This window comes from Kitasatospora sp. NPDC051914, from assembly GCF_040680995.1.
GTDB lineage: Bacteria > Actinomycetota > Actinomycetes > Streptomycetales > Streptomycetaceae > Kitasatospora.
This window is the reverse complement of sequence record NZ_JBFAXX010000057.1, coordinates 1-55,827: the sequence shown is the minus strand read 5'-3', so window position 1 is coordinate 55,827 and position 55,827 is coordinate 1. Positions and strand designations below refer to the sequence as shown.

At 74.6% G+C, this 55,827-nt stretch carries 47 protein-coding genes, 1 pseudogene and 1 riboswitch; of the genes and pseudogenes, 25 read left to right on the top strand and 23 right to left on the bottom strand.

The window, feature by feature from the left end; all coding sequences use genetic code 11:
* Nucleotides 1–134: 134 nt before the first annotated feature.
* A complete protein-coding gene (locus AB0M03_RS30520; protein WP_363497175.1) occupies nucleotides 135–1,853 on the top strand; it encodes a GAF domain-containing protein in 1,719 nt (572 codons plus the stop codon).
* 30 nt (nucleotides 1,854–1,883) lie between these two features.
* On the opposite strand, the gene AB0M03_RS30515 is transcribed toward AB0M03_RS30520, so the two are convergent.
* The 7 genes from AB0M03_RS30515 to AB0M03_RS30485 all read right to left on the bottom strand — a co-directional run bounded on the left by AB0M03_RS30515 (nucleotide 1,884) and on the right by AB0M03_RS30485 (nucleotide 10,134).
* The gene (locus AB0M03_RS30515) at nucleotides 1,884–2,888 is read right to left on the bottom strand and encodes a hypothetical protein (RefSeq protein WP_363497172.1); all 1,005 of its coding nucleotides are present in this window, start codon (nucleotides 2,886–2,888) and stop codon (nucleotides 1,884–1,886) included.
* Between the two features lie 271 nt (nucleotides 2,889–3,159).
* On the bottom strand, nucleotides 3,160–3,876 hold the full coding sequence (locus AB0M03_RS30510; RefSeq protein ID WP_363497170.1) for a response regulator transcription factor: 717 nt from the start codon (nucleotides 3,874–3,876) through the stop codon (nucleotides 3,160–3,162).
* Between the two features lie 102 nt (nucleotides 3,877–3,978).
* Nucleotides 3,979–6,723 carry a GNAT family N-acetyltransferase gene (locus tag AB0M03_RS30505; protein ID WP_363497167.1) on the bottom strand — a complete coding sequence of 915 codons (2,745 nt, stop codon included), beginning with the start codon at nucleotides 6,721–6,723 and terminating at the stop codon, nucleotides 3,979–3,981.
* A 175-nt stretch (nucleotides 6,724–6,898) separates the two neighbouring features.
* The gene (locus tag AB0M03_RS30500; protein WP_363497164.1) at nucleotides 6,899–7,411 is read right to left on the bottom strand and encodes a flavodoxin domain-containing protein; all 513 of its coding nucleotides are present in this window, start codon (nucleotides 7,409–7,411) and stop codon (nucleotides 6,899–6,901) included.
* 174 nt (nucleotides 7,412–7,585) lie between these two features.
* Complete coding sequence (locus AB0M03_RS30495; protein ID WP_363497161.1) at nucleotides 7,586–8,629, bottom strand: LacI family DNA-binding transcriptional regulator; 1,044 nt, start codon at nucleotides 8,627–8,629, stop codon at nucleotides 7,586–7,588.
* 234 nt (nucleotides 8,630–8,863) lie between these two features.
* Nucleotides 8,864–9,514 (bottom strand): beta-glucanase, encoded by a 651-nt coding sequence (locus tag AB0M03_RS30490; RefSeq protein ID WP_363497158.1) that lies wholly within the window; start codon nucleotides 9,512–9,514, stop codon nucleotides 8,864–8,866.
* An 80-nt stretch (nucleotides 9,515–9,594) separates the two neighbouring features.
* Nucleotides 9,595–10,134: a MarR family winged helix-turn-helix transcriptional regulator gene (locus tag AB0M03_RS30485; protein ID WP_363497155.1), complete on the bottom strand. Its 540-nt coding sequence runs from the start codon at nucleotides 10,132–10,134 to the stop codon at nucleotides 9,595–9,597.
* 145 nt (nucleotides 10,135–10,279) lie between these two features.
* On the opposite strand from AB0M03_RS30485, the gene AB0M03_RS30480 reads away from it, so the two are divergent.
* Nucleotides 10,280–12,385, top strand: coding sequence for an MMPL family transporter (locus tag AB0M03_RS30480; RefSeq protein WP_363497152.1), 2,106 nt, complete (start codon nucleotides 10,280–10,282; stop codon nucleotides 12,383–12,385).
* Between the two features lie 193 nt (nucleotides 12,386–12,578).
* Nucleotides 12,579–14,090, top strand: a complete 1,512-nt coding sequence (locus tag AB0M03_RS30475) for a glutamate synthase subunit beta (RefSeq protein ID WP_363497149.1) — start codon at nucleotides 12,579–12,581, stop codon at nucleotides 14,088–14,090.
* Nucleotides 14,091–14,317: 227 nt separating this feature from the next.
* On the opposite strand, the gene AB0M03_RS30470 is transcribed toward AB0M03_RS30475, so the two are convergent.
* Nucleotides 14,318–15,229: a LysR family transcriptional regulator gene (locus AB0M03_RS30470; RefSeq protein ID WP_363497146.1), complete on the bottom strand. Its 912-nt coding sequence runs from the start codon at nucleotides 15,227–15,229 to the stop codon at nucleotides 14,318–14,320.
* A 98-nt stretch (nucleotides 15,230–15,327) separates the two neighbouring features.
* Here AB0M03_RS30470 and AB0M03_RS30465 point away from each other — a divergent pair, with 98 nt between their 5' ends.
* From AB0M03_RS30465 to AB0M03_RS30445, 5 genes are all read left to right on the top strand, one after another.
* Nucleotides 15,328–16,776, top strand: a complete 1,449-nt coding sequence (locus tag AB0M03_RS30465) for an MFS transporter (protein WP_363497144.1) — start codon at nucleotides 15,328–15,330, stop codon at nucleotides 16,774–16,776.
* Nucleotides 16,777–16,897: 121 nt separating this feature from the next.
* Entirely contained in the window at nucleotides 16,898–17,599 is a 702-nt protein-coding gene (locus AB0M03_RS30460) for a hypothetical protein (protein ID WP_363497142.1), read from the top strand.
* Nucleotides 17,600–18,126: 527 nt separating this feature from the next.
* Nucleotides 18,127–18,279, top strand: a riboswitch (cyclic di-AMP (ydaO/yuaA leader).
* A 1-nt stretch (nucleotide 18,280) separates the two neighbouring features.
* Entirely contained in the window at nucleotides 18,281–19,333 is a 1,053-nt protein-coding gene (locus AB0M03_RS30455; protein WP_363497139.1) for a transglycosylase family protein, read from the top strand.
* Nucleotides 19,334–19,710: 377 nt separating this feature from the next.
* Nucleotides 19,711–20,913 carry a glycoside hydrolase family 6 protein gene (locus AB0M03_RS30450; protein ID WP_363497136.1) on the top strand — a complete coding sequence of 401 codons (1,203 nt, stop codon included), beginning with the start codon at nucleotides 19,711–19,713 and terminating at the stop codon, nucleotides 20,911–20,913.
* A gap of 538 nt (nucleotides 20,914–21,451) precedes the next feature.
* Complete coding sequence (locus AB0M03_RS30445; RefSeq protein WP_363497133.1) at nucleotides 21,452–22,816, top strand: endo-1,4-beta-xylanase; 1,365 nt, start codon at nucleotides 21,452–21,454, stop codon at nucleotides 22,814–22,816.
* 120 nt (nucleotides 22,817–22,936) lie between these two features.
* Here the strand turns inward: AB0M03_RS30445 and AB0M03_RS30440 are convergent, their stop codons facing one another.
* Both AB0M03_RS30440 and AB0M03_RS30435 read right to left on the bottom strand, forming a co-directional pair.
* Nucleotides 22,937–23,827 carry an ABC transporter permease gene (locus AB0M03_RS30440; protein WP_363497130.1) on the bottom strand — a complete coding sequence of 297 codons (891 nt, stop codon included), beginning with the start codon at nucleotides 23,825–23,827 and terminating at the stop codon, nucleotides 22,937–22,939.
* On the bottom strand, nucleotides 23,824–24,735 hold the full coding sequence (locus AB0M03_RS30435) for an ATP-binding cassette domain-containing protein (protein ID WP_363497128.1): 912 nt from the start codon (nucleotides 24,733–24,735) through the stop codon (nucleotides 23,824–23,826). Before AB0M03_RS30435 ends, AB0M03_RS30440 begins: the two co-directional genes overlap by 4 nt.
* 134 nt (nucleotides 24,736–24,869) lie before the next feature.
* Between AB0M03_RS30435 and AB0M03_RS30430 the strand changes: the two genes are divergently transcribed.
* Both AB0M03_RS30430 and AB0M03_RS30425 read left to right on the top strand, forming a co-directional pair.
* Nucleotides 24,870–26,042 carry a histidine kinase gene (locus tag AB0M03_RS30430; protein ID WP_363497125.1) on the top strand — a complete coding sequence of 391 codons (1,173 nt, stop codon included), beginning with the start codon at nucleotides 24,870–24,872 and terminating at the stop codon, nucleotides 26,040–26,042.
* Nucleotides 26,039–26,743 carry a response regulator transcription factor gene (locus tag AB0M03_RS30425; protein ID WP_363497122.1) on the top strand — a complete coding sequence of 235 codons (705 nt, stop codon included), beginning with the start codon at nucleotides 26,039–26,041 and terminating at the stop codon, nucleotides 26,741–26,743. The genes AB0M03_RS30430 and AB0M03_RS30425 overlap by 4 nt, the downstream gene beginning before the upstream one ends.
* Before the next feature lie 129 nt (nucleotides 26,744–26,872).
* Here AB0M03_RS30425 and AB0M03_RS30420 read toward each other — a convergent pair whose 3' ends face one another.
* A complete protein-coding gene (locus AB0M03_RS30420; protein ID WP_363497119.1) occupies nucleotides 26,873–28,711 on the bottom strand; it encodes a cellulase family glycosylhydrolase in 1,839 nt (612 codons plus the stop codon).
* Nucleotides 28,712–29,118: 407 nt separating this feature from the next.
* Between AB0M03_RS30420 and AB0M03_RS30415 the strand changes: the two genes are divergently transcribed.
* The 4 genes from AB0M03_RS30415 (at nucleotide 29,119) to AB0M03_RS30400 (ending at nucleotide 32,809) form a co-directional block, all read left to right on the top strand.
* Nucleotides 29,119–29,793, top strand: coding sequence for a transcriptional regulator (locus AB0M03_RS30415; RefSeq protein ID WP_363497117.1), 675 nt, complete (start codon nucleotides 29,119–29,121; stop codon nucleotides 29,791–29,793).
* 67 nt (nucleotides 29,794–29,860) lie between these two features.
* Nucleotides 29,861–30,541 carry a DUF6629 family protein gene (locus AB0M03_RS30410; protein WP_363497114.1) on the top strand — a complete coding sequence of 227 codons (681 nt, stop codon included), beginning with the start codon at nucleotides 29,861–29,863 and terminating at the stop codon, nucleotides 30,539–30,541.
* Between the two features lie 17 nt (nucleotides 30,542–30,558).
* Nucleotides 30,559–31,488: a hydroxymethylbilane synthase gene (hemC, locus tag AB0M03_RS30405; protein WP_363497111.1), complete on the top strand. Its 930-nt coding sequence runs from the start codon at nucleotides 30,559–30,561 to the stop codon at nucleotides 31,486–31,488.
* A gap of 106 nt (nucleotides 31,489–31,594) precedes the next feature.
* Complete coding sequence (locus tag AB0M03_RS30400; RefSeq protein WP_363497108.1) at nucleotides 31,595–32,809, top strand: saccharopine dehydrogenase NADP-binding domain-containing protein; 1,215 nt, start codon at nucleotides 31,595–31,597, stop codon at nucleotides 32,807–32,809.
* An 86-nt stretch (nucleotides 32,810–32,895) separates the two neighbouring features.
* Here AB0M03_RS30400 and AB0M03_RS30395 read toward each other — a convergent pair whose 3' ends face one another.
* Nucleotides 32,896–33,387, bottom strand: coding sequence for a DUF1877 family protein (locus AB0M03_RS30395; RefSeq protein ID WP_363497105.1), 492 nt, complete (start codon nucleotides 33,385–33,387; stop codon nucleotides 32,896–32,898).
* Nucleotides 33,388–33,687: 300 nt separating this feature from the next.
* Between AB0M03_RS30395 and AB0M03_RS30390 the strand changes: the two genes are divergently transcribed.
* Nucleotides 33,688–34,614 carry an ABC transporter substrate-binding protein gene (locus AB0M03_RS30390; protein WP_363497102.1) on the top strand — a complete coding sequence of 309 codons (927 nt, stop codon included), beginning with the start codon at nucleotides 33,688–33,690 and terminating at the stop codon, nucleotides 34,612–34,614.
* A gap of 78 nt (nucleotides 34,615–34,692) precedes the next feature.
* Here AB0M03_RS30390 and AB0M03_RS30385 read toward each other — a convergent pair whose 3' ends face one another.
* The 4 genes from AB0M03_RS30385 to AB0M03_RS30370 all read right to left on the bottom strand — a co-directional run bounded on the left by AB0M03_RS30385 (nucleotide 34,693) and on the right by AB0M03_RS30370 (nucleotide 38,665).
* A complete protein-coding gene (locus AB0M03_RS30385; protein ID WP_363497099.1) occupies nucleotides 34,693–35,547 on the bottom strand; it encodes an SAM-dependent methyltransferase in 855 nt (284 codons plus the stop codon).
* Between the two features lie 148 nt (nucleotides 35,548–35,695).
* Nucleotides 35,696–36,700 (bottom strand): hypothetical protein, encoded by a 1,005-nt coding sequence (locus AB0M03_RS30380; protein WP_363497178.1) that lies wholly within the window; start codon nucleotides 36,698–36,700, stop codon nucleotides 35,696–35,698.
* 37 nt (nucleotides 36,701–36,737) lie between these two features.
* Nucleotides 36,738–37,691: a PfkB family carbohydrate kinase gene (locus AB0M03_RS30375; RefSeq protein WP_363497096.1), complete on the bottom strand. Its 954-nt coding sequence runs from the start codon at nucleotides 37,689–37,691 to the stop codon at nucleotides 36,738–36,740.
* Entirely contained in the window at nucleotides 37,688–38,665 is a 978-nt protein-coding gene (locus tag AB0M03_RS30370; RefSeq protein ID WP_363497093.1) for a pseudouridine-5'-phosphate glycosidase, read from the bottom strand. Before AB0M03_RS30370 ends, AB0M03_RS30375 begins: the two co-directional genes overlap by 4 nt.
* A gap of 75 nt (nucleotides 38,666–38,740) precedes the next feature.
* On the opposite strand from AB0M03_RS30370, the gene AB0M03_RS30365 reads away from it, so the two are divergent.
* From AB0M03_RS30365 to AB0M03_RS30340, 6 genes are all read left to right on the top strand, one after another.
* Complete coding sequence (locus AB0M03_RS30365) at nucleotides 38,741–39,382, top strand: alpha-ketoglutarate-dependent dioxygenase AlkB (RefSeq protein ID WP_363497090.1); 642 nt, start codon at nucleotides 38,741–38,743, stop codon at nucleotides 39,380–39,382.
* Between the two features lie 56 nt (nucleotides 39,383–39,438).
* Nucleotides 39,439–39,858 carry a gamma-glutamylcyclotransferase family protein gene (locus tag AB0M03_RS30360; RefSeq protein WP_363497087.1) on the top strand — a complete coding sequence of 140 codons (420 nt, stop codon included), beginning with the start codon at nucleotides 39,439–39,441 and terminating at the stop codon, nucleotides 39,856–39,858.
* Between the two features lie 376 nt (nucleotides 39,859–40,234).
* Nucleotides 40,235–41,203 carry a polysaccharide deacetylase family protein gene (locus AB0M03_RS30355; RefSeq protein WP_363497084.1) on the top strand — a complete coding sequence of 323 codons (969 nt, stop codon included), beginning with the start codon at nucleotides 40,235–40,237 and terminating at the stop codon, nucleotides 41,201–41,203.
* 98 nt (nucleotides 41,204–41,301) lie between these two features.
* Nucleotides 41,302–42,429, top strand: coding sequence for a GNAT family N-acetyltransferase (locus AB0M03_RS30350; protein ID WP_363497081.1), 1,128 nt, complete (start codon nucleotides 41,302–41,304; stop codon nucleotides 42,427–42,429).
* Between the two features lie 458 nt (nucleotides 42,430–42,887).
* Nucleotides 42,888–44,282: an ABC transporter substrate-binding protein gene (locus AB0M03_RS30345; RefSeq protein ID WP_363497078.1), complete on the top strand. Its 1,395-nt coding sequence runs from the start codon at nucleotides 42,888–42,890 to the stop codon at nucleotides 44,280–44,282.
* A 175-nt stretch (nucleotides 44,283–44,457) separates the two neighbouring features.
* Nucleotides 44,458–44,847 carry a hypothetical protein gene (locus AB0M03_RS30340; RefSeq protein ID WP_363497075.1) on the top strand — a complete coding sequence of 130 codons (390 nt, stop codon included), beginning with the start codon at nucleotides 44,458–44,460 and terminating at the stop codon, nucleotides 44,845–44,847.
* Between the two features lie 244 nt (nucleotides 44,848–45,091).
* On the opposite strand, the gene AB0M03_RS30335 is transcribed toward AB0M03_RS30340, so the two are convergent.
* Nucleotides 45,092–46,207: a serine hydrolase domain-containing protein gene (locus tag AB0M03_RS30335; RefSeq protein ID WP_363497073.1), complete on the bottom strand. Its 1,116-nt coding sequence runs from the start codon at nucleotides 46,205–46,207 to the stop codon at nucleotides 45,092–45,094.
* Nucleotides 46,208–46,491: 284 nt separating this feature from the next.
* On the opposite strand from AB0M03_RS30335, the gene AB0M03_RS30330 reads away from it, so the two are divergent.
* The gene (locus AB0M03_RS30330; RefSeq protein ID WP_363497070.1) at nucleotides 46,492–47,373 is read left to right on the top strand and encodes an AraC family transcriptional regulator; all 882 of its coding nucleotides are present in this window, start codon (nucleotides 46,492–46,494) and stop codon (nucleotides 47,371–47,373) included.
* Nucleotides 47,374–47,434: 61 nt separating this feature from the next.
* Here AB0M03_RS30330 and AB0M03_RS30325 read toward each other — a convergent pair.
* From AB0M03_RS30325 to AB0M03_RS30315, 3 genes and pseudogenes are all read right to left on the bottom strand, one after another.
* Nucleotides 47,435–48,120 (bottom strand): annotated as a pseudogene (locus AB0M03_RS30325) (DNA alkylation repair protein).
* 126 nt (nucleotides 48,121–48,246) lie between these two features.
* The gene (locus AB0M03_RS30320; RefSeq protein ID WP_363497067.1) at nucleotides 48,247–48,693 is read right to left on the bottom strand and encodes a MerR family transcriptional regulator; all 447 of its coding nucleotides are present in this window, start codon (nucleotides 48,691–48,693) and stop codon (nucleotides 48,247–48,249) included.
* Between the two features lie 181 nt (nucleotides 48,694–48,874).
* Nucleotides 48,875–49,390 carry a MarR family transcriptional regulator gene (locus tag AB0M03_RS30315; RefSeq protein WP_363497064.1) on the bottom strand — a complete coding sequence of 172 codons (516 nt, stop codon included), beginning with the start codon at nucleotides 49,388–49,390 and terminating at the stop codon, nucleotides 48,875–48,877.
* A gap of 279 nt (nucleotides 49,391–49,669) precedes the next feature.
* Between AB0M03_RS30315 and AB0M03_RS30310 the strand changes: the two genes are divergently transcribed.
* On the top strand, nucleotides 49,670–50,902 hold the full coding sequence (locus AB0M03_RS30310; RefSeq protein ID WP_363497061.1) for a Bcr/CflA family multidrug efflux MFS transporter: 1,233 nt from the start codon (nucleotides 49,670–49,672) through the stop codon (nucleotides 50,900–50,902).
* A gap of 79 nt (nucleotides 50,903–50,981) precedes the next feature.
* Here AB0M03_RS30310 and AB0M03_RS30305 read toward each other — a convergent pair whose 3' ends face one another.
* Nucleotides 50,982–51,440, bottom strand: a complete 459-nt coding sequence (locus AB0M03_RS30305; protein ID WP_363497058.1) for a carboxymuconolactone decarboxylase family protein — start codon at nucleotides 51,438–51,440, stop codon at nucleotides 50,982–50,984.
* A 212-nt stretch (nucleotides 51,441–51,652) separates the two neighbouring features.
* Between AB0M03_RS30305 and AB0M03_RS30300 the strand changes: the two genes are divergently transcribed.
* The gene (locus AB0M03_RS30300) at nucleotides 51,653–52,090 is read left to right on the top strand and encodes an SRPBCC family protein (RefSeq protein ID WP_363497055.1); all 438 of its coding nucleotides are present in this window, start codon (nucleotides 51,653–51,655) and stop codon (nucleotides 52,088–52,090) included.
* Between the two features lie 70 nt (nucleotides 52,091–52,160).
* Here the strand turns inward: AB0M03_RS30300 and AB0M03_RS30295 are convergent, their stop codons facing one another.
* Both AB0M03_RS30295 and AB0M03_RS30290 read right to left on the bottom strand, forming a co-directional pair.
* Nucleotides 52,161–54,848, bottom strand: a complete 2,688-nt coding sequence (locus tag AB0M03_RS30295; protein ID WP_363497052.1) for a SpoIIE family protein phosphatase — start codon at nucleotides 54,846–54,848, stop codon at nucleotides 52,161–52,163.
* 187 nt (nucleotides 54,849–55,035) lie between these two features.
* Nucleotides 55,036–55,299 (bottom strand): dsRBD fold-containing protein, encoded by a 264-nt coding sequence (locus tag AB0M03_RS30290; RefSeq protein ID WP_363497049.1) that lies wholly within the window; start codon nucleotides 55,297–55,299, stop codon nucleotides 55,036–55,038.
* A gap of 156 nt (nucleotides 55,300–55,455) precedes the next feature.
* Here AB0M03_RS30290 and AB0M03_RS30285 point away from each other — a divergent pair, with 156 nt between their 5' ends.
* A complete protein-coding gene (locus AB0M03_RS30285) occupies nucleotides 55,456–55,785 on the top strand; it encodes a tetratricopeptide repeat protein (RefSeq protein ID WP_363497046.1) in 330 nt (109 codons plus the stop codon).
* Nucleotides 55,786–55,827 lie beyond the last annotated feature (42 nt).

The window sequence follows — 55,827 nt, the reverse complement described above, 5'->3', positions numbered from 1 at the left end:
TGCAGTCGCGAGGGTGTCTGTCTCGGTCGTCACAAACTGAGGTTGGACACCCTCGCGCTGTCCGCGCAGCTATCCCTTGGAATCAGTCGTCTAGGCTGGCAGTGGCGTCTGATCCCGGGATCTCGGAGGAGCCGGTGGGCCACGCGTCGGGTGAGGGCTCGGTGCCCCTGCCGCAGCTGCGGCTGGACGACCTGCTGGACGAGCTGCAGGGCCGGCTGGACGCCGCCCGCACCACGCGCGACCGGGTGCACAGCCTGCTGGAGGCGGTGCTGGCGGTCGGCCGTGACCTGGAGCTGCCTCAGGTGCTGCGGCACATCGTGGAGGCGGCGGTGTCGCTGGTGGACGCCGAGTACGGGGCGCTCGGTGTGATCGGCGAGGACCGGCGGCTGGCGCAGTTCATCCCGGTCGGGATGTCGGACGAGCAGGTGAAGGAGATCGGGGACCTGCCGTCGGGACACGGCGTGCTGGGCGAGCTGATCAGGAACCCGGAGCCGCTGTGCCTGGCGGAGATCTCCTCGCACCCGTCCTCGTACGGCTTCCCGCCGCACCATCCGCCGATGCACACCTTCCTGGGGGTGCCGATCCGGGTGCGCGGGCGGGTGTTCGGCAACCTGTACCTCACCGAGAAGCGCGGCGGGCGGGAGTTCGACGCCGAGGACGAGTCGGTGCTGGCCACGCTCGCGGTGGCGGCGGGCGTGGCGGTCGACAACGCCCGGCTGTACGCGCAGGCGCGGCTGCGCGAGCGGTGGCTGGCGGCGAGCGCGGAGGTCACCGCGGGCCTGCTGTCCGGCCTCGGCGAGCAGGAGGTGCTGGACCTGCTGGTCGACCGGGCCGGCGAGATCGCCCGCGCCGACCTGACGGTGGTGGCGCTGCCGGTGCCGGACACGGAGGAGCTGGAGGTGCGGATCGCGTCCGGGCTGCGGGCCGACGAGCACGCGGGGCTGGTACTGCCGCTGGCCGGTTCCTTCGTCGGCGCGGCGGCCACCGCGGGCACCGCGGTGACCAGCCCGGACGTGCAGCACGATCCGCGGATCACGGCGGGGCCGCCGCGCTGGGAGGGCCTCGGGCCGGCGGTCACGGTGCCGATCGGCACCGCGGAGGGCGGGGTCCGCGGGGTGCTGATGCTGGCCAGGGCGGCGGGCCGGCCGCTGTTCGACCCGGAGGAGTCCGTGCCGCTGTCGGGCTTCGCCGGGCAGGCCGCGGTGGCGATGGAGCTGGCCGAGCGCCGCCGCGACTCCGAGCAGGTGGCGCTGCTGCGGGAACGCGACCGGATCGCCCGCGACCTGCACGACCTGGCGATCCAGCGGCTGTTCGCGACCGGGATGACGCTGCAGGGCGCGACCCGTTTCATCGACCATCCGGAGGCCGCCGACCGGGTGCTGCGCGCGATCGACGACCTGGACGAGACCGCCAGGACGATCCGCGCGACCATCTTCGGGCTGCGCACCCGGGACGCCTCGCCCGCCGCGGGCGGGTTGCGGGCCCGGGCGGTGGGGGCGGTGGAGCGGGCCGCCGCGGTGCTGGGCTTCGCGCCGGCGCTGCGGATGTCGGGGCTGCTGGACACCGTGGTGCCGCCGGGGACGGCCGACGAGGCGGTGGCGGTGCTGCAGGAGGCCCTGTCGAACACGGCCCGGCACGCCCGTGCGTCGGCCGTCGAGGTGTCGGTCGACGCGGGCGCGGAGCTGGTGGTCTCGGTACGGGACGACGGTGTGGGGCTGCCGGAGGGCGGCCGGCGCAGTGGTCTGGCGAACCTCGCCGAGCGGGCGGCCGCCCTCGGCGGGGAGTTCACGGCACGGGGGCGGCCGGGCGGCGGCACCGAGGTGGTGTGGCGGGTCCCGCTCGACGGGGCGTGACGGTCGGGATCGCGGGACGGACCCCGGGCGTCACCCGCCGACGGGCTCGCCGTCCGGGTCGTCGACGACCACGGCGAGCGGGAGGCGCGGTGTCGGGGCGCCCTCGGGGCCGTAGCCGAGGCGGATCAGCAGCTGGACGTGGCCGGGGCCCCGGTGGGTGTCGCGGGCCTCCGCGCGCAGGTACGGCCACTCCATGGCCTGGTGCAGCAGCGAGGCGCGGACGCCGTGGACGGTGGCCAGCAGCAGGACGTGCTCGAGGGCGAGGCCGGCGGTCAGCCAGTCCTCGGGGCTGTCGCCGGTGGTGGTGAGGACGGCGATGCACGGGTCGGGTTCGAAGGCGGCGGGCTGCTGGTGCTCGGCGGGGTGCAGGGCGGAGAAGTCCCGCACCGGGAGCCGTCCTGCGGTGTCCTGCGGGCCGAGTGCGGCGGCCGGGATGCCGTAGGGCGCCGGGCCGGTGCGCGGACGGACCCAGGTGCGGCTCTCGGCGCTGCGCTCCGGGTCGGTGGTGTTGCGGCGTTCGGCCTCGGCGGTGAGGTGGAGCAGCCGGTCCCGTTCGGTGCGGTCGGGCAGGACGAGGAGTGCGCCCTCGGTGCGGGCGGCCCGGGCGAATTCGTCGAGCAGGACGGGCGGCAGCGGGGTGTCGGCGAACGGGGTGCGGACGGTGTGCCGGCGCCAGATGGCGTCGTACAGCTCGGTGGTGCCGGGGAGGTCGACGAGGGCGGGTTCGTCGAGGTCGACGGCGGCGAGCAGGTCGGGCTCGGCGGAGTCGGGCAGCAGCCGGACCCTGGGTGCCCAGCCGAGCCGGCGGGCGGCGGTGCGCAGGTTGAACACGGCGGCGCCGACGGAGATGTGCAGGGCGCGTCCGCGGGGGTCGGTGGCGGGCAGGCCGCGCTCGGGGGCGGCGTGGACCTCGAGGGTGGAGGTCTCGGGGCGCAGCCGGAAGCGCCACGGCTGGCTGTTGTGGACGGAGGGTGCGGCGATCGCGGCGGAGAGCAGTTTCTCGAGTGCGACGGCGTCGAGGGCCTCGGTGCGCATGGCGGCCTCCTGGGTGGGCGTGGTCGGCGGCGGGGCGGAGGTCGTCCGCGGGGCGGTGGGCCTGCGGTGCGGAGGGTCTCCGGCCGGTGCCGGTACTCGTCGGCGTCGATCTCGCCGCGGGCGAAGCGTTCGGCGGGCGGTTGCCCGGGGGTGGGGCGGGCGGCCCCCTCCTCCGGGGCGGTCGGTCTGCGGGCTGTTCGCCCACTTAGATCGTCCCGCTGCGGTGGGGGCGGGGCTTGGGCCGATCGGCCCGGTTCGGCGGCCGCTGGGCTCAGGACGGTGGGCCCGGGCGGTACGGGCGGGGGTGGTGGTGCGGGTCCTCGCCCTCGGCGTGGGCGGCGAGGACGGCGGCCTGCAGGCGGCGTTCGACGCCGAGTTTGGCGAGCAGCCGGGAGACGTGGTTCTTGACGGTCTTCTCGGCGAGGTAGAGCCGTTCGCCGATCTGCCGGTTGGTCAGGCCCTCCCCGACGAGGGCGAGGATCTCCTTCTCGCGCGGGGTGAGGGCGGCGAGGGCGGCGTCGGTCTCCGGTTCCTCGTCCTGGTGGCGGAGGTTCTCCATGAGCTGGCGGGTGGTGGCCGGGTCGAGCATGGACTGGCCGGCGGCGACGGTGCGGACGGCGCCGACCAGGTCGGAACCCTTGACCTGCTTGAGGACGTAACCGGCGGCCCCCGCCATGATCGCGTCGAGCAGGGCGTCGTCGTCGTCGAAGGAGGTGAGCATCAGGCAGGCGAGTCCGGGGAGGGTGCTGCGGAGTTCGCGGCAGACGGAGACGCCGTCGCCGTCGGGGAGGCGGACGTCCAGGACGGCGACGTCGGGGCGCAGCGCGGGCACCCGGGCGAGGGCCTGGGCGCAGGTGCCGGCCTCGCCGACGACTTCGAGGCCGGGTTCGGCCTCCAGCAGGTCCCGCACTCCGCGGCGGACGACCTCGTGGTCGTCGAGGAGGAAGATCCTCACGGGCGCCGGCCCGGTGCCGCCGGTGGTGTCCATCGTGTCTCCCGTGGGTACGGGGCGGGTGCTCTTCGATTCTGCGCGGGGCGCGGCCGGGCCGCACCGGGCGGCACGCCCCGGGGCAGCGGGTGTGCGGCCGGGTCAGCCGGTGGTGGCGGCGGGCGGCGGGCGGAGCCGGCGCAGGTGGGGGTCGAAGGGGGTGCGGGGCTCGATGCGGACGCGGGCGTCGACGCAGACCAGGCCGCCGGGCCGGGCGATCAGCGGGTTGAGGTCGGCCTCGGCGAGCTGCGGCAGGTCGGCGGCCATCCGGGAGACGCCGGCGAGCACGGCGCGGACGGCGGCGACGTCCACCGCGGGCGTGCCGGGGGTGCCGGCGGTCGTGTCGGCCGTCAGCGGGGCGCCGCGGAGTTCGCCCAGCATGGTGTCGACGTCGGCGGTGGTGAGCGGGGCGAGCCTGGCGGTGCGGTCGTCGAGCAGGTCGGTGGCGGTGCCGCCGAGTCCGAGGACGACCAGGGGGCCGAAGACCTCGTCCTGGACGGCGCCGGCGAGCAGTTCGAGGCCGGGGGCGGCCATCGGCTGGACGACGGTGCCGGCCAGGTCGGTGCCGAAGCGGGTGGTGAACTCCCGGTGGGCGGCGCGGACCTCGTCCTCGCCGAGGAGTCCGGTGCGGACGCCGCCGGCGCGGCCCTTGTGGACGAGCCCGGGGACGTGTGCCTTGAGGACGACCCGGCCGTCGTGGCCGACCCGGCCGAGCGAGCGGGCGGCGGCGACGGCGGAGCGCTCGTCGGGCGCCTGCACGGACAGCATGAGCGGGATGCCGTAGCAGTCGAGGAGGCGGGCGGTGCGGGCCGGGTCGAGCCAGCCGCCGTCGGGGTGTTCGGTGAGGTGCTCGTCGAGGACGCGGACGGCCCCGACCGGGTCGTGGACGGGCGGGAGGGCCTCGGTGCCGGGCGGTTCGGCGAGCAGCCGGGCGCGGTCGCGGGCGTGGGCGAGGGCGCGGGCGGCGGCGAGCGGGTCGGCGTAGCTGGGGATGCGGCGGCCGTCGGCGCCGTCGAGGTGCCGGACGGGCATCTGCTGGTCGACGAGGACGGCGGCGACGGGGGTGCGGCGCCGCCCGGGGCCGTCGTGCAGGGCGCGGCGCGGGTCGTCGGGGCCGCTGGCGACGGCGGTGGGGACGAGGCAGACCAGCAGGGCGTCGACGGCCGGGTGCCGGTCGAGGAGGTCGATGCAGTCGAGGAGTTCGTCGGGGCGGACGGCTGCGGTGGCGTCGACGGGGTTGGCGGTGGTGGCACCGCCGGGGAGGACGGTGCGCAGGGCGGCGGCGAGGTCCTCGGGCAGCGGCGGGAGGTCGAGTCCGGCGTCGGCGCAGGCGTCCGCGGCGAGGACGCCGATGCCGCCGGCGTTGGAGAGGACGACGGTGCGGCAGCGCGGCTGCGGCAGCGCCTGGGCGTGCAGCAGGGCGGCCGTCTCGACGAGTTCGCCGATGCTGCGGGTGGCGGTGATCCCGGCCTGCCGGAACAGCGCCTGCCGGGTGACGGTGGGGGTGGCGGCGGCCGCGGAGTGCGAGGTGGCGCCTCGGCGGCCGGCGGCGGAGCGGCCGGCGTCGACGGTGAGGACGGGCAGGGTGCGGGTGACCCGGCGGGCGGTGCGGGCGAAGGCACGCGGGTTGCCGAAGGACTCCAGGTGGAGCAGGGCGAGGTCGGTGCGTCCGTCGGCCTCCCACCACTGCAGCAGGTCGTTGCCGCTGACGTCGTACTTGTCGCCGAGCGAGACGAAGCTGGAGACGCCGATGTCGAGCCAGGCCAGGCGGTCGAGCAGGGCGATGCCGACGCCGCCGGACTGCACGGCGACGCCGGCGCTGCCGGGCAGCGGGAGGGCGCCGCCGAATTCGGCGTCCAGGCGGACCTCCGGGTCGGTCTGGGCGATGCCGAGGCTGTTCGGGCCGACCAGGCGCATGCTGTGCCGGCGGCAGGAGTGCATCAGCTGGGCGGCGGCCTCGTGGTCGAGGCCGGCGGTGAGGACGACCAGGGCGCGCACCCCGGCCCGGCCGCACTCCTCGGCGGCGGCCGGCACCGCGGCGGCCGGCACGGCGAGGACGGCGAGGTCCGGGGTGCCGGGCAGGGCGGCGGTCGCGGGGAAGGCGGGCTCGCCGGCGACCTGGTCGGCGTACGGGTTGACGGCCCACAGCTCGCCGGTGAAGCCGCCCTCGCGGATCCTGACGAGGACGGCGTGGCCGACCGCGCCCGGTCGCCGGGAGGCACCGACGACGGCGACCGCGCGCGGCCGGAGCAGGGCGGTGAGGCTGGCGACGTCGGCGGTGGCGCCGCGGGCCTCGACGGCTTCGCGGTGGTGCTCGTCGTCCTCGTCCAGGCGGACGGTGAGCCGGATCTCGCCCTGGTCGAGGTGGCGCCGGACGGGCAGGCCGAGGTCGGCGAAGACGCGGTGGACGGCGCGGTTCCCGACGAGGGTGTCGGCCTCGACGGTGTGGACGCCGCGCTCGCGGGCGGCGTGCAGCAGGTGCTCGACGAGCAGGGTGGCGACGCCACGGTGGTGCCAGGCGTCGGCGACGGCGACGGCGATCTCGGCGGTGCCGGGCCGGTCGGGGGCGGTCTCGTAGTCGGCCTCGCCGACGAGTTCGCCGCCGACCCAGGCGCCGAGGGCGAGGAAACCGGGGCGGGGCGGGGCGCAGAGCCGTTCGGCGGCGAGCAGCGGGGCGCGTCGGCTGGCGCCGAAGAACCGCAGCCGGCGGCTCTCCTCGGACATCCGGACGGCGTGCAGGTCGAGGACGGCGGCGTGGTCGCGGGCCTCGATCGGGCGGATGGCGGCGGTGGTGCCGTCGGCGAGGAGGGCCTCGGCGGCGGGTGGCCGGTGCGGCAGGGTGGGCATGGCTGGGCTCCTCGCTCGCCGGGCGGGTGCCGGGCGGGATCGCGGTCGCCGGTGCTTCCACGGTCGGCCGGGCGGCGGTGCCGCGGACAGGGCCGGGCGGCCCCTTCCCGAGGGGCGTTGGGGCACTCACCGGGGGCACTCACCGGGGGCACGCCCCCACGGGTTGTGCGTGCCCTCAGTCGGCGGTGCGGAGTTCTCCGGCGACCTGGTGGGCCCACTGCCGGATGTGCTCGGCGTTGCGGTAGTCGCCGCCCTTGCCCTTCCTGACCATCATGCGGGCGATCAGGCCGGGGGTGTCCTCGGTCATGCTGCCGCCGAAGGTGACGTGGCCGCGGGCGTGCAGGCGTTCCATCTCGCGGGCGGCACCGGGCACAGGCAGGAGGTCCTCCTGTTCGGCGGAGCCGTCGATCGGGCCGCTGCTGAACAGCCAGACGGGCCGCTCGTTCAGCGCGTCGGCGTTGCGGTGGGCGCAGCGCAGGGCGTCGCGGTGCCAGTGGCCGGCGTACAGGGAGCCGCCGAGGATGACGGCGTCGTACGGGGTGACGTCGCGGACCTCGCCGGCGGGGACGACGGAGGCCTCGAAGCCGTCCTGTTGGAGGGCGAGGCCGATTTCGGCGGCGATTCCGGCGGTGGCGCCGTGCTTGCTGCCGTAGGCGACCAGGATCCTCTGGGTCTTCGTAGCGTTCATCACGTCCTCCCGTCGCCGGTCGGCCGGGGTGCCGGGCGGCAGGTGCCGACATCTCCAGGGTGGGGCACGGGGGCGGAGGCGGCCAGGGCCGTCGGGGGCGGTGCGGGTGGGCCGTTCGGCTGCCCGGTCGTCCCTGCTCGCCTCCGGGCGCTGCGAACCGGTGCCGACGGTCCGTCAGCGTTCGGCGCCGGGCGGGGCGGTGGACTCCCGGGGGACGAGGACCGGGTCCGGTGCGGGCCGGGAGGGTGCCGTGCCGTCGTCGAGGACCTCGAAGAGGCAGCGGGCGGCCTGGGCGCCGAAGCCGAACACATCGCGGCTCATCGCGGAGAGCCGGGGCCGTACGAGCCGGCACAGCTGCGAGTCGTCCCAGGCGACCAGGGAGAGGTCCTGGGGCACCCGCAGGCCCATCTCGGTGGCGACGGAGAGGCCGGCGACGGCCATCACGTCGTTGTCGTAGAGGACGGCGGTGGGGCGGTGCGCGGAGGCGAGCAGGGTGCGGGTGGCGCGGGAGCCGCCCTCTCCGGAGTAGTCGGCGGGCAGCGAGACCGCGTCCCCCAGGCCGAGTTCGGCGGAGACCTCTTCGAAGGCGCGGGTGCGGACGGCGCTGTGGCCGAGGCCGGCGGGGCCGCCGACCCGGGCGATCCGGCGGTGGCCGAGGGCCGCGAGGTAGCGGACGGCCTCCCGGACGGCGCGGTCGTCGTCCGTCCACACGGCCGGGTACGGGCCGGCCAGGGAGGGGTCGCCGACGGCGACGGCGGGCAGGCCGACGGCGGAGAGGGCGGGGATGCGTGGGTCGTCGGTGCGCAGGTCGACGAGGAGGGAGCCGCCGACCCGGCGGCCCTGCCACCATTCGCGCTGGACGTCGATCTCCTCCTCGATGCTGCCGACCAGTCGCAGCAGCAGGGAGCAGCGGCGTTCCACCAGGACGCTCTCGACGCCGGCGATGAAGTCCATGTAGAAGGGCTCCCGGCCGAGCATGGGCGCGGGCCGGGCGAGGACCAGGCCGACGGTGTCGACCTGCCGGGCGGAGAGCGCGCGGGCGGCGGTGTTGGGGGTCCAGCCGAGTTCGCGGGCGGTGGCGAGGATGCGTTCGCGGGTGGCGGCGGAGACGCCGGGGCGGTCGTTGAGGGCGAGCGAGACGGCTGCGGTGGAGACGCCCGCGCGGTCGGCGACGTCGCGGATGGTGACCCGTCTGGTGTCCGACCTTCCCCGGCTCATCGTCGGCCCTCCGGGGGCGCGGCGGCCCCGTGTCGCGGCTCCGCGCGCCCGCCCGCACGAAGATCGGCGTCCAATCTATGTGCCGTGCCGGTCCCGTGTCCACGAACCGGTTGAGGCCGGACGGGCGTCCGCGGGCCGCCCCGGGACGGGCCGTCGGACGCTGTCGGCTCAAGCGGTTGAGCGGCGGGCGGTGCCGGTGGGGCGGTTGCGGGGCGGTTGCGGGGCGGTTGCGGGTCAGCGTTCGACGACGAGGCTGTGGCAGGTCCAGCTGAACCGGGAGGGGCCGTCGGCGGGCGGGCGCGGGTGGTAGGTGCCGTCGGAGACGGAGAGGTTGACGATCAGGTAGGCGTGCCAGGTGGAGCCGACGCCCCGGCGGTCGGAGTGGACGGCGGCACCGTTGGCGTACCAGTCGACGGAGGTGCGGCCGAAGACGGTGCGGAGCTCGACGGTGGCGCCGGGGGCTATGCCGGCCGCGCCGCCGTGCCAGTAGCGGTAGCCGCCGCGGACGTGGTTGGAGACCTCCAGCAGGTCGGGGTTGTCGGGGTGGTACTCGAAGACGTCGATCTCGTTGCCGCCGTCCCGCCAGGTCCAGATGGCGGGCCAGGCGCCGAGGGCGGTGGGGAGGGTGACCCGGGCGAGCATCACGTCGCCGGGCCGCAGCTGGAAGCCGTCCGGGCTGCCCTCGGTGGTGAGCAGGTTGCAGTTCCACAGGTCGCTGCCGGGCCGCCGGGCGGCGGCGAAGACACCGCCGGGGCAGTAGGCGGGGACGAGGTGGTCGAGCTTGTGGTCGCTCCTGTTGGTGGGCCCCATCCGGGGGTAGGCGCTGCTGCGCCCCGCCACCCACTGCCGTGCCGACGTGAAGTCCGCGCTGAAGACCGTTGCCATCGCCGCCTCCCGGTTGCCGGTCCGCCGCGTTTTGGGCGGACGCCGTCAATCACTGGGAGTGAACTACCCGTCACGGTTCGTCATATGCGAATCGGAGGCTCCGAATCCGGACCGGTGGCCGTGTCCTCGCGGCGGGCGTGGCGCAGTTCCTCGAGCCCGGTGGTCATCCGGCCGAGGAAGCGGGCGACGGTGCGCAGTTCGTCGGGGCTGAACTCGGCGGCCACGGCGTCGGTGCAGTCGGCGACGGGGGCGAACCAGGCGGCGGCCATCCGGCTGGCGCCGGGGTTGTAGTGCACCTGGACCTGGCGGCGGTCGGCGGCGTCGCGGCTGCGGCGGATGTGCCCGGCGCGCTCCAGCCGGTCGAGGACGGCGGTGACGGCGCCGGAGGTGAGGGCGAGTTCCTCCCGCAGCCGACCGGGGGTGACCGGGCCGGGGGTGATGCCGGTGGAGCCGCGCATGATCGCGAGGAGCGCCTGGACGTCGGTGGCGTGCAGGCCCTGCGCGGCGGCGAAGTCGTGGCCGAGCAGGTTCATCTCGGAGGCGAGTCCTTGCAGGAGGTTGCCGAAGGCCTTGCTGTCGGGCGTCCGCTGCGCGGGGGCGGTCGACTCCTGGTCGGACAAGGGTCACCTCTCGGTCGGTGGGCTGCGCCGGGCGGGAGCCCCCAGCCTAGGGCGTCCCCACCCCTCCGATTATCTCAATGGTCAAGTCTTTCGATTATTGAGATATCATCGCGTCCGACCGCCGACCGACCCCGGAGGACCCGCCGTGCCCCCACGCCGCATCCGGCTTCTGCTCCCCCTGGCCCTCGTCGTCGTCTGGCTGGCCCTCGGCGGCGCGTTCGGCTCCTTCGCCGGCCGCCTGACCGAGGTGTCCACCAACGACCGGGCCGCCTTCCTGCCCAAGAGCGCCGAGTCGACCAGGGCCGCCGCCCTGGAGAAGGGCTTCCAGGCCGAGGGCACCCTCCCGGTGATCGTCGTCTGGGAGGCCCGCGACGGCTCGGTCACCGCCGAGCAGCGCACCGCCGCCGACCGGGCCCTGCAGGCCGCGGCCACCGTGCCGGGCGCGACCGGCCAGGCCTCCCCCGCCCGGCCCTCCGAGGACGGCCGGGCCCTGCAGGGCGTGGTCGCCCTCCGCTCCGACCTCGGCCGTCAGACCGCGGACAGCGTCGACGCCGTCCGTGCCCGGGTCGAGCAGGTGCCCGGCACCACCGTGGCACTGGCCGGCCCGGCGGCGATCACGGCCGACCTTGGCGGGGCGTTCGCCGGCATCGACGGCCTGCTGCTGGGCGTCGCGCTCGGCGTGGTGCTGGTCATCCTGCTCGCCGTCTACCGCAGCGTGCTGCTGCCGCTGCTGGTGATCGTCGGCGCGGTGTTCGCCCTCGGCGTCGCCTGCGCCCTGGTGTACGTGCTGGCGCAGCACGGCATCGTCCGGGTGGACGGGCAGATCCAGGGCCTGCTGTCGATCCTGGTGATCGGCGCCGCGACCGACTACGCGCTGCTGCTCTCGGCCCGCTTCCGCGAGGAACTCCCGCTGCACCCCGACCGGTTCGCGGCGATGCGGACGGCCTGGCGGCGCTCCGCGGAGCCGATCGTCGCCTCCGGGCTGACCGTGGCACTGGGCCTGCTGGTGCTGCTGCTCTCCGATCTGACGAACAACCGGGCACTGGGCCCGGTCGGCGCGATCGGCATCGGCTGCGCGGTGGTGTCCGCACTGACCTTCCTGCCGGCCGCACTGGTGCTCTGCGGCCGCGCCGCGTACTGGCCGGCCCGCCCGCCTGCGGACGGCTCCGCACCGGTGCACGGCATCTGGCAGCGGGTGGCGGCGCTCGTCGGGCGGCGTCCCCGGGCGACCTGGGCCTGCGCCCTGGCGGTGCTGGTGGCCTGTGCGGCCTTCGCGCCCGCACTGGACGCCCGCGGCGTCGCGCAGACCGACCTGTTCGTCAAGGCTCAGCCCTCGGTGGCCGCGCAGAAGGTGCTGTCGGCGCACTTCCCCGGCGGCTCCGGCAACCCGGCGGTGATCGTCGCCCGCGCGGAGAAGGCGGAGGCGGTCGCGGCCGCGGCCCGCGCGGTGCCCGGGGTGAGCGCGGTCGCCGCGTTCACCGGCGGCGCGCCGGGCGGCCCGGCGAAGACCGTCGACGGGCTGGTCCGCCTCGACGCCACGCTCGCCGACCCGGCGGACGGCGACGCGGCGGTGGCCACCGTGCTGCGGCTGCGCGACGCGGTGCACGCCGTGGACGGCGCGGACGCCCTGGTCGGCGGCTACACCGCACAGCAGGAGGACACCCGGGCCACCGCCTCCCGCGACCGCGGGGTGATCGTCCCGGTGGTGCTGGTGTGCATCCTGCTGATCCTGATCGTGCTGCTGCGCTCGCTGGTGGCGCCGCTGCTGCTGGCGGCGACGGTGGCGCTCTCGTACCTCGCGGTGCTCGGCGTCTCTGCGGTCGTCTTCCCGCACGTGCTGGGCTTCCCGGCCACCGACCCGTCGGTGCCGCTGTACGGCTACGTGTTCCTGGTGGCGCTCGGCGTGGACTACAACATCTTCCTGATGACCCGGGCCCGCGAGGAGTCGCTGCGGCACGGCACCCGGGAGGGTGTGCTGCGGGCGCTCACCGCGACCGGCGGCGTGATCACCTCGGCCGGCGTGGTGCTCGCCGCGACCTTCGCCGCCCTCGGCGTGATCCCGCTGGCGTTCCTGGTGCAGATCGCCTTCATCGTCGCCTTCGGCGTGCTGCTGGACACCCTGCTGGTCCGCTCGCTGCTGGTCCCGGCGCTGGTGTACGACCTCGGCGCCCGCTCCTGGTGGCCGGCCCGGCTCGACCCGGTGGAGGCCCCGGCCGAGCCGGCCGGTGAGCAGGTCCCGGCGGCCCGCTGAACAGGGACGCCGCACCACTGTCCAAGCCGGGCGGGCGGGCGTACGGTGGCCACACGGCACTGTGCGCACGCCCGCCCGGCTGCGACCGCCGACCCCGCGCTCCCCCGGCCCCGCGCCCCTGCACCCACGCACCCCTCCTGCCCACACTCCCGCCCTGACGCCCGGCGGCGAACCGCACCGCTGGAGGCCGACCATGGCCGACCCCAAGGCGTTCCTGAACACGCCCCGGCTGCTCCGCGCCCGCCGGACCGTCGCGGCCCGGGTGCACGACTGGGAGGAGGTCTACCAACGGCGGGCACTGCTCCCGATCATCGGCAGCCAGGCGGCCCGGTGCATGGACTGCGGCCTGCCGTTCTGCCACCAGGCCTGCCCGCTGGGCAACCTCGTCCCGGAGTGGAACCGTCTGGTCTCCGAGAACGACTGGCGCGACGCCGTGGAACGGCTGGCCGCCACCAACAACTTCCCGGAGTTCACCGGCCGGCTCTGTCCGGCGCCCTGCGAGAGCGCCTGCGTGCTGGCCATCAACGCCGACGCGGTGACCATCAAGAACGTCGAACTCGCCATCGCCGACCACGCCTGGGAACACGGCCTGGAACCGCCGCGGCCGCCGGAGCGCCGCACCGGGCGCACCGTCTCGGTGGTCGGCTCCGGCCCCGCCGGCCTGGCCGCCGCCCAGCAGCTCACCCGGGCCGGCCACACCGTCACCGTCTACGAGCGCACCGACCGGATCGGCGGCCTGCTGCGCTACGGCATCCCGGACTTCCGACTGGAGAAGCACCGCCTCGACCGCAGGATCGACCAACTCCGCGCCGAAGGAACGCAGTTCCGTACCGGCGTGGCCGTCGGGCGGGACCTGCCGGCGGACGAGCTGCGGGCCGGCTGCGACGCGGTGGTGATCGCCGTGGGCGCCACCGCCTGGCGCGAACTCCCGGTGCCCGGGCGGGAGTCCGCCGGCATCCACCAGGCCATGGAGTACCTGCCGCTGGCCAACCGGGTGGTGGCTGGCGACCTCGACCGCTCCCCGGTCAGCGCCCGGGGCCGGCACGTGGTGGTGATCGGCGGCGGCGACACCGCAGCCGACTGCGTGGGCACCGCTGTGCGCCAGGAGGCACTGGACGTACGGCAGTTGGACATCCACCCGCGGCCACCCGAGGCCCGCCCGGAGGCGCAGCCCTGGCCCGTCCACCCCAAGATCCACCGGGCGACCACCTCGCACGAGGAGGCCGGCGAACTCCGGCCGCCGACCCTCGCGGACCCGGACATCCGGGCCTACGCCTCCGCCACCGTCCGCTTCGACACCGACTCCGGCGGACACGTCTCGGCCGTCCGCTTCGCCGACGCCGAACCCGGCAGCCGGACCCCGGTGCCCGGCACCGAGCACGCGCTCCCCGCCGACCTCGTACTGCTCGCCCTCGGCTTCTCCGGCCCCGAACACGGCACCGGCCTGGCCGAACAGTTGGGCCTCGGCCTGGACGCCCGCGGCAACCTCGCCCGGGACGGCCGGTTCGCGGCCGGGCCGGAGGGCGTCTTCGTCGCGGGCGACGCCGGCCGCGGCCAGTCCCTGGTCGTCTGGGCCATCGCCGAAGGCCGCGCGGCGGCCGCCGCCGTCCACCGCTACCTCACCGGCCGCGACGAACTCCCCTCCCCCATCACCCCCGCCGACCACGCCATCACCCCCGAGGACGTCCCCCCGCTCCCCGCCTAATGGGAGCTACCGGGTCGGAGAGGCTGACCGACAGGGGCGCCGAGAACTGCGCAATCCGGCTCGCACGGGCAACCACCGGAGGCGCTGGGGGCACCTCCCGGCCGAAGGCTGGGGGCGGAACTGCGCGATGCGGATGCGGGCCGCCGCACAGGACACGGGTCGCCCCCATGACGCCGCGGCACCCGCCCGGACTGCGCACTTCCCCCGGCTTCACCACCCGTCCGGCTTCACCACCCGTCGCCGGCCAGCAGCTCGCGGATGCAGCCGCGCAGCCAGGCGTGGGCCGGGTCGGCGTCGTGGCGGGGGTGCCAGGCCAGCCCGAAGGGGAGGGAGGGCAGGTCGAGCGGGATGTCGACCGTCACCAGCCCCAGAGCGTCGGCCAGACTACGGCTGCGGCTGGTGGTGAGACCGATCAGATCGGTGCTGCGCAGCACGAACAGTGCCGCCGGATAGGTCGCCACGGTGCCCACCACCGTGCGGGAGAGGCCGAGTTCGGCGAGGGCGGTGTCGATCGGGCCGTGCAGGCGGCCGCGCCGGGAGACGCCGATGTGCCGGCCGGCGGCGAACCGTTCCGGAGTGAGCGGGCCGTCGAGCAGCGGGTGGCCGGCCCGGACGACGGCCAGCATCCGGTCCTCGTAGAGCTGTTCGACATGCACCTCGGGCGAGGTGGTGTCGATGACCCCGACCTCCAGGTCGGCGGTGCCCTCGCGCAGGGCGGGGGCGTCGAGGTGGCTCTCGCCGAAGAACCGCAGGCGCACCCCGGGGGCCTCGGCCGCGGTGCGCGCGAACAGTCCGGCGCCGTGGGCGGCGGCGAAGGCGTCGTGCGCCAGAACGGTGAACGTCCGGTCCAGGGTGCGCAGATCGACCTGCCCGCCGGCGGTGAACAGTGCCCGGGCGCGCTCCACCACGGCGCGGACCTCGGGGTGGAGCGCGAGTGCGTGCGGGGTCGGCACCATCGTCCGCCCGGCCCGGACGAGCACCGGGTCGCCGAGGGCCCGCCGGATGCGGCCCAGGGTGCGGCTCATGGCGGGCTCGGACAGGTGCAGCCGGGCCGCGGCGCCCGAGACGCTGCGTTCCTCGACGAGCACGTCCAGGGCGATCAGCAGGTTGAGGTCCATCATGGATTGCACGGCACGCATTCCTCTCATGCAGAACATGCACTGGATGCAATCCAAGCATCGCCCTACGGTGGACGGGAACCCACACACCTCCCGCTCCGGAAGGAGCTCCCCCGCCCATGCCCGAAAACACCCGGACGGCACTGCGCCGGTCCACCCTGCTCACGATGTGCGCCAGTGTGCTGGTCGCCCAGAGCATGGTCGCCGCGATCAACCTGATGATCCCCCAACTCGCCGCCTCCGCCCTGCATCCGTCCCCGAGTGCACTGCTCTGGACGGTCGACGCGTACGTCATCGTCTTCGCCGGTCTGCTGATCCCGGCCGGTGCGCTGGGCGACCGCTGGGGGCGGCGGCGTGCACTGCTCGCCGGGCTCGCCCTGTTCGCCGCGGGGGCGTGCCTGAGCGCCGGTGGCGGCACCCTCGGTTCGGTGGCCGCGCTCGTCGCCGGGCGGGCGGTCTCCGGCGCGGGGGCCGCGCTGGTCATGCCCGCCACCATGGCGGTGCTGGTGCACCTGGCCGGTCCGGAGCGGCGGGTGCAGGCCGTCGCCTCCTGGACGCTCGCGGTCGGCCTCGGCGGCCTGGCCGGGAACGTCGGCGGCGGCCTGACCGCCCAGTACCTGCCGTGGCAGGCGCTGTTCTGGGCGATGGCACCGCTGGCGGCCGTACTGGCGGCGGCCGTGCTCCGCACCGTCCCCGACCTGCCCCGCCACGCGACGCCGGCCGACCCGGTGGGCTCCGCGCTGCTGATCGGCGGTACAGGCGCCGTGCTGTACGGCATCATCGAGGGCCCCTCGCACGGCTGGTGGTCGGCGCCGGTGCTCACCGGGTTCGCGGCCGGGGCGGTGCTGCTGGCGCTGTTCACCGGGCACGGGCTGCGGGCGCGGCGGCCGCTGGTCGACCCCCGGGTGTTCCGCTCCCGCCGGCTGCGCGCTGCAGCCGTGGGCACGGCGGCGTCCTTCTTCGGCCTGTTCGCGCTGTTCTTCGTCAACTCGCAGTTCCTGCAGTACGCCAAGGGCTACTCGCCGGCCCGGACGGGGCTGGCGATCGTGCCGCTGACCGTCGGCATGGCCCTGGTGCCGCGGCTCGCCGCGCGGTTGCAGGACCGGCACGGCGTGCGCCTGGCGGCCGGTGGCGGGCTGGCCCTGATCGGCGGCGGGCTGCTCGGCGTCTCCACGGCCGGCCCGGCCACGCCGTACCCGGTGTACGCGCTGTGGCTGCTCGTGCTGTCGGCCGGCATGGGGCTGTGCGCCCCGGGCCTGACCCACACCGTGGTGTCCGAACTCCCCGGTCACCAGGCCGGGCTGGGCGCCGGGCTGAACACCGCGGCCCGGGAGCTCGGCGCGGCGCTCGGCGTCGCGGTCGTCGGCACGGTGCTCGCCTCGCACGCCGGTGGCGGATCTCCGCACGGCCCGGCCGAGTTCACCGCCGGGATGGCGGCCGGCCTGCGGGTGGTCGCGGTGCCGGTGCTGCTGGCGGCCGTCGCCGTGACGCTCGGCCTGCGCGGCCGGCCCGCCGGCGCCGGCCCCGCGGCGGTTCCCCGGCCCGTGGCGGACCGGAGCGCGAGCTGACCCGCGCACGGGTGACCAGTGTGCACGGGTGACCGACACGGGCCGACCGCCGGCCCGCCGCCTCCCGGCCGGCCGGCACCCGGCCGCGGGGGCGGCGGGCCGGTTTGCCACCATGCCTGTCATGACCGTCATCGTTTCCGTCGACGCAGCGGGGTGCGGCTGCGCGGCGCGCCGCCCCTGGTCCCCCACTCCTCCGCCCGGGTGGGCGCGGGCCGCCGGAACGTCGCTGGCCCGCTGGGCGGCGCCCGGGTGCGCCGCGTCGCCGTACGGCGGCCACGGGTTCGCGCCCGCGGAGCGGGCCCCGGTGGCGGGCGAGGTGCGGATGGTGGGGATGGACGGCCCGTTCCTCACCGAGGGGCCGTTCTGGTGCCTGTTCGCGCCGCCGTCCACGGTGGCGAACTGCGCGCCGGACTGCCCGGAGGAGCTGCCCGCGCACGCCATGGTCCGCTGCACACCGCTGGCGGTGGCGGACGCCCGGCCGGGCGGAGCCTGGGTGCGGGTCTCGGTGGACGAGGTGGTCGGACTGACGGAGGCCCAGCAGCGGTGGGCACCGTCCGCGGAGGGATCGGTGACGGACTGGCTGCCGCCGGAGGGCGCCGGGGTCGATCGGACGAGCTTCCGGCACGGCGTCTTCCGGTACGTGGAGTGGTCGGCGCAGGGCGACCTGGGATGGTGGGCGGTGCTGCGGGAGGACGGCGACCGGCCGGTGCTGCTGCTGGCCGAGTCATGGTCCTTCGACGAGAACGACGTGGCGATGGGGCACCGGCCACTGACGGACGGGGAGGCGGCCGCGGTGCTGGCGTGCTGGCCACCGGAGGACTGACGGCCGACCCGGTCGGGGCCCGGTCGGACGGCTTGCCGATGCTTTCCGTTCCGCCACGAACGGTGCCGGTCCGGTGTTCGTGTGTCGCGCCCGAACGGCGGCGCAAAGATCCTCCGGAGCCTCCGTTCGTGCCGTGATCACCCCGGTGGGGCGGGCCCCCCGGGGCCGCCCGCCGACGGTCCGCCATTCCCCGCACACGGCAACGGAAGCGGCCGCCCGCATTTCCGGCGCGGAATTTCGCCGAATTTCCCGGGGAATTCGTCCGGGACCGTCCGCCGCGGACACGTCAGGCCGGGCCGACATCCCCCGTGACCTGCACGGCGACCCGTCGGCACCCCGTCGACAGCCGTTCGCATGACGGGACGTGTGGCCGAAATGCACGCCTGCGACATCTCAGCACTCGTGATGATTGTGTGATGTTCAGGATGCTGGCTTGTTATCGCGGTGACGATCCCTCTAATCTCCACCTCAGCCCGACAGCACGGGCACCCGAGGCGCGGCACGCCGAACCCTGCCCACCGCGTCGAACGGGTCACCGACCAGACCCTGGGCAGGGACGGGGGACCCACGTTTCGACGCCGCCCCCACACGGCTAGGGGTGAAGCCGCGTCCGCGCGGCCGGGCCACCTCCCCGGTCCGAACCCGACAGCTCACCTCGCAGGCGTGCGGAGAGGGAACTCGATGGGTTTCATCGGCTCCGGCCGTCACCGCCGCCCCACCCAGACCGAGCGCGCCGTCGCAGCCGCCGGCGTGGCCGGTGCAGGTCTGGCGATCCCCCTGCTCACCGCCACCGGCGCCCACGCCGCCCCGGTCACCACCTGGGACGCGGTCGCACAGTGCGCCACGGCGGGCAACTGGACCAAGGCCACCGGCGACGGTACCTACGGCGGACTCCAGTTGGACCTGCGCACCTGGGTCGCCTACGGCGGCGACCTGTTCGCCTCCACCCCGGACCGCGCCACCAAGGACGAGCAGATCACCGTTGCGGAGCGGGTGCTCGCCGACAACGGCGCCAAGGTCTGGGGCAAGTGCGCCACCACCGCGGGGCTGACCGGCGAGGGCAAGCCCGAGACCGTCGTGCCGACGGAGACGGCCACGCCCGCGCCGACCACCACGGCTCGCGGTGCGGCCCCGGTCTTCCCCGGTATGCAGGGCAAGGACGCCAACGGCGTGTACTGGTACCAGGCCGGCGGCCAGTGGTACTGGACCACCAGCCAGGAGATCTACGACTACTGGACCGGCCCGGGCGCCACCCGGAACGACCAGGGCGACAACTCCGGCAACAAGCATTCCGCCACTCCGCCGACCCCGTCCGCCCCGACCACCGCGCTGCCGCCCACCGACACCGTGCCGGGCACCCCCGGCGCCACCACCCCGGCCCCGGGCACCACCCCCGGCACGCTCCCGGGGACCACGGCGCCGACCGCGACCGACCCGACGACCGGTCAGCCCGTCACCGGCGTCCCGCCGGTCACCGACCCCGTCGGCGCGGCCACCGGCCCCGCCGCGCCCGCCAGCACGGACCAGGCCCCGGCGGCGGCCACCACCGCGCCGCAGGACTCCCCGGGCACCCCGGAGGCGACCACCTACACCGTGGCGGCCGGTGACACGCTGTCCGACATCTCCGACAAGAACAAGCTCGGCGGCTGGAAGCACGTGTACGACAGCAACGAGTCGACCATCGGCGAGAACCCGGACCTCATCAAGCCCGGCCAGGTCCTCAAGATCAAGTAACCTCGCGGGCACGACGCACGACGGCCCCGGGCAACCGCCCGGGGCCGTCGGCGTGCTGCGCGTGCTGCGGCTCAGATCCTGCCGGTGCCGGCGCCCGCGGCGTCCGGTTCGTCCGGCGGGCGATGGGTGCGGTCACCACGGAGGTGGAACCCGGCATCCTGGGGCTGCTGTGGCGCGAGGGCGTCCGCCGGCAGCGCTGAGGCCGGACGGCCGGCCCGGGCGCGGGGGCGCCTTCCGTCTCCGCGCCCAACATCCCTTTCTGCGCGGAGTCTTGACGCGCCGAGTGGCGCCGACTAGACATTCCCTCGCGCTTGGGAGCGCTCCCACACTATGGAGGAAGCCCCGGCGCCCCCGTCCGCCAGCCCTAGGAGCCGCACGTGTTCCGCCACCGCCGTCGAATCGCGGCAGCGAGCGCCGTAGTCGCCGCCGTCGCGGCCTGCTGCCTGCCCTCCCCCGCGTCCGCCGCCACCGGCCGGGAGCGGGCCCCCGCGCCCGGCACCAGGTTCTACGTGGACCTCGACAGCAAGGCCCTGCACCAGGCCGCCGCCGACCTCAAGGCCGGCGACCACGCCGGTGCGCTGGCCATGGCGAAGATGGGCTCGCACCCGGTCGCCCAGTGGTTCAACGGCACGGCGACGCCCCAGGAGACCACCAAAGCCATGGCGAAGCTGCAGGCCAGGGCGGCCCTGCAGCGGCAGGTCCCGGTGACGGTGGCGTACAACGTGCCCGGCCGGGACTGCTCGCAGTACTCCGCCGGCGGCGCCTCCAACTCCGCCGAGTACGCCGCCTGGATCGACGGCCTCGCCAAGGGCATCGGCGACCGCCGCACCGTGGTGGTCCTGGAGCCGGACGGCCTCGCACTCAGCCCGTCCTTCTGCGGCGGCACCGCCCAGCAGCAGGCCGACCGGCTCGCCGAGATCAACGCCGCCGTCGACCGGCTGACCGCACAGCCGCGCGTCGCCGTCTACCTGGACGCCGGCCACAGCGGCTGGCAGTCCACCGGCACCATGGCGAAGCTGCTCGTCGACGGCGGTGTCGGCCGGGCGCAGGGCTTCTTCCTCAACGTCTCCAACTACCAGCGCGACGCCGACCTCGTCCGCTACGGCACCCAGATCGCCAAGTGCACCTGGTACCTGACCCACACCCCCGGCGCGGTGGCCGACGACTGCGCCGACCAGTACTGGCCGCAGGCCGATGCGGACGCCTGGTACGCGTCCCACGTGCCGGCCGGCACCGAACTGCCGCACTTCGTCATCGACAGCAGCCGCAACGGCCAGGGCCCCTGGACGCCCACCGCGACCTACCCCGACCCGCAGACCTGGTGCAACCCGCCCGGCCGCGGCCTGGGCACCCGGCCCACCGCCGACACCGGTGTCCCGCTGCTGGACGCCTACCTGTGGATCAAGGTCCCCGGCGAGTCGGACGGCAGCTGCACCCGCGGCACCACGGGCGGCATCGACCCGGAGTACGGCTCCGCCGACCCGGCCGCAGGTGCATGGTGGCCCGCCCAGGCCCACGCCCTGGCCGCCGGCGCCTCCCCCGCCCTGCGCTTCAACACACCCGCACCAGCGGGCCACTGACCCACCCCCCAGCACGCCCGGTACCACCCACCGGGTATGTCGTCTGCTCGCCTTCGGGCCCTCCTGACCCGGCGCCGACGGTCGTCGCTCCGTCGCTGCGCTCCCTCGCTCGCCCTCCTCGCCCGCCGACGGGCAGGAGGGGCCCACCCTTTCGGCACCGGCGGGCCCTCCGGCTCGGGGCGCCGGGCGCCGCCTGCCTCGGTCAGCAGCGGCGCCCGGCGCTTTTTCGCGCCCAAGGGGCGTCGAAACTTTTCGGGACATGCGCCTGACCAGTGTCCGCATCCGGACGGTCGCGCGTCCGATGCGACAGCCGAAGACCTGCCTTGAGCGCGCCCTGACCGACTGTCAGCAGGTGGAGAAACTTTCGGCACTTATCTCGAAACTTGTTATTGACGCAGCCTCAACAACAACGACATACTCGTCGGCGATCGACCTCCCGCCGCTGGCCGCGTGGCGGATGCACCACACCGCAACAGGTCCCACCCAGCCTGTCCGGGCGGTTCCCCACGGCCGTCCGGCCAACGGAAAGAGGTTGTCGATGATCCACCGCTCCCCCGGGTCCCCGGGGCTGCTCCGCCGGGTCGCACTGGCCGGCACCGCGGGCCTGCTCGCCGCGGCCGGCCTCGCCGGTGCGGCCAGCACCGCCCACGCCGCCAGTACGCTCGGCGCGTCCGCGGCCGCCAAGGGCCGCTACTTCGGCACCGCCGTCGCCGCCAACCACCTCGGCGAGTCGGCCTACGCGACCACGCTGGACACCGAGTTCAACGCGGTGACCCCCGAGAACGAGATGAAGTGGGACGCCGTCGAGGCCACCCGCAACTCGTTCAACTTCGGCTCCGCCGACCAGATCGTCGGCCACGCCCAGGGCAAGGGCATGAAGGTCCGCGGCCACACCCTGGTCTGGCACTCCCAGCTCCCGAGCTGGGTCGGCGGCCTGGGCGCGGCCGACCTGCGCACCGCGATGAACAACCACATCACCCAGGTCATGACCCACTACAAGGGCAAGATCTACGCCTGGGACGTCGTCAACGAGGCCTTCCAGGACGGCAGCAGCGGTGCCCGGCGCAGCTCGCCCTTCCAGGACAAGCTCGGCAACGGGTACATCGAGGAGGCGTTCCGCACCGCCCGCTCGGTCGATCCGGGCGCCAAGCTCTGCTACAACGACTACAACACCGACGGGCAGAACGCGAAGAGCAACGCGGTCTACGCGATGGTGAAGGACTTCAAGCAGCGCGGGGTGCCGATCGACTGCGTCGGCTTCCAGTCGCACTTCAACAGCGCCTCGCCGGTGCCGAGCGACTACCGGGCGAACCTGCAGCGCTTCGCCGACCTCGGCGTGGACGTGCAGATCACCGAACTCGACATCGAGGGCTCGGGCTCCGCGCAGGCGGCGAGCTACACCAGCGTGGTCAACGCCTGTCTGGCCGTCTCCCGCTGCACCGGCATCACGGTCTGGGGCATCACCGACAAGTACTCGTGGCGCAGCAGCGGCACCCCGCTGCTGTTCGACGGCAACTACGGCAAGAAGGCCGCGTACACCGCCGTGCTGACCGCCCTCGGCGGGTCCTCCTCCGGTGGCGGAGGGGGCGGCGGTACGGCCTCCTGCACGGCCACCTACAGCCTCACCCAGAGCTGGAACGGCGGCTTCAACGGGCAGGTGACGGTGAGGGCGGGCAGCACCGCGATCACCGGCTGGACGGTCACGGTGACCGTCACCCCGCCGCAGAAGGTGTCCGCCACCTGGAACGGCACACCGAGCTGGGACAGCAGCGGCAACGTCATGACGATGAAGCCCAACGGCAACGGCAGCCTCGCCGCCGGTGCCTCGACCAGCTTCGGCTTCACGGTGATGACCAACGGCAACACCGCGGCGCCCGTGATCGGCGGCTGCACGGCCGTCTGATCCCCCACCGGGTGCCCCGCACGGGGGCGGTGCGGCGGCCCCACCGGCCGCCGCACCGCCCCCGTGTCCGTGTGCAAGGACGTGGGGTCGACGGCGGCCGGACGCAGTCCTCCCCTGCCTTCAGGCGTCGCGGCGCCGCACCACCGCCACGGTGGTGGCCGTGGCGGCGAGTGCCCAGGCGGCCAGGGCGATCCAGGCGCCGGGGACGGTGCCCGGGTAGCGGCCGAGGGTGGCGGAGGACTCCGGGTTGAACGCCAGTCGTGCCGCGGCGTGCAGCGGCAGGTGGTTGCCGATCTCCTTCAGTACCCGGTACCGCTCGCCGCCGAAGAGCATGGGCAGCAGGAACAGCAGCCCGACCACTGCGGTCACCGAGGCGGTCGGGTGCCGCAGCACGGCACCGAACGCCGCGCCGACCAGCCCGCAGACCGGGACGACCAGCGCGTACCCGGCGACCGCCCGCAGGCAGCCGGCGTCGCCGATCGACAGCCCGACGTGCCGGGAGGCCAGCATGGCGTTGGTGGTGAAGAAGGAGGCGGTGGAGACGGCGGTGCCGAGGCCGAGGGTGAGGCCGGTGACCAGCACCAGCTTGGCCGCCACCACCCCGCGGCGGTCCGGGACGGCGGCGAAGGTGGTGCGGACGGTGCCGGTGGCGTACTCGCCGAAGACGGTGATGGCGCCGAACACGGCCGCGGCCAGCGCCATGACGGAGCAGGCGATGGAGCCGAGGCCGTGCCACAGCGGGTCGTAGCGGTAACCGGGCGGTGCGGCCTGCAGGTTGTCGATGTAGGGCAGGTCGCTGTGGACGGCGTTCACGTTGATCGCGACGGCGGCGACGGCGCTCAGCGCGAGCAGCCAGAACGTCGACCTCAGCGAGCGCATCCTGATCCACTCGGCGGCGAGCAGGTCGGTGAAGCGCGGTGCGGGTTCGCCCTCGCGCAGCGGTGCCGCGGCAGCGTGGGTGGCACGGGCAGCGCGGGTGGCACGGGCGGTGCGGGCGGTGGGCGTGGTCACCGGGCCTCCCCGGCGTGGTGCTCGGTGCTGTCGGCGGTCAGTGACATGAAGGCCGCCTCCAGGGACGAGTCCAGGGGGGCCAGACGGTGCAGCAGGATCCGGTGCCGGTGGGCGAGTTCGCCGATCCGGGCGGCGCTCAGGCCGGTGACCGTGCACCCGCCGTCGCCGTCCGGCTGCACCTCGGCGCCCTCGGCCAGCAGGACGCGCGCCAGACCGGCGGCATCGGGCGCGTGCACCACCACCACGGGTGCGGTGCCGCGGGCGGCGAACTCCGCGAGGCTCTGCTCGGCGATCAGCCGGCCCCGGCCGACCACCACCAGCCGGTCGGCGGTGTGCTGCATCTCGGCCATCATGTGGCTGGAGACGAAGACCGTGCGGCCCTCGGCGGCGAGGCGGCGGAACAGCCCGCGCACCCACCGCACCCCTTCCGGGTCGAGCCCGTTCAGCGGCTCGTCGAACAGCAGCACCGGCGGGTCGCCGAGCAGGGCGCCGGCGATCCCGAGGCGCTGCTTCATGCCCAGCGAGTAGCCGCCGATGCGGCGCCGGGCGGCCGTGGCCAGCCCGACCTGCTGCAGGACCCCGTCCACCCGGGTCTGCGGGATGCCGTTGCTGCGGGCCAGTGCGGCCAGGTGGGCCCGCCCGCTGCGGCCGCCGTGCACGTCGTGCGCGTCCAGCAGGGCGCCGACGTGGCGCAGCCCGCGCGGGCGGGTGCCGAAGGGCACCCCGTCCACGGTGACGGAGCCGGCGGTGGGTGCGGTCAGGCCGAGGATCATGCGCAGGGTGGTGGACTTGCCCGCGCCGTTGGGGCCGAGGAAGCCGGTGACGGTGCCGGGTTCCACGGTGAAGGTCAGGTCGTCGACGGCGAGGGTGCCGCCGTACCGCTTGGTCAGTCGGGTCGCTTCGATCACCCGGCCCACGGTGCCGGGGCGGGCGCCTGCGCCGCATCGGCCCGCCGGCCGCATCCGCGGGGTGCGGCCTCCGCCCCGGGGATGCCGCCCGTGGGCCGATGCCGCGGCCGTCGGGTACGCCTACGATCCTCTGCATGACCGCCGAGCCCCGCCCGCCCCTGCTCAAGCGCCTGCCACCCGGGGTGTGGGTGGCCGCCGCCTGGGTCACGGTGATCGCCGTGCGCTCCCTGCAGCGCCCGGACGAACTGCGCCGCCTGTTCCGCTACCACGGGAACGTGGAGGACGGGCCGCTGCTGCTCACCGCCGTGGTGACGACGCTGGTCGCGGTGCTGCTGTTCCGCCTGCAGGCGGCGGCCGTGGCGGTGACCCTTGCGGGCTGTGTGTTCTCGCTCGGCATGGAGGTACGGGCGACGCCGTTCGTGCTGTTCTTCCTCGCGGACGCGCTGGTCGGCTTCACCGCGGCGACCCGGCCGCTGCGGTACTCGGTGCCGGTGGCGCTGCTGCCGGTCGGCACGGTCGTCGGCTACACGGCCTGGGAGTTGTGGAACGGCTACCCGTCGAGCGTCTCGGTGGCGCTCGGCCTGGTGTCGAGCGCCGCCGTGGCCTGGCTGGTCGGCCACAACGTCCGGCAGGGCCGCGAGCACGTGGAGGAGCTGCGCCTGCAGGCCACCCGGCAGGCGGTGACGGCCGAACGGCTGCGGATCGCCCGTGAGTTGCACGACATGGTCGCGCACGCGGTCGGTGTGGTCGCGATCCAGGCCGGAATGGGGCACCGGGTGATGGACACCCAGCCCGAGCAGGCGCGGGAGGCGCTGAAGGCCATCGAGACGACCGGCCGGGAGACCCTGGCGGGGCTGCGGCGGATGCTCGGTGCGCTGCGGGAGAGCGATCCGGAGCCCGGGCCGCAGGCCCCCGTGCCGGGGCTGGCCGACCTCGGCCGGCTGGTCGCCGCCGCCGGGGGCGCCGGCGTCCGGGTGGCCGTGGAGTGGCGGGGCGAGCGCCGAGAACTGCCGGCCGAGGTGGAGCTGGCGGCCTTCCGCATCGTCCAGGAGGCGGTGACCAACGTGGTCCGGCACTCGGGGGCGGCGGAGTGCCGGGTGACGGTCGACCACCGGCCGGACGGGCTGGCCGTCGAGGTCGTCGACGCGGGCTGCGGCAGCGGCGGTGCAGCCGGCGCGGGCTACGGCATCGTCGGCATGCGGGAGCGGGTGGGCCTGCTGCACGGCAGTTTCAGCGCCGGGCCCCGTGCCGGGGGCGGGTTCCGGGTGGCGGCGCAGCTGCCGGTGCCGGCGGAGGCCGTCCGGTGATCCGCGTCCTGCTGGTGGATGACCAGCCGCTGATCCGTACCGGGCTGCGGGTGCTGATCGCCGACGCTCCGGACCTGGAGGTGGTCGGCGAGGCGGGCAACGGCGCCGAGGCGGTGGAGCTCGCTACCCGGTTGCAGCCGGACGTGGCGGTGATGGACATCCGGATGCCGGGGACGGACGGCATCGAGGCGACCCGGCTGATCACCGCCGACCCCGGCTGCCGGACGCACGTCCTGGTCCTCACCACCTTCGACGACGACGACTGCGTGTACGGCGCGCTGCGCGCCGGGGCGAGCGGATTCCTCGTCAAGGACATGCAGTTGGACGCCATCCTGGACGGCATCCGGGTGGTCGCCGCCGGGGAGGCGCTGATCGCTCCGGCGGTCACCCGACGGCTCATCACGGAGTTCGCGGCGCGCCCCGAGCCCTCTCCGGGCGCCGGTCCCGGCACGCCTGCCGGGCCCGCGGGTACGGCCGGTGCCGGGCGGGCGGTGCTCGACGGCGTCACCGGGCGGGAGCGCGAGGTGCTCACGCTGGTCGGACGCGGCCTGTCGAACACGGAGATCGCGGCGGAGCTGTGCATCAGCACGGCCACCGCGAAGTCGCACGTGGCCCGGCTGTTCACCAAGTTGGACGCGCGCGACCGTGTCCACCTGGTGATCCTGGCGTACGAGAACGGGCTGGTGCCGCCCGTGCGGTGAGGTTGCGGGCGGCGCGGCTGTGCGGGTGCGTGGGGTGACACCGCCGCCCGGGGAGGTGCGGGCCCCCGCGGGCGGCGGTGTCGTACTGGGGCACGGGGCGGGGGTCAGGTCACCGTCCCGTGCCCCGGATCAGGAGGTGGCCGTGCAGGTCGGCACGGCCGTGGCGACGGCTCCGCTCTCGGTGCGGGTGGCCTGGACGCCGAAGGTGGTGGAGCCGGCCGGCGGGATCACGCCGTTGTAGGACAGGTTGGCGGCGCTGACGGTCTGCCCGACCTGCTGCACGTCGGCGCTCCAACTGCCGCTGACCTTCAGGCCGGTGGGCCACTGCCAGACGACCTTCCAGCCCTTGGTGGCGGTGCTGCCGGTGTTGCTGACGGTGACGTTGGCGGTGAGGCCGCTGCCCCAGTCGTTGAGCGTCAGGGTCGCGCTGCAGCCGGAGCCGGTGCCGGTCGGGGCGGTGGTGGCGGTGACCGCGGCCGAGGCGGCGGAGACGTTGCCGGCCGCGTCCCGGGCCCGGACGGTGTAGCTGTACGCGGTGGCCGCGGTCAGCCCGCTGTCGGTGAAGGCGGTGGCGGAGACGGTGCCGACCTTGGCGGTGCCGCGGTAGACGTCGTAGCCGGCCACGGCGGTGTCGTCGGTGGCGGCGCTCCAGGAGAGCGTGACGCTGCTCGCGGTGGTGCCGGTGACGGTGAGCGAGCCGGGGACGGTCGGTGCGGTGGTGTCGCCGCCCCCGCCGCCGCTGCCGCCGAAGCCGGGGGCCTTGATGTCGGCCAGGTAGCCGTCCTTGACGGTGTTGACGGTCGTCCAGTCGTCGTTCAGGATGCCGCCGGTGTCACCGGAGTTGGGGTTCCAGGACCAGAACGTCCAGCTGATGCTGTCGGCACCGTACTGGGCGGTCGGCCGCAGGTACTGCACCAGCGCCTTGAGCCACTGCTGGTCGACGGTGGACTGCAGGGTGGTGCCGAACTCGCCGACCCAGACCGGGGCGATGTTCTGCTTGAAGAGGTAGCCCCAGTTCTTGTCCCAGATCGCCGGCATGTTGACCGGGAAGGACGGGTCGGAGAACCACGGCTGCTGCGCGACGCTGGTCGCGTAGTCGTGCGCCGAGTACACCACCCGGTTGGGAACGCTCAGTTGGACGGGGTACTGACCTGCGCCCTGCAGGTTGCCGCCCCACCAGTTGGAGCTGCCGTTGAAGGTCTGCACGCCCTCGACGAAGACCAGCAGCTCGGAGTTGGCGGAGAGCACCGCCTCGCCGCCGCGTTGGGCGGCCAGCCGCCAGTCGGTCGCGGTGTCGCCGCAGCCCCAGCAGGCCGGGTCGTGCGGCTCGTTGTGCAGGTCGATGCCGACCACGGCCGGGTTGCCGGCGTACCGGGCGGCGATCGCCTTGAGGTTGGCGAGCCAGGTGGACTCGGGGACGGCCGCGGTGTACCAGAGCGCCGACTGGCCGCCGGAGTCCGGGCGGTGCCGGTCGAGGATGACCTTGAGGCCGGCCGTGCCGGCGTAGTTGACCAGCTTGTCCATCACCTGGAGGGAGTTGAGGCCGACCAGGTCGGCGTTCATGCCTCCGGAGGTGTTGATGCCGGCGGGCTGGGTGCCCTTGAAGATGTCGTCGCTGTACGGCATCCGGATGGTGTTGTAGCCGAGCGACTTCATCTGGTCGATCATGCTCTTGTAGTCGCGGCTCCACAGGCCGTGCGCCACGTAGTTGCCGGTCTCGAAGCCGAACCAGTTGATACCGGCGATGCGGACGGGCTGGTTCGCCTCGTCCAGGATCTGCCGTCCGCTGGTGTGCCAGTAGCCGGCCCCGGCGGACGCCGCAGCAGCAGCGGCCGGGGCTGCCGCCGGGGCGGCGGCGTGCGCGGTCTGCAGGCCGGTCGGCGCGGTGGCGACCGCCGTGGCCGCGGCGAGCGCTGCCGCGCTGCGGCCGAGCCGGCGCATCAGGTGCCGGCGCAGCTGGAGGCGCATGGGTCTCGTTCCTCTCTGGAGGCTGTCCGGCCTCCGCCGCGGGGGAGTCGGCGGCGGAAGCCGGGCGGGTGGGGGCGTTCCGTGGTACGAGAGTGTGGCGGTGCATGATCCGGGAGTTCATTGCGGGAGCGCTCCCACAGATTGACCGACCCGGCCCGGATCGCCCTCATCAAAGCCAGAGAGGCATTGGGCCGTCAATATGTCCAACAGTCTTCAATACTTGAAGATTATCGCTGGCACTGCCCCTCATGAACGGCCAAACAGGCGGAGAAGTGAACCCCAAGCCGACTGGGAGCGCTCCCAACTGACACATCGTCGCCACACCGCGTGGGCAACCGGCGGGACGGCCGGACCGCGCCTACGCTGACCGGACACGGCCACGCACCCACGACGGCGAGGAGGACCGCATGAGCCGCCGCCCGCGCCAGGTACTGGAGGACGTCCGCCGCGAGCTGGCCCCCGGCGAGCGCGAGAACCGCCTCGTCCCCGCGATCGCCGCGGGCACCGCACCACTGACCGTGCTCTCCGAACTCGCCGCACAGCAGCACCGGATCATCACCAGCGACCGGCGCAGCCTGCTGGTGCTCGCGGCCCGCTGCGCGGACGGCCCGGCCGGGGAGTACTTCGCGGGCCTCGCCGACGGCGAGAGCCGGGCACTGGAACTGCTCGACGCGTTCGCGGCCCGCTGCGGGCTGGCCCCGCGGGAGACCGCGGCCCGCCGGCCGCTGCCGGGCTGCCAGGCGTACCCCGCCTACGTGGCCTGGCTCGCCCTGAACGGCGACCCGGCCGGGGTGGTGCTCGCGTTCACGGCCAACTTCGCAGCCTGGGGCGGCTACTGCGCCGCCGTCTCGACCGGGCTGCGCCGGCACTACGGCTTCGGCGACGCCGACTGCGCCTTCTTCGACTTCTTCGCCCGGCCCGACCCGGCCTCCGAGGAGTCGGCCGTCGCCGTCCTGGAGTCACTGGCCCCGGACGGCGAGCGGATCAGCGCCGGACGCGGCTACGGACAGCTGCTGCAGGCGTACGAGCTGATGTTCTGGAACACCCTCGCGGACGCTCCCGCGGGGCGGCAGAAGAGGTAGCGCACCGTCGGACGCGGGTGCCGCGGGGCTTTTCCGAAGGGCTCGGTGCGGGCGGGAGGCGGTCCGGGTGTGCTGGAGTGCGGAGGCGGACGCCGCGGCCGGGGTGCTGGTCGCCGGGCTCGGCACGGTCTGCCTGCTGCGGGTGCGCGATCCGCGGCGGCTGCCGCTGGCGGCGCTGCCGTTCCTCCTCGGGGTGCACCAGCTGGTGGAGGCCGCGGTGTGGCTGGGCGAGGACGGCCGGATCGGCACCGGCCCGGCGCAGGCGGCGCGCACGGTGTGGGCGCTGATCGCCCTGCCGCTGCTGCCGCTGCTGGTGCCGTTCGGGGTGTGGTGCGCGGCCGGACCGGGCGGTGCGCGGCGGCGGCAGCTGGGGTGGCTCGCGGTGCTCGGGGCCGTGGTGGCCGTCCCGCTCGCGGTGGCGGTGCTGCGCCACCCGGTGGCGGCCGAGGTCCGCCACCACACGCTGGCGTACGCGGTGGGGGTGCCCTGGGCCCCGGTGCTGACCGCCGCGTACCTGCTCGCCACGATCGGGTCCCTGACGGTGAGCGGGGACCGGGCGCTGCGGCGCCTCGGCCTGGTCATGGGCGCGGGCGCGGTGGTGTGCGCCGTGCTGTGGCGGGCGGCGTTCGCCTCCACCTGGTGCGCGCTCGCCGCGCTGGCCGCAGCCATGCTGATCGGCTGGTCCGGCGGCACCGACCCGCCGCCACGGCCCGGCGCGGCGGGTGCACGTCCGGGCGGGGCCGGCTGACGCCCTATCATCTCCCCATGGCCGATCCGCTGCGCATCGTCACCCGCTCGTCACCGATGGCGCTCGCCCAGGTCGAGCGCGTCCGGGCCGAACTCGCCGTCCTCCATCCCGACGTGCGGACCCGGGTCGTCCCGGTCACCACCTCCGGCGACCGCTGGATGGGCGATCTCGCCGCCCTCGGCGGCAAGGGCGCGTTCACCAAGGAGGTCGACGCGGCGCTGCTCGCCGGGGAGGCCGACCTCGCGGTGCACTGTCTGAAGGACGTCCCCGCCGACCGGCCGCTGCCCGCGGGCACCGTCTTCGCCGCCTACCTGGAGCGGGACGACATCCGCGACGCCCTGGTGCACCCCGGCGGCCTGACCCTGGACGAGCTGCCGGCCGGCACCCGGATCGGCACCTCCTCGGTGCGGCGGATCGCCCAGCTCGCCGCCTCGCACCCGCACCTGGCGTGCGTGCCGATGCGCGGCAACGCCAACAGCCGGCTGGCCAAGCTGGACGCCGGGGAGGCGGACGCGCTGCTGCTCGCGGTCTCCGGACTGGAGCGGATCGGCCTCGCCGACCGGATCAGCGAGGTGCTGGACGTGGCGGAGATGTGCCCGCCGATCGGCGCCGGCATCCTCGTCCTGCAGTGCCGCGAGGACGACACCCGCACGATCGACACCGTCACCGGCCTGAACCACCCGCAGACCTGGCGGGAGGCGGCCGCCGAGCGGATGTTCCTGCACGTGCTGCAGGGCCACTGCAATGCGCCGATCGCCGGCTACGCGCGGGCCGAGGCCGACGGCCGGCTGTCCATGCGCGGGCGGGTCTTCTCGCCGGACGGCAAGCGCGTGCTCGACGCCCACGAGTGGGCCGGCGCACTCAGCCCGGAGGACCTCGGCACCTCGACGGCACTCGCGCTCAAGCGGCAGGGCGCCCAGGAGCTGATCGAGGGCATCGCGCACTGAACGGCGCCGTGCCCTCGGGCCGCCGCCGGGCGCGCCGGCTCCGTTGACAGTGCTCGGACGAGCTCCTAGCGTGACGAGCTCGATTACCCGCGAGTAGGGACTGTTGATGGCCGCGCCCCGCCCGTACGACCTCGTCCTGTTCGGTGCCACCGGGTTCACCGGCGGCCTGACCGCCGAGTACCTGGCGCGGGCGGCGCCGGAGGGCTGCCGCTGGGCGCTGGCCGGCCGGGACGAGGGCAGGCTCGCCGCGGTCCGCGACCGGCTGGCCGCGATCGAACCGCGCTGCAAGGACCTCCCGCTGCTGGTCGCGGACGCCGCCGACCGGGAGGCGCTGCGCGCGGTGGCCGCCTCGGCCCGGGTGGTGGTCTCGACGGTCGGCCCGTACCTGCACCACGGCGAGCCGCTGGTCGCCGCCTGCGCGGAGAGCGGCACCGACTACGTGGACCTCACCGGCGAGCCGGAGTTCGTCGACCGGATGTACCTGCGCCACCACGAGCGGGCGGTGGCCTCGGGCGCACGGCTGGTGCACGCCTGCGGCTTCGACTCGGTGCCGCACGACCTCGGGGTGCTGTTCACCGTCGAGGAGCTGCTGCGCCGCGGCGGGCCCGCCGCCCGGGTGACGGTCGAGGGCTTCGTCCGGGCCGGCGGCACCATCTCCGGCGGGACCTTCGCCTCCGCCATGACCGCCTTCTCCCGACCGCGCGCGATGGCGCAGGCCGCCCGGGAGCGCCGCGCCGCGGAGCCGCGGCCCAGGGGCCGGCGCATCCGCACCCCGCTCGGCCGGCCGCACCGGTCGCGGGCGGCCCGCGCCTGGGTGGTACCGCTGCCGACCATCGACCCGCAGGTGGTGGCCCGCTCGGCCGCCGCACTGGATTCGTACGGCCCGGACTTCGGCTACGCCCACTACGCGGCGGTGCGGCGGCTGCCGATCGCCCTCGCCGGGACGGCCGCGGTCGCCGTGCTGGCGGTGGCGGCGCAGCTGCCGGCGGCGCGGCGGGCGCTGGGCGCGCTGCGGAAGCCTGGTGCGGGGCCGAGTGCGGAGCAGCGGGCGCGGTCCTGGTTCACCGTCAGGTTCGCGGCCCGGGCCGAGGGCGGCCGGGCGGTGCACACGGAGGTGTCGGGCGGCGATCCGGGGTACTCGGAGACGGCGGTGATGCTCGCGGAGTCGGCGCTGTGCCTGGCGTTCGACGAGCTCCCGGCCGTCTCGGGGCAGCTGACGACGGCGGTGGCGATGGGCCGGCCGCTGATCGACCGCCTGGTCGCCGCGGGCCTGTCGTTCCGCGTACTGGACGCCCCGCCGGCGGCGGCACCGGGCCGCTGATCCCTGCGGGAGCGCGGAGCCGCGTGATCCGGGCCCGGCCCGTACCGCCATGAGGACCGCATCCGAATTGCACAGTTCCGCCCCGGTCACTGGTCGACGGTGAAGACGACGGAGCGGCCGTTCGCCGCGGCGGTGGCGTAGAAGGCCCGCAGTCCGCCGAACCAGTGGCGGGTGTAGGCGAAGTCGTCCTCGTCGCGGGCGCCGTCGTAGTCCTCGGGGTCGAGGGCGAAGAAGCGTTCGCGCAGCCAGGCGTCGTCCAGGTCGGCCATGGCGGCGGCGATGTCGGCGACCTCGGCGGCGGTGACGTGGACGACGACGTGGTCGTCGCCGTCGTGGAGCGGCAGGCCGCCGAGGACGGCGTACGAGAGCGGGTAGCTGCCGCCGTCGTGGGTGAGGCGGCCGTCGGCGAGACAGCGGTGGATGGCGTCCCAGGCCTTGTCGGTCTCGGCGAGGTGGTCGGTGTCCCAGCGTTCTTCGATGTCCTCGATCACGGCGAGGACGTCCTCGTCCTGCTCGGCGGCGAGCAGGCGTGCGGCGTCCTCCTCGGTGAGGGCGAAGTGGACTCCTCGGCAGGCCATCGGTCTCTCCCCTGCTCGGCGCGGGTGGTCGGCCGGGACGCTACCGGCCGCCGGTGACAGCCGACGCGGACGCCCTTCGGGCTACTCGTGGGTAGCGGACCCGCGTGGGTGGGGGTGGTGGGCGGGGTGGAAGGATGGGCGGTCCGCCCCCGGTGGCGTACCTAGGTCGACCAGGCCCGCCTGCCCATCCTGCGGCGGCCTCCGGTGACGGGACCAGGTCCGCGCTGCGTATCCCTGCAGCCTCGGCGGCGTGAGTGACATCAGACTTCCCACTTCCCTCCCTCAGGAAGCTCCCTCACCATGCACCACTTCTCCCTGCCCAGGCGCGCCCGCATGCCCGGACGCGCCCTCGCGGCCGCCGGTGCGGCCGGTCTGCTGCTGTCCGGCTGTGCGAGCTCGGCCTCGCCGGCCTCGGACGGCGCGTCCGATCTGCGCGACCGGGTGCCGAAGGACGTCCGCAAGGCCGGTGTGCTGCGGATCGGCTCCTACCTGAACTACGCGCCGGTGGAATTCAAGGAGGCCGACGGCCGGCCTGCGGGCCTCGATCCGGATCTGGCGGCGGCGATCGGCCGACTGCTCGGCCTGCGGGTCGAGTTCACCGACATGCCGTTCGAGCGGCTGATCCCGGCCGTGGAGGCCGGGGACATCGACCTGGCGATGTCGGCGGTGATCGACACCACGGACCGGCAGAACGGCGTCGACGACCGCGGCCGCACCTCCGGCCCGGGTGTGGACTTCGTCGACTACTTCTTCACCAGCACGTCGATCCTGGTGAAGGCCGGGAACCCGGCCGGGATCTCCGGGCTGGACAGTCTGTGCGGGCACGTCGTCGCGGTGCAGCGCGGCACCGTCCAGGCGGAGATCGCCACCCGCCAGGCGGGCGCCTGCAGCCGGTACGACAAGAAGCTGGACGTGCATCTGCTGGCCACCGACGAGCTGGCCCTGGCGGAGGTCGCGGACGGCACCGCGGTGGCGGACCTCAACGACTACCCGGTGGCGCAGTACAACACCTCGGCGGCGCGCGGCGGGAGGTTCGCCCTGACCGGCGAGCACATCCAGTCCAGCCCGTACGCGATCACGGTGAACAAGGCCGACACCGAGCTGCGCACGGCGATCGCCAAGGCGCTGGACCGGCTGATCCGCAACGGCGAGTACGACCGCATCCTGGAGAAGTGGGGCCTGCACACCGGGGCGGTCTCCAGTGCGGTGGTGAACGGCGGGCGCTGAGCCGCCCGTTGCCGCGCCGGCCAGGGCTGCGGGGCACGACCGCGTGCCCGGCGGCCCCGGCCGGAGGGACTCGCGGCATCAGCGCTTGCGGGCCACGCCCGCCCAGTACCAGGCGGCCTCCGGGTCGGCCGGGGGCTCGCCGTCCGGGCGCCAGGCCATCACGGGCACCACGCCGGGCTCGAGCAGCTCCCAGTCGCCGAGGAAGGCGGCGACCTGCTCGCGGCTGCGCGGGACGAGGGTCAGCTTGCCCTGGTCGGCGGCGGCGACCACGCCGGCGACGGTCTCCGGGTCGAAGTCGGCGGTCGGATGGGTGACGACGATGTGGCTGCCGGACGGCAGGGCGTCGAGGAGTTCGGCGACCCGGGCGTGCGGCTCGTCCTCGTCGGCGACCAGCATCAGGACGGCGACCAGCATCAGCGCGACCGGCTGCGTCAGGTCGAGGGTCCCGGTGAGTGCGGGGTGGCTCAGGATCGCCGCGGGATCGCGCAGGTCGGCGTGAATGTAGGCGGTGCGGCCGCGTTCGTCGCCGACCAGCAGGGCCCGGGCGTGGGCGAGCACGATCGGGTCGTTGTCGATGTAGACCACGCGGCTCTCGGGCGCCTCGGCCTGCGCCACCTCGTGGGTGTTGCCGCCGGTGGGGATGCCGGTGCCGATGTCGAGGAACTGCCGGATGCCGGCCTCGCGGACGAGGTGGCGCACCGCGCGGCCGAGGAAGACGCGGTTCTCCTTGGCCATCTGCCGCATGGTGGGGATGGCCTGCTCGAAGACCTCGCCGAGCGCCCGGTCGGCCGGGAAGTGGTCCTTGCCGCCGAGCCAGTAGTCGTAGACCCGGGCGGAGTGCGGCAGCGAGGTGTCGATCTCCGGCGGCTGCCGGTCTTCGAGCGGCCGGCCGGCCACGAAGGCCGTTCCGATCTCTGCCTGACGTTCCGTCATGAATGCTCTCCCCGTGGGTCGTCGGCCGGCGATGGGCTCGCAGCCTAGCCGCCCCGCGGCATGTTCGTACGCCTTGTCCGACGGACCGTCAGGCGGGTTTGTCGTCGGGTCACCACTTCGGCGCACAACCGCCCCGGCCGGGCCCGCTTCAGCCGCTCTTGCGGCGGCCGGACCAGAGCTTGGCCAGGCCGATCGCCGCGGCGACGGCGATCAGCGCGGCCAGGGCGTGGTCGCTGCCCCCGGCGGAACCGCCGGAGTCGTCGGAGGCGGCCGGCCGGGAGGCCGCGCCGGGGGCGCCGGACGCGGACGGACCCGCGGAGCCCTGCGCCTCGGGGGCCGGGGAGCCGTTCAGCGCCAGCCGCCAGACGTCGCTGCCCTCGCCCTCGCTGCCGTACAGCACGGCGGAGCCGTCCGCGGAGAAGGTCACCGACTCACCCTGCCGCTGGAACGGCACGTCGAGCGAGCGGAGCTTCTTCGGGGCGCCGTCCCAGGCGTACAGGTCGGCGGAGAAGTAGTCGCGCAGCACCAGGCGGCCGCCGTCCGGCGAGAAGGCGCCGTCGGTCACCCACGGCACGCCGGCGATCCGGCGGAAGGTGTTGACGCCGCTCGGCGACAGCACCTCGGGGCCCTGGTAGAGGCCGCCGCCGGACTGCTTCTTGCTGGCGATGTAGGCCCGGCCGGTGACCGGGTGCACCATCAGCGCCTCGGCATCGCGCGGGCCGTCCTCGTAGCGGACCTTGTAGCGGACGGCGGTCACCGTCTGGTCGCGCAGCTCGGCGGGTTCGGCGAAGGCGTAGATCCACACCTCGGGCCAGGTGCCGTCGAGGTTGTCGCCGATGTCGCCGACGTACAGCCGGCCGTCCGGGCCGAGCGAGATCGCCTCCACGTCGCGCGGCTTGATCCCGCGCAGCGTGACGGTGGCGACCGTGCGGCCCCCGCTGTCGACCGCGTAGACGTACGGGCCGTCGTCGCTGTCGTTGTGCGTCCAGTAGACGCCGGGGTGGGCGCGGCTGGCGGTGAGGCCGCTGGACTCGGTGATCCGCTTGTCGTGGATCGCGAAGGCCTTCTGCGGCCGCTCGGCGGCGGCTGCGGGCAGCGCGGCCGGGCCCAGCAGGATCAGCAGTGCGGCGGTGGCGGCCGCACCGCTGCGCATCCGCCGCCCGCTCCTCGTCGCTCGCTCCACCGGGCGATCATCGCATGCCCGCCCGGCCGGTCGGCGCAGAACGGTCGGGTACGTCCCGATCCGCCCGGGCGGTCGGCGGGCGGGCGCCGATCAGGGCGACCGCGGCAGCACCGGCGCGGCAGCCCGCCCGGGCGGCCTCGACCGGGTCGGCACCGGCGAGGCGGGCGGCGAGCAGTCCGCCGGCGAAGGCGTCGCCGGCGCCGGTGGAGTCGACCGCGGCCACCCCGGCCACGCCCGGCACCCGGGCCAGTACCCGGCCGCCCGCGGCCACCAGGGCGCCCTGGGCGCCGAGTTTGACGACCGCCTCGCCGTAGCGGGCGCTGAGCCGCTCGGCGGCGGCCGCCGGGTCGCCGGTGCCGGCCAGCAGGTGGGCCTCGGCCCGGTTGGGCAGCAGCAGGCCGATGCCGGCGAACAGTTCCCGCAGGACCGCCGGGCCGAGGCGCTGCAGGAAGCCGGTGGACGCCGGGTCGGCGCTGATCTGCAGCCCGGCGGCGCGGGCGGCGGGCACGGCGAGGGCGGCCAGCCGGCGGCCCGGCCCGGAGAGCAGCTGGTAGCCGGAGAGATGCAGCCGGGCGACCCCGTCGAGCAGCGCCTCGTCCCAGTCCTCCGGGCCGAGCCGGACGGCGGCTCCGCCGTCGGTGACGAGGGTCCGTTCGGCACGGGCGTCGACCAGGCTGATCACCACGGCGGTGGGCGCCTGCGGGTCGACGGCGAGGTGCGCGGCGACGCCGGCGGCGGCGAGTTCGGCGCGGTGCCAGTCGGCGGAGTCGGCGCCCGCCCTGGCGAGCAGCCGCACCTCGGCCCCGCCGGCGGCGGCCCAGGCGGAGGCGTTGGCCCCGGCGCCGCCCGGCCGCAGCGCGATCCTGGCGGCGGTGTCGGTGTGCGGGGCGAGCGGGCCCTCGTGGAGGGCGACGACGTCGGTGACCACCTCGCCGACGACGAGCAGGGCGCCGGCGGTCATCCCTGCCGTCCCGGGTCCGTTCCGGTTGCGGCCCAGGCGCGGGCGATCCCGGCGGCGAGCCGGACGTTGCCGCGGACGGCTGCCAGGTTGGCCTCCAGCGAGGCTCCCCCGGTGTGCTCGGTGAGGTGGGCGAGCAGGTAGGGCGTGATGGCCTGCCCGGTGACACCGGCCTCGGCGGCCGCAACCAGTGCCTCGGCGAGCACCCGGTCGTGCAGTTCGGGGTCGAGCTGCTCGGCCTGCGGGACGGGGTTGGCGACGACCAGGGCGGAGGCCGGGCCGCCGAGGGCGTCCTGGGCGTGCATGACGGTGGCCACCTCGGCCGGGTCGTCGAGCGTCCAGTCCAGCGGCAGGCCGGAGCTCGTGAGGTAGAAGCCGGGGAATTCGGCGGTCCGGTAGCCGAGCACGGCGACGCCGAGGGTCTCCAGCCGCTCCAGGGTGGCGGGCACGTCGAGGATCGACTTCACGCCGGCGCAGACCACGGTGATCCGGGTGCGGGCGAGCAGGCCGAGGTCGGCGGACTCGTCCTGGCTGGCCGTCCAGTCGCGGTGGACGCCGCCGAGGCCGCCGGTGGCGAAGACCCGGATGCCTGCGCGGGCGGCGAGGAAGGCGGTGCCGGAGACGGTGGTGGCGCCGCTCGCGCCGGTGGCGAGGGCGGGCGCGAGTTCGCGGAAGCCGAGCTTGCGCAGCGAGTCGTCACCGGCGACGCGCTCCAGGCCGGCCTTGTCCAGGCCGATGTGCGGGACGCCGTCCAGGACGGCGATCGTCGCGGGGACGGCGCCGCCAGCCCGGACGAGTTCCTCGAGCTCCAGGGCGACGGCGAGGTTGCGGGGGCGCGGCAGGCCGTGGGCGATGATCGTCGATTCGAGGGCGACCACGGGGGTGCCCGCCGCGAGGGCGGCGGCGACCTCGTCGGACAGCCGCAGCGGGGCCGGTGCGGCGGGCGTGGCGGGGGTGGCGGGCGAGGGTCGGTTCATCCCCGTTTCCTGGCGTCGGCGCGCCCGTTTCAAACCTACTCGCACACATGTTCCCATCGGGCGTAGGCTGGCGCCGTGCTCCAGCTCCAGAGTTCACTGTTCGACCACACCGAGGAGATCGGCGTCGGGCCGCTCGACGCCGTCCGCCGCACCGTGCTCGGCGACGGCGCCTGGATCGACGAGCAGCCCGGCTGGTTGCACGGCGCGGGCGCCCTCTTCGAGCGGCTCGCCGCCGTCGTCCCCTGGCAGGCCGAGCGCCGCACCATGTACGAGCGGGTGGTGGACGTGCCGCGACTGCTCGCCTTCTACGGCGAGGAGGCCTTCGCGGACGGCCCGGACGCCCTCCCCCACCCGGTGCTGGCCGCCGCCCGCACGGCGCTGGGCGGGCACTACGCGGCGGAGCTCGGCGAGCCGTTCGCCACCGCGGGCCTGTGCTTCTACCGCGACGGCCACGACAGCGTCGCCTGGCACGGCGACCGGCTCGGCCGCGGCGGGCACCGGGACACGATGATCGCGATCGTCTCGGTCGGCGAACCCCGCCCGCTGCTGCTCCGCCCCCGCGGCGGCGGCCCCACCGTGCGGCGGCTGCTCGGCCACGGCGACCTGCTGGTGATGGGCGGCAGCTGCCAGCGCACCTGGGAGCACGCCGTCCCCAAGACGGTCCGCCCGGTCGGGCCGCGGATCAGCATCCAGTACCGCCCGCGCGGGGTCCGCTGACACCGCCGCCCGCGATCCGGGTACGGTGCTGCGACCCCGCTCCCGAGGAGGGCCGAGTGCCGCCCCAGCTGCCGTTCTTCGTCTACGGGACGCTCCGTCCCGGCCACCGCAACCACGACCGCCACCTGGCCGGGCGCTGCAGCGCGGTGCTGGACGCCGTCCTGGACGGCGCCGCCCTGCACCGCGGCCCCGGCTACCCGTACGTGGTGCCGTGCCCGGGGCGGCAGGTGCGCGGCGAACTGGTGACCGTGCCCGCCGGCCTGTACCCGCGGGTGCTCGCCGAACTCGACCTGCTGGAGGACTGCACCCCCGACGGCCTCGGCGAGTACGTGCGCGAGCGCCTGCCGGTGCACCTCGCCGACGGCACCGAGACCGACGCCTGGGTCTACCTGGCCGGCCCGCGCGTCACGGCCGCCCTGCACAGCGCCCCCGCCCTGGTCGCCTCCGGGGACTGGGCGGACGCCTGCCGCGGCTGAGCGCGCCCGCACCCGCACGTGCCCGGACATGACGATCCCCGGCGTCCGCTGCTGCCCCGCGCGCGTGGACCGTCGTCTCCTGCGCGCTTCGCGCCTCGACCCGCCGGGGGTCTCGCCAGAGCCTGGATCAGGGTCACTCGGACGGCCGTCGGACGTCTCCGTCGGCGGTGCGGCTCTGTCCGGTATTCCGGTGTATTGACCAGTGTCCTCCCTATTTGCCCCAGGTCAAGACCCCCCAGCGAACTCTCAGGAACACCCGGGGAGAAAGGTCAAGGGGTGGTAAAGTCCGACCACACTGACGCCGCATCAGCCGCGCCCGCACGCCGCGGGCACTGCTGCCCGCAACGGTGCGGGGCGGCGACCGAAGGGGGGCGGCGTGCCGGACGAACACGCCGTCGGGGGCGGCGGTACGAGCACGGCCCCGGCGGACACCCGCAGGAACCGGATCGACACCCTGCTGCGGCACTCGCCGCTGCAGCCCGCCTTCCGGGCCGTGGCCGCCGGCCGCCTCGCGGTCCTCGCCTACCACGGCATCGACGACCCGCAGACCTTCGCCGCCCAGATGGCCCGCCTCGCCCGCACCGCCCGGCCGGTCACCCTGGCCCGCGTCGAGCAGGCCGTCCTGGAGCGGCGCCCGCTGCCGCCGCGCAGCGTCCTGGTCACCTTCGACGACGGCGACCGCTCACTGCTCACCCACGGCCTGCCAGTCCTCGCGCGGCACGGCATCCCCGCCGTGGCCTATGTGATCGCCGGGCTGATCGGCGGCGACCGGCCGTACTGGTGGTCCGAGGCGGCCTTCCTCGTCGAACGCGGCGGCACCGCGGCCGCCCTCCCTCCGGGCACCGGGCCCGACGCCGCGGTCCGCCGCCTGAAGCAGCTGCCCGACGCCGAACGCCGGAGCGCCATCGACGAGCTGCGCACCACCGCCGGCACCGCCGCACCCCGCCGGCCCCAGCTCACCCCGGCCGACCTGCGCACCCTGCGCGACAGCGGGTTGGCGATCGGCAACCACACCGTCGACCACCCCTGCCTGGACCGCTGCCGCCCCGACGAGGCCGCCGAGCAGGTGGCCGAGGCCCACACCCGGCTCACCGGCTGGCTGGGCGAGGCACCGGCCTCGTTCGCCTACCCCAACGGCAATCTCGACCTGCACGCCGAGCGAGCCCTCACCGACCTCGGATACCGCACGGCCTTCCTGTTCGACCACCGGCACGACCGCCGTCTGCCGCGCCGACCGCTGCGGATCAGCCGACTTCGGGTGAACGCCTGCACCAGCATGAACAGGTTCGACACCATCCTCTCGGGCCTCCACCCCGCGGTGCACCGCCTCCGCGGAGGCCGGTGAGCGGCGACCCGTGACCGCAGGTCTGTGACCGGCTGCCCGGTGGACTGCGGCTCGGTGGACGGCGAAGGACAGGCACGGATCGAGGGGGCGGCAGCAGGATGGCGACGGCAACGGGCGGGGCGCCCGCGATCCACCGGTCACCGGTGGAACTCGGCAGCGAAGTCCTGGACGGGTGGCGGCAGCTGGTCGCCGACGACCCGCACGGTTCGTGGTTCGCCACCCCCGAGTGGGTGCTCTCCTGGTGGGAGACGCTCGGCAGCGCCGGCTCCGGTTCGGGGCGGGCCGAGATCGCCGTCTGGCGCGGCGCCGGCGGCCGGATCGAGGCGGTCGTCCCACTGCTGCACACCCGGCTCCGCCTCCACCCGCGGCTGCCCGTCACCGCGCCCTGCCTCACCCTGCTCGGCAGCGGGCCGGGCGCCGCCGACCACTGCGGCCCCGCGGTCGCCGCCCACCGGCAGGAGGACGTCCGCCACTGGCTGGCCGCGCGCGCCCGCCGCACGACGCTCTGGCTCCCCGACCTCGACCCCTCGGCCGCCGCGGCCCTGCCCCCCGGGGCCCGCGCCGTCGCCCGCGCGGCCTGCCCGCGCGCCGACCTGACGCAGGGCCACGACGCCCTCGGATCACGGCAGTTCCGCTCCACCGTGCGCCGGTACCGGCGAAAGCTGGAGGCCACCGGGGTCACTTTCCGCTGGGTACCGCCCGCCGAGGCCGGCACCGAGCACCTGGACGCCGTACTCGCCCTGCACCGGCTGCGCCGCACCGCCCTCGGCCGGCCCACCACCTTCGACGCCCACCGCCGCCCGCTCCACCTGCGGGTGCTGGAGCGCTCGGCCGCCACCACCGCGGACGACGGCCACGGCCCGGCCTTCCTGGTCGCCGAGCACGAGGGCGACACCATCGGCGCCCTGTACGGCTTCCGCTGGAACGGCGGCTTCGCCTACTACCAGATCGGCTGGGACCCGAAGTGGGCACCGCTGCGGCTCGGCACCGTGGTCATCTCCGAGGCCGTCCGCGCCTGCGCCGAACAGGGCCTGCACACCTTCGACTTCCTGCGCGGCACCGAGCCGTACAAGTACCGCTTCGGCGCGGTCGACCGCTACGACGACACCCGGCTGCTGCCGCACGGCCCGACCGGCGCCCTGCTCGCCCTCAAACATCGCGTCAAGAACCGCCGTGCCGAACGCACGGAGGCCGGTCCGACCGCGAACGGCACGGCGGAGGACTGACGCCCCGGTCGGGGCCGCTGGGGCCTGCCGATGCCGAGAGCGAGGAGCGAGGGGGCGACACCCGCCCCGAGCCGAAGGGCCCGCCGGTGCCGAAAGGGTGGGCCCCTCCTGCCCGTCGGCGGGCAAGGAGGGCGAGCGAGGGAGCGCAGCGACGGAGCATGGGGGCACCTCCCAGCCGCCAGGCTGGGGGAGAGTGTCGGCGCCGGATCAGGAGGGCCCGGAGGCGAGCGGGCGACAGCACAGCATCGCACCGGGAAATGTCCATGCCAGTCCGGCATTCGGAGCACCCTGATCGACCTCGCCCGAACCCTTGACAGGCACGGGATGCTGCCAGCAAGGTCCCTGGGAGCGCTCCCACAGCTGGTCCGGCAGACCGGCGGGGCGCACCCCACCCGATCAGCCAGTGAACGAGGCACCCCATGCCAGGTACCAGACGCCCTGCCCCGCACCACACCGCCATGTCCGATTCCGGCAGCGCCCGTGCCGTCATCGCCCCTGCCGGCGGGCCGTCGGCTGCTTCCCGCACCGCCGACCGGCGGTCGCACCGACGGCGGATGCTCCGGTCCGCCGCTGCGCTGGGTTGCGCCGGGCTCGCCCTGACCGCCTGCAGCAGCGGCGGAACCCCGGTCACGCCGGCGGCGTCCGGGATCCAGGAGACCATCACCCTCAAGGTGGGCACCTTCGGCTCCTTCGGCTACCGCGAGGCCGGCCTCTTCGCCGAGTACATGGACCGGCACCCGGAGATCGTCATCACCGAGGAGGCCACCCAGGACGGCAAGGAGTACTGGAACGACCTGACCTCCCGGCTCTCCGGGCAGAACCCCAAGCCGGTGGCGGACATCCAGGCCGTGGAGGTCGGCTACATCGCGGAGGCCACCGGCGCGCTGGCCGACAAGTTCACCGACCTGCGGTCGGCCACCGGCGTGCAGGCCTCGGCCTGGCTGCCGTGGAAGTCCGCCCAGGCCACCACCCCCGACGGTGCGCTGCTCGGCCTCGGCACCGACACCGGCCCGATGGCCGTCTGCTACCGCAAGGACCTGTTCAAGAAGGCGGGACTCCCGAGCGACCGCGACGCGGTGGGCAGGCTGTGGGCGGGCGACTGGTCCAAGTTCATCGACGTCGGCCGCCGTTACAAGGCGCACGCGCCGGCGAAGACGACCTTCACCGACTCGGCCGGCGGCCTGTTCAACGCGGTGCTGTCCAGCGAGTCCGAGCAGCTGTCGGACGCCCGGGGCCACCTGGTCTACCAGGACAGTGCCGGCGTGCAGAAGGCCTGGGACCTCTCGGTCTCCGCGGCACGGGCCGGACTCACCGGTGGTCTCCAGCAGTTCACCGCCCAGTGGAACGACGCGCTCTACCTCTCCGGCTTCGCCACCATCGTCTGCCCGTCCTGGATGACCGGCGTGATCAGCAAGTACGCCGGGGACCGCGGCGAGGGGCTGTGGGACATCGCGCCCGCACCGGCGGCCGGCAACTGGGGCGGCGCCTTCCTCGCGGTGCCGAAGGCCTCCCGCCACCAGAAGGAGGCCGCGGCGCTCGCCGCCTGGCTGACCGCCCCCGAGCAGCAGGCCAAGGTGTTCGCCAAGACCGGCAACCTGCCGTCGGCCGGCGCCGCGCTGCAGCTGCCGGCCGTCCAGGACGCCACCAATCCGTACTTCAACAACGCCCCCACCGGCCGGATCTACGCCGCGGCCGCCCGGACGATCCGGCCCGCGCCGATCGGCCCGCTGGACGGCACGGCCAAGGCCGTCATCACCGACACCGCCCTGCTGGACGTGGAACGGAACGGCACCGACCCGAGGAAGGCCTGGAACAGCGCGGTGAAGCTGATCACCGAGAAGGCCGGCGGCTGAGGGCGCCGTACGGCGCCGGGGCCCTGCCTGCACAGCAGGTGGGAGCGCTCCCGTAGACTGGAGTCCTCCGGCGCCGCGCCCATCCCCCGCGGCGCGGCGCCGGGGCTTCACGGGGCCGTGGCGAGCTTGCCGTGCGGGCAGCATCCCGTGTCACGGCGGCGTCGTTGGTACCGGTATGAGCACTTGTCATCCGTCCGCGCACGGCGCCGCGCCGTCCGCCGTCCCGCAGCAGACCCCGCACCTCCCGCCGGCGCCGCAGGACTTCGGCCCCGCCCAGAGCCTCCCCCGCCTGCACAGCCTGGCGCCCGCCGCGGGCTTCTCCCCGCCGGAACCACGGCCGGGACGGGGCCCGCTGCAGGCCCAGAGCTGGGCCTGCAGCGCCGCCGAGCAGGCCAGCGACGTCCTCAGCGGGCTGCGGACCGTCGAAGTCCCGGTCGCGGCCCTGCAGGCGGCGCTGCTCATCCTCACCGAACTCGTCGCGAGACCGCACGAGACCAACGGCATGCGCGAGGCCGCGCGGGAGATCTGCGGCGTGTTCGCCGGGCTGACCGACCAGGCGGTCTGAGAGCCACCGCCCGCTGCGGTCCGCCGGCCCCCGGCCCGCCCGCGGACGCGCCGCCCCGGCCGCCCCTCGGCGGGGTCCGGGCGGCGCGTCGGGCCGGTACGGCTGCGCATCCGGCCGGCGGGCCGTGCCGCCACAGCGCGCACGACCGCCCGGCGGCACGCCCGAGGAAGTGTTGGGCAATCGATCAACTGCGTGGCGTGCGGAAAGGGCAGACTGCGTGGGCCCGGACCGCCCCGTTGCGCTGTCAGTACAGTCCGCTGTAGGCGGCCGTCACGATCTCCATGCCGCGGTTGTCCTCCTGCCGGTCCCGGTCGATCATCTGGTTCATGACATAGGCCACCGTCATCCGTGAGCCTGGATCGCTCACGACCAGCGAGCCGCCCCAGCCGCCCCAGCCGAAGGTGTTGCCGAACTTGCCGAAGCCCATCGTCCAGGACATCGGCGTCCCCAGCACGCGGTCGTCACCGCGGAACACCTCCTGCCATGCGGGCTCGCAACCCCGGGGGGACAGCAGTCGCACTCCGCCGGCCGAACCCCGGTTCGCCAGTACCGACTGCACGAGGGCGACGGAGCGAGCATTGCCGAAACCGTTCACCGCAGGGATCTGCGCACGGCGCCAGGCCGTGGAGTTGGCGTCCTTGACCCGGATCACGGCACCGGTGTTCTCCCGGCGTGTGCCGTCCGGTCCCGGCGGTGCGCTGGCGGCGTACTCGTCGGTCAGGGACGGCGGCGGGATGAGCGGTGCGACGCGGTAGTCATGATCGGCGGAGAGCCCGATGTGGAAGTCCGCGCCCAGCGGTTCGGCCACCTCCTCGGCGAAGAACTCGCCGAGACTGCGGCCGGTGATGCGGCGGACGATCTCACCCAGGAGGAAGCCGAAGGTGAGGGCGTGATAGCCGGCGGCCGTTCCCGGCTCCCATTCGGGCGCCTGCGCGGCCAGCCCTGCCGTCACGCGCTCCCAGTCGTAGAGCTCCTCGACCGTCGTCGGCCCGGACAGGTCCGGCAGCCCCGCGGTGTGCGACAGCACGTGCCGCACCAGCACGTTCTCCTTACCGGCCGCGGCGAACTCGGGCCAGTAGGCGGCGACCGGCGCAGACAGGTCGAGCTCGCCCCGGTCGGCCAGGATCAGCGCGCACAGGGCGGTCATGTTCTTGGTCGTCGAGTTCACGCCGGTGAGGGTGTCGTGCTCCCAGCTGACGGAGCGGTCCGCATCGGCGTACCCGCCCCAGATGTCGACCACCTGCTCGCCGTCGATGCAGACGGCCGCCGAGGCACCCACGTCGTCCTTGCCGAGCAAAGCTGCAAGGGCCGCACGGACTGCGTCGAACCGCGGCTCGCAAAACCCCTTAACATCAGTCATGGGTACAAGCCTCAGGTGACGCCGGGGCTTCCCGCCCAACAATTCCCGCGCCGGTTTTGTCGGGTGGGGCGCGATCGAATCCTCTCCACTCCGGCAAGGCGGCCTGACGGCCGCGCGGTCGGCCGATGGCCCGGCCGGCGCCCGGGACTGCAGCGCCGATGACCGCAGTGCCGCGCGGCAAGCGACTCCGGCTCCGGCTCGGGTGCCGGCCGCTGCGGCTCCTGCGGCCGGCCGGCAGGGTGGGCGTTCCCACGGTGGAGACGCAGGAGGAAGGACGGACACGCGTGCTGGAGCGGCTGAATCAGGCACTGGACCACTTGGAATCCTGCCTCGACCGGGAGGTCGACATGGCCGAGGTGGCCCGGATCGCCGCGGTGTCGGAGTACCACTTCCGGCGGCTGTTCTCCGCGCTCGCCGGGATGCCGCTCCCGGTCTACGTGCGGCGCCGACGGATGACGCTCGCCGGGGCCGAGGTGCTGGCCGGGGAGCTGACGCTGCTCGATGTCGCGGTGCGGTACGGGTACGGCTCGGGCGAGGCGTTCGCCCGGGCGTTCCGGTCGGTGCACGGCATCGGGCCGGGCGAGGCCCGGCGTACGGGTGCGGTGCTCACGGCACAGCCGCGGATGTCCTTCCGTGTCGTCGTCGAAGGGAGTACGGCCATGCGGTACCGGATCATGGAGAAGGAGTCGTTCCGGGTCGTCGGCAGGAAAGCCCGGCTCCCGCTCGTGCACGAGGGGGTCAACGCGGCCGCCGCGGCGCACCTGGAAAGCCTGGACGAGCAGGCGATCGTACGGATGAAGGAGCTGGCCGGCCAGGAGCCGGAGGGGATCCTGTCGGCGGTGGTGTACCTGACCGACAGCCGGGAAGAGGGCGCCGAGGCGGACTACTGGATCGGCGTGGTGACCGGTCCCGAGGCGGCCGCCGAGGAGCTCGACGCCCTCGACGTGCCGGCCGGGACCTGGGCGGTCTTCGACAACCACGGGCCCTATCCGAGCGCCCTCCAGGAGCTGTGGCGGGACGTGTTCACGCAGTGGTTCCCCTCGAACCCGTACACCAGCCGGACAGGTCCGGAGCTCCTGCGGACGCAGCCGGTGGAGATCGGCGCGGAGACCGACTCCCAGCTGTGGATCCCGGTCGAGCGGGGCAGCGGGAGCGCCGGGGCGTGAACGCCGGCACCGCAGCAGCGGCTCGATCACAACCCGTGCGCCACGCCACGCAGTTGATCAATCACCCGACACTTTCCCGGCCGCCGGAGCGGCTCACCGTCTCGGCGATCCACACGGGCGCGAACGGGGACGTGCAGCCCGGGGAGGTCGGGTAGTCCTTGAGCACCTGCAGACGCTCGCCGATGTCGACGGCGCGGGCGCGGTACTCGGGGTGGTCGATCCCGATCCGGGCCAGGCAGTGGTTCATCGCCCACTGCAGGCGGCCGGGGCGCCCTGCATCTCCGCCTCGATGACATCGAGCAGTCCTGCGAGGTCGAGGCCCTCGGGCTTCTTGGTGACGCGCTCGGTGGTCAGCGCCCAGCCGGCGCTGGCGACCACCGGGTCAGGGTCGGCGAACCAGGCCAGGCGCAGCTCTTCGGCGTGCGGGCTCTTCTTCACCACGTAGTTCACGAGCCAGTCGTGCACCTTGGGTTTGCGCGCCTCACGCAGCATGGTGTCCAACTCGCCGCGCTCGAACGCCTTCGGCCGGCAGATCAGGATCGCCAGCAGCCGTGCCGCGGTGTCGCCGGTCTCCCAGAGCCCGCGGGCGAGCTCCTGCTGGGTCTTCAGCCGCTTGGCGAGCGCGCGCAGTTTGCCGAGGTTCACCCCGTGGTCGTCGCCGTGCCTCTCGTTCACCGCGCGTGCCTTCGGGTCCTCGAGTGCGGCCAGCTCGGCCACCGTCGTCTCGGCCACCGTCGTCTCGGGCACCGTCGTCTCGGGCACCGTTGTCTCGGCCACCTGAGTCTCCTGTCCGTCACGTCCGCGGTTCAGCGTACGGCGGCGGTCTGACACCCGTCCGTCCACGGCGGTGCGGCGGCACGTGTCGGGCGGGGGTCAGCAGCAGGGTCCGGCTCGGCGGTGCTCCTGGGCGAGTGCGGTGAAGGGGATGGGGCAGCAGTCGCTGTCCGCGCAGACGGTCAGGTCGTCGCAGCCCGCCGCGACCGCCGCGACCAGGGCGGTGCGGATGGTGGTCAGGTCGGCGATCTTGGCGTCGACCTCGGCGAGCTTGGCGGCCGCGCGCTCCTGCAGCCCGGCCACCGGCCGACCGTGCCGGTGGCGGCCGGCCTCCAGCAGTTCGGCGACCTCGTCGAGGGTGAACCCGAGCCGCTGGGCGGCCTTGATCACCCGCAGTACGGTGACCGCCCGGTCGTCGTACATCCGGTGGCCGCCCGGGCTGCGGCCCGGGTCGGGGAGCAGCCCGCGGCGCTCGTAGTAGCGCAGGGTCTGGATGTTCACGCCGGCCGCCTCGGCGACCTGGCCGGTGCGCAGTCCCTCGTTCACTGCGGCCTCCCGGGTGCGGACGCCCACCACTCCGGCGCCCGGTCCGTACTGATCATCCCGCTCACTCCCGTCGCCGCGTCCCGGCCGGAACGTCTTCGACGGTAAACCTGTACCCGGGTACCGGATGCAAGTGAGCGGGCCCGGCCGCGGCGGACGGGGCGGCCTCGGCAGGGACGTCCGGTCACGGCTGGGGGTTGTCGACGATGGCCCGGAGCGCCGCCAGCAGGTGGGGGCGGTCGGCGGGGGCGACGGGCTGGAGGAACATGCGCTCGACGATGGCGGCGTGCACCTCGGTGGCCCGGTGGAAGGCGTCGGCGCCCCGGTCCGTGGCCTGCACCAGGGTGATCCTGCGGTCGGCGGGCGAGGGCGTGCGGCGCACCAGGCCGGCCTGCTCCATCCGGTCGACGAGGCGGGTGGTGCCGCCGCTGGTGAGGGTGAGCCCCTCGGCCAGGTCCCGCTGGGAGGTGCCTCCGCCGTGGTCCCGGGCGAGCATCAGCAGCACCTCGAACATGGTGTGGCTGAGTCCGCACTCGGCGCGCATCGCGGCGTCCACGGCCCGGTCGAGGCGGGCTGCGGCGCGCAGCAGCAGGCCGAGCTCCTGGATGGCGGGGCCGGCCGCGGCCCGTGCGAGTTCCGCGGCGCCGGCGTGCTCCGGGGTCGCCGGCCCTTCCTCGCGCGCCGTCGGTGCGATCTCCATGCGCGGAGTCTACTGATCGGCCACCACCAAGATCGGCTGTTGCACGGCTCGGCTTCCACACGGATCGGCCGTCGCACGGCTCGGCACAGGATTGACTGATTGCTCAATTGCTGAGCAGTCAGCTATTTCGCTACGCTGATCCGGCTGCACCGCAGCAGAGGGGTGATGCCGCTCGGCAGGGTCGTTCGGTGCCGGACCCGTGCGGTGCCGGACTCCCTCGGTCGCCGACCGATTCCGCCACCGACCGATTCCGCCACCAATCCGACGGAGAGACTGTCGATGACCGACATATCCGCCCGACAGGCGTCCCCGGCTCTCGCTCCCACCGCGGGCGGCGGGCGCCGGCTGAAGCTCGTCGTCGTCCTCGGCGCCCTCTCCGCGTTCGGGCCGCTGTCGCTGGACATGTACCTCCCGGCCTTCCCCGCGCTGGCCTCCGACCTCGGTGTGCAGGACGCGGACGTGCAGCTCACGCTGACCGCCTGCCTGCTCGGCCTGGCGCTCGGCCAGCTGGTGGCCGGGCCGCTGAGCGACAGCCGCGGCCGCCGCACTCCCCTGCTGATCGGTCTCGGCTGCTACGCGGCGGCATCGCTCGCCTGTGCCTTCGCACCGAACATCGAGGTGCTGACCGGCCTGCGGCTCGTCCAGGGCATGGCCGGTGCCGCCGGCATCGTGATCAGCCGGGCGGTGGTGCGCGACCTGTACGACGGCACCGAGGCCGCCCGCTTCTTCTCCCTGCTGATGCTGGTGAACGGGCTGGCGCCGATCCTCGCGCCGGTGCTCGGCAGCCAGCTGCTGCGGTTCGCCGACTGGCGGGCGGTGTTCGCGGTGCTCGCGGCGATCGGCGCCCTGCTGCTCGCCACCGCGGTGCCGGCCCTGCCGGAGTCCCTCCCCCCGGAACGGCGCAACCGCGGCGGACTGGGCCGGACGGTGCGCAGCTTCGGCGGGCTGCTCGGCGACCGCCGGTTCATGGGCTACGCCCTGTCGGCGGGCTCGGCGTTCGCCGCGATGTTCGCGTACATCTCGGGCTCGTCGTTCGTACTGCAGCAGGTGTACGGGCTGGACGCCCAGCAGTTCAGCCTGGTGTTCGGCGGGAACGCGCTGGGTCTGGTGCTGCTGGGGCAGGTGAATGCGCGGCTGCTGCGGAGCCGGGCCCCGGGGGTGATGCTGCGGGCCGGGCTGGCGGTGTCGGCGGTGGGCGGCGCCGGGCTGCTGGTGGCGGTCGTGGCGGGGCCGGGGCTGTGGGCGGTGTGCGGTTCGCTGCTGCTGGTGGTGGCCGCGGTGGGTCTGATCATGCCGAACTCGACGGCGCTGGCGCTGTCGGGGCGGGACAACGCGGGGACGGCCTCCGCCCTGCTGGGGCTGCTGCAGTTCGCGCTGGGCGGGCTGGCGGCGCCCCTGGCGGGCCTGGGCGGCTCGGGTTCGGCGCTGCCGATGGCGGTGGTGATCGCAGCGTTCTCGGGTGCGGCCGTGCTCGTCCATGCCCTGGTGCTGCCGCGGACGTCTCCCGCCTAGGACGCGCGTCCTCAGGAGGTCGCGGGTGCCCCGCCAGGGCGCTGGGGCCGCCCCCAGCGCCCTGGATGGACCAGCGTGGCTACCAGCTCTCGCCGGCGGGCTGGCGGGTGGTGGCGTTGAGGCGGTTGAAGAGGTTGGTCACGCCGATCATCAGGATCAGCGAGGCGAGCTGCTTCTCGTCGTAGTGGGCGGCGGCGGCGTTCCAGATCTCGTCCGGGACGGCCTCGGAGCGGTCGCTGAGCCGGGTGGCGGCCTCGGTGAGGGCGAGGGCGGCGCGCTCGGCCTCGGTGAAGTACGGGGCTTCGCGCCAGGCGGCGACGGCGTGCAGTCGCTCGTCGCTCTCGCCGGCCTTGCGTGCGGCGATGGTGCCGCCGACCACGCAGTAGCTGCAGCCGTTGATCTGGCTGGCCCGCAGGTGGACGAGGTCGAGGGTGCCCTCGGGGACGCCTCCCTTCTTCGCCGCCTTGAGGACGCCGAGGATGGCCGACATGGCCTCGGGGATGACGACCGCCGGGTTCTGCATCCGTGCCTGCTGCATCGCTGTGCTCCTTCTCGCCGGCCCGAGCCACTGCCTGCGCCGGCCTCCTTGTCTGCTTCGGTGCTCCTCTGACGTAGGCGGGGCGGCGGATGTGACGGGGTGCGCGGACGGATTTCGCCGGCCCTTTTCCGCGGGTCCCGGCCGCGTCTTTTGCGGGCCCGGCCGCGGCGGGGGCAGGCTTGAGGGCGGGAGCCGAGAAGGCGAGGAGAGCCATGAGCACCCTTGAGGAGCAGATCGAGATCGGTGCCCCGGCCGATGCGACCTGGGAGCAACTGCACCGGATCGCCGACTACCCCCGCTTCGTCGAGGGCGTGCTGCACGCCTCCGCCCGTGGCAGCCACCGTGCGCATCTGGACGTGGCGGTGGACGGGGGGCACCGGGAGTTCGACGCGTTCTTCACCGACCGCGGCCACAACCGGGTGATGACCTGGCAGACCGTGGACGCCCCGCATCTGCGCGGCACGTTCGCGCTGCGGCCGTTGGGCGGGGACAGGACGCAGGTGCAGGTGCGGATCGAGTACGAGCCGGCTGCCGTGGAGGAGCTGTTCGGCGGGCCGCCGCACGGTTTCGCGCAGGCGTCGGCGATCGAGCGGACGGTGCGGACGGACCTGGAGCAGCTCCGCGACCTGGTGGAGCAGCGCAGCCGCTGACGCCGGTCGTCGGTGCAGGACCCCACTGACTCAGGCGCAGGCCACTGACTCAGGTGCAGGCAGGCGCAGGTCAGGGCAGTGACTGCTCGGCCCAGATGACCTTGCCGGAGTCGGTGTAGCGGGTGCCCCAACGCTCGGCGAACTGGGCGACGAGGAAGAGTCCGCGGCCGCCCTCGTCGGTGCTGGCGGCGTACTTGAGGTGCGGGGAGGTGCTGCTGGAGTCGGAGACCTCGCAGATCAGTGTCCGGTCGCGGAGCAGTCGGACGCGGATCGGGCCGCCGCCGTAGCGGATGGCGTTGGTGACGAGTTCGCTGAGGATGAGTTCGGTGGTGAAGGCGAGGTCCTCCAGGCCCCAGTCCTCGAGGCGCCGGCTGACCTCGCCGCGGACGGCGGAGACGGCGCTGGGGTCGGAGGGGACGTCCCAGCCGTCGACGTTCTCGGCAGGGAGGGCGCGGGTGCGGGCGACGAGCAGGGCGATGTCGTCGGTGGGGCTGGCGGGGAGCATGGCGTCGAGCACGGTGTCGCAGGTCTTCTCCGGCGTGCTGCCGGGGTGTGCGGCGAGGGTGGTGCGCAGCGCTTCGAGGCCTTCGTCGATGTCGCGCTGGCGGTCCTCGACGAGGCCGTCGGTGTAGAGGACCATCTGGCTGCCCTCGGGGAGGTCGATCTCGACGGCCTCGAAGGGGAGGCCGACGAGGCCGAGGGGCGGGCCTGCGGGGAGTTCGGGGAATTCGACGCTGCCGTCGGGGTGGACGACGGCGGGCAGCAGGTGGCCGGCGCGGGCCATGGTGCAGCGCAGGGAGACCGGGTCGTAGATGGCGTAGAGGCAGGTGGCGCCGGTGATGGGGGCGTCTCCGTCGAGGGAGGCGTCCTGGTCGATGCGGTTGACGAGGTCGTCGAGGTGGCCGAGGAGTTCGTCCGGCGGGATGTCGAGGGCGGAGAAGGTGTGTACGGCGGTGCGCAGCCGGCCCATGGTGGCGGCGGCGTGCAGGCCGTGGCCGACGACGTCGCCGACGACGAGGGCGACGCGGGCGCCGGGCAGTGGGATGACGTCGAACCAGTCGCCGCCGACGCCTGCCTGGGCGGGCAGGTAGCGGTAGGCGAGGTCGAGGGCGCTCTGTTCGGGGAGGCCGCCGGGCAGCAGGCTGTGCTGCAGGGTGACGGCCATGGCGTGTTCGCGGGTGTAGCGGCGGGCGTTGTCGATGCACAGGGCGGCGCGGACGACGAGTTCCTCGGCGACGGAGCGGTCGTCGTCGTCGAAGGGTTCGGGGCGGTCGGAGCGCCAGAAGCTGGCCATGCCGAGGACCATGCCGCGGGCCTGGAGCGGCAGGGTGAGCAGGGAGTGGACGCCGTAGCGCTGGACGCCGGCGGCGCGTTCGGGGTGGTAGGGCTTCCAGGCCTCGAAGGCGGCGGTGAGGTCGGGTTCGAGGACGGGCCGGCCGGAGGCCATGGAGCGGGCGCGGGGGGTGTCGGGGACGAGCGGGACGTTCTCGCCGACGGGGATGAACGGGGAGTCGGGGCGGACGCCGCTGTGGCCGGTGCGGCGCATCACGGTGGGCAGGCCGGTGGGTTCCTCGCCGCGGAGCACGGGTTCGGCGAGGTCGACGGTGACGAAGTCGGCGAAGACGGGGACGGCGGCGTCGGCGAGTTCCTGGGCGGTGCGGGTGACGTCGAGGGTGGTGCCGATGTTGCCGGTGGCGTCGTACAGCAGTTGGAGGCGGCGGCCGGCGAGTTCGGCGCGGCCGGAGAGGGCCTGGAGTTCGGTGGAGTCGCGGAGGGTGACGACGCGGCCGGGCGGGCCGCCGTTGGTGTCGGTGGAGCGGATGTTGACGGCGAGCAGCCGTTCGCCGGCGCTGACGACCTGGTCGGTGGCGGTGCTGCCGGAGGTGAGCAGGTCGGTGAGGCGGTGGTCGAGGCCCAGGTCGGCGACGTCCCTGCCCTCGGCGTCGGCGGGGAGCGGGAGCAGGCGGCGGGCCTCGTCGTTGGCGAGCAGGAGGCGTCCGGTGCCGTCGAAGATGAGGACGCCCTCGCGGACGGCGTGCAGGACCGCGTCGTGGTGCTCGTACATGCGGGTCATCTCGGCGGGGCCGAGGCCGTGGGTCTGGCGGCGCAGGCGGCGGCCGACGAGGGCGGTGCCTGCGGTGGCGAGGGCGAGGGCTCCTGCGGCGGTGGCGAGGAGCAGGGGCAGCTGGCGGTCGGCGGTGTCGGCGATCTTGGCCTTGCGGACGCCGGCGGAGACGATGCCGACGACGGTGCCGTCGGGTTCCTTGACGGGGACGGTGGCCTGGACGAGGGGGCCGATGGTGCCGTCGACGTTCTCGATGACGGTCTTGCCGGCAAGGGCGGGGGCGATGGTGCCGACGAACTTCTTGCCGATCCGGTCGGGCATCGGGTGGGTGTAGCGGATGCCGGCGGTGTTCATCACGACGATGAAGTCCACGCCGGACGTGACGCGGGCGGCCTCGGCACGGGGCTGGAGGACGACGGTCGGCTCGGGGGTGCTGAGCGCCTCGATGATGCCGGGCGCGTTGGCGAAGGTCTGGGCGACGGCGAGGGAGCGGTTGGCGGCCTCGCGGGTGATGTCCTTGCGGGACTGCAACACGAGTTCGACGCCTGCTGCGACGACCAGGAGCAGGACGATGACCACCTGAAGGACGAACACCTGGCCTGCGACGCTGCGCATTCTCAACGCCGACCACGGACGTCGACCGGTGGAGTCGGGGACCGACGGGGTCCGGGATCGGCCCCTAAACCGGACCATATGCCTATGTGTACCCCGCGGGGCCCCGCCCGGCCAAGGGGTGAGCCCGATCACATCGCCGGACGGACTGCCCGGTCACGGAGGGTGCGGGCCTGGCGGCACCCCGCCGGCGCACCCCGGATCGTCTCTCCCGTGGTGCGTCGGTCCCGTGGTGCGTCGGCGGCGCTGCCTGCGGATGCGGGTGTTGTCAGTAGATGAGGTAGGAGGGCCGGTGGCCCTCGTCGGCGATCTCGCCGTCCGCGACGGACCTCAGTTTGCGGGCGAGTTCGTCGAGTGCGCGGGAGGCGGCCATCTCTTCGCCGATCCTGGCCAGCGGGCGGTCGTCGCGGCTCTTGACCGCTTCGCCGTGGCCGCTGAGGCCGGGTGCGTGCGAGCCGCTCAGCCGGGCGTCGCAGGCGGTGTTGACGCCGTCCTCTTCGAAGACCAGCTCTACGTCCCACTGGTTGTGCATCCTGCACCTCCTCGTGGCGTTCCCGGGTTCCAGCGTGCGCCCGCGGGCCGTGGGCGGGCAACCAGGGGCGGGAATGCCGCCATGTCGGTGAACGTTCAACAGATCGCTCCGGGTGCGGACCGGACGGAGCGACGGACGGACGAGAGGAGTCCCACGGTGTTCCAGCAGTACCTCACGGGCGACACCGCCGAGCAGTGGCGCTGGGCAGGACTGTACTTCGACGCCAAGGAGTACGCCGAGGCGGCGCGGCTGCTCGCGCCGGTGGTCGAGCAGCACCCGGAGCAGGTCGGGCCGCGGCTGCTGCTGGCCCGCGCCTACTACCACTCCGCGCAGCTGCGGCGCGCCGAGGAGCAGCTGCGGGAGGTCGTGGCCCGCGACCCGGTCGAGCAGTACGCGCACCTGATGCTGGGGCGCACCCTGGAGCGCCAGGGCCGCCCCGCCGAGGCGGCCCGCTGGCTGCGGCTGGCGGAGGCCCTGGAGGGCTGAGGGGCGCGACCCGCGGGGCGCGGGGAACCGCACGGTTCCCCG

Coding starts and splice junctions, on each gene's coding strand:
- AB0M03_RS30495 (WP_363497161.1), bottom strand. CDS start 8,629: ATGAGCCGGGGAAGGTCGGACACCAGACGGGTCACCATCCGCGACGTC.
- AB0M03_RS30370 (WP_363497093.1), bottom strand. CDS start 38,665: ATGAACCGACCCTCGCCCGCCACCCCCGCCACGCCCGCCGCACCGGCC.
- AB0M03_RS30505 (WP_363497167.1), bottom strand. CDS start 6,723: ATGCCCACCCTGCCGCACCGGCCACCCGCCGCCGAGGCCCTCCTCGCC.
- AB0M03_RS30415 (WP_363497117.1), top strand. CDS start 29,119: ATGAGCCGCCGCCCGCGCCAGGTACTGGAGGACGTCCGCCGCGAGCTG.
- AB0M03_RS30295 (WP_363497052.1), bottom strand. CDS start 54,848: ATGGTCCGGTTTAGGGGCCGATCCCGGACCCCGTCGGTCCCCGACTCC.
- AB0M03_RS30475 (WP_363497149.1), top strand. CDS start 12,579: ATGGCCGACCCCAAGGCGTTCCTGAACACGCCCCGGCTGCTCCGCGCC.
- AB0M03_RS30315 (WP_363497064.1), bottom strand. CDS start 49,390: ATGGAGATCGCACCGACGGCGCGCGAGGAAGGGCCGGCGACCCCGGAG.
- AB0M03_RS30345 (WP_363497078.1), top strand. CDS start 42,888: ATGTCCGATTCCGGCAGCGCCCGTGCCGTCATCGCCCCTGCCGGCGGG.
- hemC (WP_363497111.1), top strand. CDS start 30,559: ATGGCCGATCCGCTGCGCATCGTCACCCGCTCGTCACCGATGGCGCTC.
- AB0M03_RS30420 (WP_363497119.1), bottom strand. CDS start 28,711: ATGCGCCTCCAGCTGCGCCGGCACCTGATGCGCCGGCTCGGCCGCAGC.
- AB0M03_RS30340 (WP_363497075.1), top strand. CDS start 44,458: ATGAGCACTTGTCATCCGTCCGCGCACGGCGCCGCGCCGTCCGCCGTC.
- AB0M03_RS30385 (WP_363497099.1), bottom strand. CDS start 35,547: ATGACGGAACGTCAGGCAGAGATCGGAACGGCCTTCGTGGCCGGCCGG.
- AB0M03_RS30465 (WP_363497144.1), top strand. CDS start 15,328: ATGCCCGAAAACACCCGGACGGCACTGCGCCGGTCCACCCTGCTCACG.
- AB0M03_RS30375 (WP_363497096.1), bottom strand. CDS start 37,691: ATGACCGCCGGCGCCCTGCTCGTCGTCGGCGAGGTGGTCACCGACGTC.
- AB0M03_RS30395 (WP_363497105.1), bottom strand. CDS start 33,387: ATGGCCTGCCGAGGAGTCCACTTCGCCCTCACCGAGGAGGACGCCGCA.
- AB0M03_RS30515 (WP_363497172.1), bottom strand. CDS start 2,888: ATGCGCACCGAGGCCCTCGACGCCGTCGCACTCGAGAAACTGCTCTCC.
- AB0M03_RS30500 (WP_363497164.1), bottom strand. CDS start 7,411: ATGAACGCTACGAAGACCCAGAGGATCCTGGTCGCCTACGGCAGCAAG.
- AB0M03_RS30350 (WP_363497081.1), top strand. CDS start 41,302: ATGGCGACGGCAACGGGCGGGGCGCCCGCGATCCACCGGTCACCGGTG.
- AB0M03_RS30510 (WP_363497170.1), bottom strand. CDS start 3,876: ATGGACACCACCGGCGGCACCGGGCCGGCGCCCGTGAGGATCTTCCTC.
- AB0M03_RS30305 (WP_363497058.1), bottom strand. CDS start 51,440: ATGCAGCAGGCACGGATGCAGAACCCGGCGGTCGTCATCCCCGAGGCC.
- AB0M03_RS30470 (WP_363497146.1), bottom strand. CDS start 15,229: ATGCGTGCCGTGCAATCCATGATGGACCTCAACCTGCTGATCGCCCTG.
- AB0M03_RS30455 (WP_363497139.1), top strand. CDS start 18,281: ATGGGTTTCATCGGCTCCGGCCGTCACCGCCGCCCCACCCAGACCGAG.
- AB0M03_RS30400 (WP_363497108.1), top strand. CDS start 31,595: ATGGCCGCGCCCCGCCCGTACGACCTCGTCCTGTTCGGTGCCACCGGG.
- AB0M03_RS30430 (WP_363497125.1), top strand. CDS start 24,870: ATGACCGCCGAGCCCCGCCCGCCCCTGCTCAAGCGCCTGCCACCCGGG.
- AB0M03_RS30460 (WP_363497142.1), top strand. CDS start 16,898: ATGACCGTCATCGTTTCCGTCGACGCAGCGGGGTGCGGCTGCGCGGCG.
- AB0M03_RS30445 (WP_363497133.1), top strand. CDS start 21,452: ATGATCCACCGCTCCCCCGGGTCCCCGGGGCTGCTCCGCCGGGTCGCA.
- AB0M03_RS30380 (WP_363497178.1), bottom strand. CDS start 36,700: ATGCGCAGCGGTGCGGCCGCCACCGCCGCACTGCTGATCCTGCTGGGC.
- AB0M03_RS30300 (WP_363497055.1), top strand. CDS start 51,653: ATGAGCACCCTTGAGGAGCAGATCGAGATCGGTGCCCCGGCCGATGCG.
- AB0M03_RS30290 (WP_363497049.1), bottom strand. CDS start 55,299: ATGCACAACCAGTGGGACGTAGAGCTGGTCTTCGAAGAGGACGGCGTC.
- AB0M03_RS30390 (WP_363497102.1), top strand. CDS start 33,688: ATGCACCACTTCTCCCTGCCCAGGCGCGCCCGCATGCCCGGACGCGCC.
- AB0M03_RS30335 (WP_363497073.1), bottom strand. CDS start 46,207: ATGACTGATGTTAAGGGGTTTTGCGAGCCGCGGTTCGACGCAGTCCGT.
- AB0M03_RS30490 (WP_363497158.1), bottom strand. CDS start 9,514: ATGGCAACGGTCTTCAGCGCGGACTTCACGTCGGCACGGCAGTGGGTG.
- AB0M03_RS30310 (WP_363497061.1), top strand. CDS start 49,670: ATGACCGACATATCCGCCCGACAGGCGTCCCCGGCTCTCGCTCCCACC.